Origin of the sequence: Pseudomonas sp. 31-12 (assembly GCF_003151075.1) — a bacterium.
Taxonomy (GTDB): domain Bacteria; phylum Pseudomonadota; class Gammaproteobacteria; order Pseudomonadales; family Pseudomonadaceae; genus Aquipseudomonas.
The window spans coordinates 6,689,150-6,730,253 of the sequence record NZ_CP029482.1; the positions used below are offsets into that span (position 1 = coordinate 6,689,150).

Here is a 41,104-nt window from a genome sequence, read left to right on the forward strand (position 1 = left end):
CAAAGGCAATGAGGTAATCACTACTTTTGCCACCCCAATCGTGCTCGGCGGCACATTACCGGTGAAGGACCAAGACTCTAATGTTGTTGATGGGATCAACACTGTACGGCTCGCATTAACTCCAGAGTTGTCCACCGAAAACCGTGTGACGGTATCCATCGTGGCAAATTGGAGTGCGGGTGCTCCATCGAAGTCGGTGGCTGGAGGAATGCTTAACGAGAAGGTTGAATTGGCTCAAGGAGAATCCAAGACCATTCCTTTTGGTGACTGCGGATATGCAGATGACAAGAAATCCAGCTGTAATTACAAACTGGTTTTAAGTGCAAGCTTGCAACCTTAGCGGAAAACTCGGCTCAGGTAGGAAGCACTAAAACGTTCATGGAGTGTAGAAAGAGTTGAATATTACGGAATGGGCTTCGCTTCTGGCTGTCGGAGGCGTATTAGCAATTGGTGGATTTTGGGTAGTCAACACCGTCGGTGACGCCATAGACCTGACAATACGAGAGCGACGTTTCCACAAAGACCTTCTAAAGGCGATTAAGCACAGTCAACCCTCTTGGCAAGGGGTCTGCGCTATTGCAGCGATCCACGGTATTCCAAAAAAAAATGCAATCAGAATAGTCAGGGTTTTGCGAAATGAAGTGGTCGTGGGTCGGGACAATGGAAGCGCGTTGAAACTTCACAGTAAGCTGCTCGATGAGTACATTGCTGATTATGAGGCAGAGGAACCTTTTGAAGGTTTGCCAAGTAACACTCGTTCATCACTTGAGCGTCTACGTAAGGATTTGGGATCAAGTACGGATGCGCTGCATTCGGTTACAGATCATTTCAGAGAATTACTCGAATTTCACAATACGAAAAATCGTAGACAACGTTTTTATACGTTCGGTGGTTTTTTGGTCGGTGTCGCGGGTTTTGTTTATGGGGTCTTTATTTCTGTTTATCCGTTTTCGCAACCTGTGGAACCGTCCACGGCTTTAAATGAGCTAAGGCCTTATGCAGCACCTCAAGCTCCGAGCTTGCAGCCGCCCTCCCATAGGAACGAATGACACAAAAGTAGCGATCTTTTAACGGAAAATCCGCCCTGGTACATTTCAAGCCTCGCCGTCGAACGCGGGGCTATGGGCTGCATCGGAAAGCGTTCATAGCCAAATCGAGATGGCCAGGGACAGTCATTGAGCGCTTTACCATTGCAGCTACGACAAGAAGGAAAAGCCGCCGGACCAATACACCTGTCTTTTCAGAGGCTAGCGGTACTGGTGTCAGGCACTGATATATATGCGTTGGAAGCTGGCCGCTAGGCAATCCATTCAAGCACTCCTTCCGTGTGATTACCTGATCGTAGTGAGATGCGACCCTACTCGCTAGCATGAATGACTGCTTCTGGCCGATTCTTGCCTGCCATGAGAGCAGAAAACGGCCAACCCGTGTCTTATCCACTCACGTGACCGAAACGATGTACTTCGGGAGAATGATCCATGGGTGTGTATGACTCTGCACCTTGGAGACATGATGGATTATTCTAAAAAGGTGCTCCTTGCCCCGGCGATACCGGAAATTCATCATCGGGGGCGCTGTGGGTGTTGGTATGCGTGCGGGGTTCAATCCCATCATCGTCATAAGCCTTGAGCTAGGCTGATGTGGTCACTACTGAATTTGCCAATCACCCTCAAGAAGCTCATGCATGGAAGACATTCCAAACTCCTTAGCCACCACTGCTGATTCGTCGGAGGACACCATTACTCGGGAGTCTCTTTACGAACAGGCTTGGTCTACACCCATGACCAAAATAGCTGAGCGGTATGGCGTTTCCTCCAGTTACCTAGCACGCATTTTTACCAACCTTAATATACCCCGCCCTCCGGTGGGATATTGGGCCCAAGTGGGTGTAGGGAAGCGTAAAACGCCGCCGGCACTCCCTGAGGCCCAACCAGGTGCGCTCGTTGCCTGGAGCAGGAATGGAGCGCCTGAGCAAATCTCCCGATCTCTTCCAAAAGCCCCTGTAAGGAGCCGCGGTAAGCTGGCTGATCGCCTTGCACTACTTCCTCGTCGGCATCCGCTATTGATAGACATCGAGGAGCATTTTAAGAAAGCCCACGAAACAGATGAAGGTTACCTTCGTCCATCGAAACGCTCCATGGCAGACCTGATAGTAAGCCGCTCTGGAGTAAGCCATGCCGTCGACTTTGCTAATCAGCTGTACTTGGCGTTCATGGGAAAAGGCTTCGCGGTTGCGCTGTCCGATCCAACCTCGCATATAGGTCGCGCTTCCGTAGACCATCGAGAGCAAGAGTCTAAGAGGTACGTGCACCCTGCCCTATGGCGACCCCAACGGCCTTCGGTGGTTCACATAGGGACCGTCGTTTTTGGCCTGTCCATCTATGAGATCAGCGAATACGTTCACGTTAAGCGACCGGATAAAAAATACATCAGGGTGGCGGATCTGCCGGTGACTAAACGGCGTTCCGATTACCGAGATGGTTGGATGATGAGCGCGGATATGCCGACGGGCAGTAACCGTCCGGCCAAGTCATCTACCCAGCCCCGCAAAGCCAAGACATGGTGTGCACTTAAATTTAAGTGGGCACCAGTTCTAGCCTTTTAAGCGGGTATTTCATGCAGCCAACACGCCGTTCCTATTCCAAGTCCTTCAAGGCCCAGGTCATTCAAGAGTGTGCACAGCCCGGCGCTTCGATTGCCAGCGTCGCGCTCGGCCATAGCCTCAACGCAAACCTCGTCCACAAATGGATTCGGCTGCAAGCGCAGAAAAGCCCGGCGCTCCCACCTGCATTTATTCCGTTAGCCATGCCGCTGGCCGGGGCAAACTCCCATCCAGCATCATCGAATATCTGCGTTGAAATACAGCACCCGCGCGGCACCATCAAAGTGAACTGGCCAACTGAAAGTGCTGCCGCCTGTGCGACTTTTCTTCGAGACCTTTTGCGATGATTCGCATCGACTCCATCTGGCTCGCCACCGAACCGATGGACATGCGCGCAGGCACCGAAACGGCGTTAGCCAAGGTGATCGCAGTGTTCGGTGCGGCGCAGCCGCACTGCGCTTATCTGTTCGCCAACCGCCGCGCCAATCGCATGAAAGTGCTGGTGCATGACGGCTTCGGAATATGGCTGGCGGCGCGCCGGTTGAACCAAGGCAAGTTCCACTGGCCTGGCATTCGCCATGGTTCTGAGATGGAACTGGATGCCGAGCAACTTCAGGCATTGGTGCTGGGTCTGCCATGGCAACGCGCAGGTTCTGAAGGCTCGATCACACTGCTTTAACGGCTGCCATTAGCCTATCGGTCTATCGTCGCGAATTGCCTGCTCTGGCAAAATCGGCCCCATGACTTCGCTACCCAATCTCGATCACCTGCCCCCTGAACAACTGCGCGCCTTGGCGGCGCAGTTGATGCAGCGTGTCGAAACGCTCGACCACCAGGTCGACACGCTGGGCAAGACGGTAGAGACGATGGGTAAAACCGTTGAGACGATGGGCAAGAAGATCAACCGCGATCAGACGGTGATCGAGAAGCTGACCCACGAGATCGCCCAGCTCAAGCGTTTGAAGTTTGCCAAGCGCAGCGAGCAGATGAATTCTGAGCAGGCCAGTTTGCTCGATGACCTGATCGATACCGATATCGCAGCGATTGAAGCAGAGCTTCAGGCCTTGCAGACAGTGCCAGCGGCGACCGAGAAAAAGCAGAAACCCAAGCGCACTGCATTACCGGCTGAGTTTCCACGCACACTGATCCATCACGAACCGGACAACACTCACTGCCCATGCGGCTGCGCCCTCAAGCGCATCGGTGAGGACGTTAGCGAGAAGCTGGACTACATGCCCGGCGTGTTCACCGTCGAACGCCATGTCCGTGGCAAGTGGGTCTGCGATGACTGCGAAACGCTGATCCAGGCACCGGTTCCGGCGCAGGTTATTGATAAGGGCATCCCGACTGCGGGCCTACTTGCACACGTCATGATTGCCAAGTTTGCTGACCATCTGCCGCTTTACCGTCAGGAATCGATCTTCGGTCGAGCAGGCTTGGCGATTCCACGTTCAACATTGGCTCAATGGGTTGGCGTGACGGGCGTGCAGTTGCAGCCTCTGGTCGACGCGCTGCGCGACGTAGTGCTTGGGCAACAAGTCATCCACGCCGATGAAACACCGGTGCAGATGCTCATGCCGGGAACAAAGAAAACTCACCGTTCCTATGTGTGGGCCTACGCCACCAGCCAGTTCTCGGACTTGGCAGCGGTGGTTTATGACTTCAGTCCCAGCCGTGCCGGTGAGCATGCTCGCAACTTCCTGCAAGACTGGAGGGGCAAGCTGGTCTGCGACGATTTTGGCGGCTACAAGGCCAGCTTTGAACTCGGCGTGACCGAGATTGGGTGCATGGCCCATGCACGGCGCAAGTTCTTCGAACTGCACGCTACGAATAAAAGCACGCTCGCCGAGCAAGCCCTGCGCTATATCCAGTTGTTGTACGAAATCGAAAGAGAAGTCCGCGACCTGGAGCCGGATTTAAGGCGCCGAATACGGCAAGAAAAAGCCGTCCCAGTGATGAATATGCTGCATGCCTGGATGATCGCCCAGCGTGACCTCGTGCCCGAAGGCTCGGCCATCAGCAGAGCACTCGATTACAGCCTGAAACGCTGGGCAGCGCTGTCGCGCTACCTTGGTGACGGGGCCGTACCCATAGATAACAACTGGTGTGAGAACCAGATCCGCCCTTGGGCTCTTGGACGTAAAAATTGGCTCTTCGCAGGGTCGCTGCGCAGCGGAAAACGTGCGGCAGCGATCATGAGTTTGATCCAGTCTGCGCGGCTGAATGGGCATGATCCGTATGCTTACTTGAAAGATGTACTCACACGCCTGCCGACGCAGCGGGCGAATGAAATCGATCAGTTGTTGCCGCATAAGTGGCAACCGGTTTAATCACGCAGGGCGTGATGGCCGGACGCATAGGCTTGGTTGCCGCATTCGGGTCAATCAGCGCGTTCGCAGCTGTAGCTTTCTCTGTGAGGTTCGGGTCGGTGGCAACCGGTTTAGTTACGAAAGACGGGATGCCCGGACGCATACATAGAAACCACTGCAAAACCCTGGAAACCAAAGTGGAAACCAGCGTCTGGCAACCATGACTTTTGATAACAGGCGAGCGCCCATGGTTCGCCCTTGGCTTTCACGCATGGCTGAGTGCGAGGAGCTAGCTTTACACCGCAGCTCCGAGGACGACCGCGAGGCCCGGAACTCCGGGCGCCGCGGTGGCAGATCAGCTAGCCAATCTGGACAATCGGCCCAGTGGGCCCAGTCGGATGATTCGGAGGAAAAGGTCCGTATGTGAGCGAGACAAGGCTCAAGGTATTCGTGAAGGTCTCAGTGCCGCGCCCGCTCGACACCGAGGTGCTCCACCGGACTTGAGAGTATCCAGAAGAGGCAGGAATACACGTGTCCGTTCCGCCGGGCTTAACCGCTTTACAAGTGAACTCCATGATCTGTTTCCCCTCGAAAACTTGGTTGTTCCACCAACGCACGTTCGCGATTACGTTGGATGAAGCATCTATCACGTCCTCCAGTTTTATGGTGAACGTCGCAGATTCAATTGGGAAGGTCGTGTCGTTGTGCAAGATTGGTGCGGAGGAGAAAAGCTCTTGCCTGTTCTGGTTGATCTGCAATGCGGCGGGCAAATCCAAGGTGATCCGGATTCCGTTTTGGGTGAACAGCGTGAAGGTTTGGGCCGGCGCTTGATCTAATTGCTGGCTTTTTTCTTGGGTTGACTGAGACATCTTAATTTCCTTATTCATTCCGTATTTACTGAAATTCTCAAAGAGAATTTCTCCCTGTTACGCGGTTCCAAACCATGGAAACGCGTCATGATTAAAGTTCGGTCAATCCACTCTGTCAAACTCCTGCCCGGGTCGAGTCAGTGGGTCCGGCCAAGTCATCTAGCCCGCTCTGCGAAGCAAGGACATGGCGCGCACTTAAAATAGATGTCCACCATCGCCCTAAGCGTTGGATCAGGAAGGTGTGTTGGCCGGACGCTTACGACGGGCAGACTTTGCTTGCAGGTGTATTCACCGTACTACGGCGTGGACTGGATTCAACGCTGGACTGAGAACAAGCCTGGAGACTTGGTCAGCAAAATTCCAAGCGTAGTGAAGTCACTGAAAGCCGAAGCTCCCATTCTCGCCGGTAAGGTTGAGATCGAGCGAGTGCGGAGCGAACAGGAACGCCATCGGCATGAGTTGCAGATGGAAGAATGGAGAAGAAAGGAAACCGAGAAGCGTCGGCTGAAGGCGATTCAGGACAGCCGAGATAGTCTTGAAGCGGTCATTCAGACCTGGGCGAAGGTGAACAGCATTCGTTCTTTCTTCGACGACATAGCGCTCAGCGCCGACCGTCTTGGTCCGGAGCAGCGACAAAGCGTATTAGATCGGTTGGAAAAAGCGAAGGATCTGATCGGTGACTTGGACGCGCTCAAGCATTTTGAGGGTTGGGAACCTCCGGAACTCTAGGAGTCTCCATCACTGGTTTGTACGCGGGAGTGTCATGCTCTGCGCGCGTGCATGATATTTCAAGATCCTTCCGTGTTCATCGACGACTTTTCGACTGGAATATCCCTCTTCTATAAAGCACCCGAGAGAAATGGGTTCTACGCTCCACCTCCTAAGCCCCGGCCCCCCAGAGTTAGGGCAAATCAGGAGAAAGTGAAATGCATGGACTGACCCAGATCCACATTCAGAATTTTCGGGCGTGTAAAAACGTTTCTTTATCCCTAGGCAGCTTCACCCCTCTGGTGGGGCAAAATAACGTTGGCAAATCCACGGTACTAGACGCAATCCGTATAGTTCTGGCGCCGAAAGCGTTCGCAAAAAATGATGCTTCTGACCCTGCGTTGCCAATAGTCCTCAGCGCCTGCATTTCTGGAATAACTCCGGAATTGATCGCGTTAATTCCAGAGCCAAGACACCGCCTAGCTATTGAACCCTATTGCGTTAATGGAGAGCTATGGATCCGCACCACCGGCACAGGCACCTCAAAGCCGGTTCAGGAGGTTTGGCAACCTGATGATAAGGATGCCAATGGCATTCCTACAACCTGGCGCGCATACCCGACAGGACTGCCGTCAGTTGTTTCTGCTCTGCTTCCTGAAGCGCTTCATATTCAAGCCATGGACGATGTGCCGGAGGATTTAGGAAAAGGAAAAGCTGGCAGCACTATTCGCGGGCTGCTCGATGAAATAATGACGCCAATCCTCACAGCACATGTCGAAGTCACGCAAGCCTTGGAAGCAGTTCGACGCATATTGACGGTTGATGGCGATCAGAGATCTCCTGTATTGGCAGGCTTTGACAATAGCGCTACCGCTGCCCTCGGAGAGTTCTTCCCAGGATTGCGCTTGGATTTAGATGTCCCCTCAATCGATGTAAAAGAATTCTTTAAATCGGGAGACCTACACGTTACCGACGAGGCGTCCGGTGACCGTCGACGATTTGATCAGGTGGGAAGTGGCGCACAACGAGCAATTCAGATGGCGCTCATTCGGTTGCTGGCGGATTTGCGCCAAGCCACCGCCCAGGGAATTTCTAGGCGGATGCTGCTGATTGATGAGCCGGAACTTTTCTTACACCCACAAGGAGTCCGCAAGCTTCGAGAAGCGCTTAAACAACTTTCAGTGGTGGGCTTTCAGGTTGTGTTCACTACCCACTCTCCCCTAATGCTCAGCAGGGATAACGCTCCAGATACAGTCATCGTTCGTAGGCATCCCGTTGATGGCTCTGTCGTCCGCGCACAGTTACGCGAAGCTGTTGCTGCTGCAATGGAGGAAGCTCAGGCTCAATCGCGAACTCTTTTCGAGTTAGGCAACGTTGCTGACATCTACTTCGCAGAGAAGGTAATTCTTTGTGAGGGTAAAACCGATCAGCGTCTGCTGCCGTTGGTGTACGAAAGGCTTTATGGATCGAGGCCAGAACTTGATCGCATCTGCTTTGTGGCGCTAGGCAGTTGCTCCAGCATCCCTAAAGGCGTTTCGGTGCTCTCAGCTATGGGTATCACCTGTGGAGTAATTGCAGACTTGGATTTTGCTTTCACACACGCCAGGAGTGGTGCCGAGTCTTGGTTATCAAAAGACGGTGAGGATATGGCCAAAGCAAGAAACGTGTTGGCCAGAATTGGAGCAGAGCAAGGTGTGCCGCTGGGTGGGAACGGTCTGCCCGTTAATACTGGTGGATTGAGAGCGGCGGATACCTGGGCGCTTTTCGCACAGGACGCGGATGGCCTCAAATTAGCGGAAGCAGTTCACCAAGAGCTTCTGGCCCGAACTACGTGGGTATGGCCTATCGGCTGTATCGAGGATGTATTCGGTATTCACGAAAAAGGCGAAGAAGCCATTCTTGAACAAGAGGATTTTCTACGTGGCGCTGATGGTGCATCAACTGAGGCAAGGGCGCCGTTGCTGAAGGCCTGCTTGGAATGGTTGAGAGCAATTTGATCGGCTAATGAGTAGATTTAAGGAGGCCACGTATCAGTGGCCTTACCAATAGAAGCATGCGCCACCCCTGCTCAAAATAGGACCTAGGCGGGCGCGGTGCCTGTCCTGAGAGCCTTGGGTAATTGCACAGATTTGCCCACCCGTTTGTATTCGACCTGACCAATCATTTGCATCAGATTTGACTAGCATGATTCGCGTACATGACGGGGCAGAAAACGACCCAATATAAACGGTGGCCATAGTCAGAGATCGGCCAAAAGCAGCCCCGCGAGACTGCTGCGAACTCAGGGGCTTTAGCCAGCCCCTATATGCCAAACGAACGACTTGAGCTGCTTGTTGAGTTCCGCAGTCTCCATTTGTTGGACGCTGCTCTGACATAGGTCCGATTGCTTCATCAACGTTACGCTGCGCCAGGTACTCTCTTGAATTGGCTTTGGCCAAATGCTGCTTGATCGTAAAATTGTTCGGTATTTAAGAGTAATTTATTACTTTTACTATCAATTGTGAAGGGCATATGTTCAAGAAAAGCATAGCGCTCTATCAACAGCTTGAAATTCCAGTATGTATCTTGAGGACTGGTGCAGTAGCAGTTTATAGCTAGAAGCTGAGTAATGTCATAGCTCAAGAAGGACCTAAGAATATTGCTGTACATTTTTTCGTTTTTTGCAAGTCCACAGTCTTTAATGGTGCTCTCATTGAAGCTTACTCCAATATGACTATCAGGCACATTTGTTGAAATAAACTTTAATGTTTGATACAAAACCCTGAAGTAGTGGCCGCACAAGCCGTTTTTCTCTTCAAGGGCATTTTTGGCTCCTGCTAAATCTGAGGCTGACCTTTCAAAAACAGCCTCCCTGACAATATCAATGTCCGATCTACCGTTAGTCCATTTGCCCGTTGATGCTGATATTTTCTCCAATGCTTTGTTGTGTTGATCTAGTAACGAAAAGAAGGTGCCTTCGAATTGCTGTTTTATTTGCGTTTTCGATTGTTCGGTTAGTGCCAATTCGGATTTTTCTTGAGCTAACGCTGAGCGCTCTAGTTCTTTCCTAGTAGACTCAAGTTCCTTGCTTTGCAGGACAATTGTTAGCAGGAGGGCAATTAGACCAAGAAAGCTTAGCAAGGGGTTCAGCGTGCCGCCTATAAAGTCGCCAAAAGTTCCCCAGTCGGCGTTCTGGCTGCTAAATTCCCCATTAAACTCCATAAAATAAAATGCGAAAACCACCCCTACAACTCCTGTTGCAAAGGCTAGTATCCATACTAACCATTTGAACAACAGCGCGGGTGTCAGAGCTTCAAATTTTTGTTCTAGATTCAGACGCGTCATATTTCCTCTTTAGGCATAACGAGCAAGCTAAGGATCGACTTCATACGACTCAAGCGAACGAAGGGAGTAATTTAAACCAATTGTTAAATTGATTACCAAAATACGGGCAAAATATTCGACGTAACTACTGTAATACCACTTTTCTTTCCATTGCAGCTTTCACAAAGCATTTGTAAATTAGTTGGGTCATTTACTCCATTTAGAGCTACAGGAACTATATGGTCAACTGCAAGCTTTCCATAAACATGATACAGGGATGTCAAGTCTGACTTGCAAATTGCACAAAGACCTTTCTCTCTACAAAATAGCGCCCGCTCTAACCATTTAGGCCAGTATGTACATCTAGGAGTTCTTTTTTCCAAGCTCATAGCAATCTTTAGATTGAAGGCCTTCATTGCTTCACGATCAGCGAAAAGCAGTGTGAAAACCTCCGTAACAATTAAAGACGTCAGACCATCCAGCGCTATATCTTCTAAATATTCTGATACATATTCATACTTATATTCCTCTATAAGCTCCTGTGTAACTGATACTGTTTCTCCAGTTTCATCATCCCGGAAGTGCTCTTCGATATACTGCGCAAGTGTTAGATATTGGATTTCGTGCGAGTTAAGCATAGAAAATATGGGACGCACATCATCGTAATCCCATCCACCACCACGAAAGTAAAAGTTCAAATCATCACGAACTACATAATCTATGTAATCATGCAAAATAGACCATTTTTGCGGCTTGGCGACTTGGCTTTCCAAATCGCTCGCTACATCTAATGGCTCAACCAAAAATTCACCTTCGAAAATAGCCTTCCTTACTTTGTCAGCGTAGGAATATGACTCGCTGAAATTAAAAGCATGACAGTTTTGAAGAATGTTACTCATCTTCGACACCATTTAAATATTTAGTAGATGACGCAATTTTTGGGATACGCCACTTGTGCATAATAACGTTCCTTGTTCATGTCTAACTCGTTGACCGGCCTGTGTGTCCTGTTTGCACGTGCGATTTAGAGGGGCGGTAAAAAAATATGACTTCTGCGCACATTACGGAGTCATTTGCATCATGTCTACGGTGTGATTCTGGCTGGCTCCTATCTGTCGCTATCGTCAGCTTTGGGTCGGCAACAGCCCTTCACGACAGGCACGAATCCACAGCCATAAGCGGTCCTTCAATATCGCTATATAGGCTTAAATTCAATTGGCAGCAGAGACAAACCTCAGCAGTGCCTCGGTTACGACGCCCGGCTGTTCCTCGGCGACCCAGTGACCCGAGCCTTCGACGTTGACCGCCTCGACGTTATTGGCGACGTTACGCAAGTGTTCGCCAATCATTGGCCCGAAACTGCCGGCACCGCCTAACCCTACGCTGGTTACCTTCAGCGAAGCTGGTAGAATCAGTCTGACATCAGGCTTGCGCGACCTGGATCAAGGACTGAGACATCAATGAATCTCGTTAAACAAGTAGAAATTGCATATTTTCGGTCAATTTATAAAGACCAACTGAACAACTGTACCGGCACCAATATTATTTTTGGAAGAAATGACGCTGGCAAAAGCAACGTTTTGCGAGCTTTGAACCTGTTCTTCAATAATGAAACAAATCCTAACCAAGTGTTTAGGTTTGAGCGCGACTTTTCTCATACGCGCCAGTCTGAAGCTACACCTGAGAAAGAAATAAAAAAATTCGTCTATGTGAAGGTGTGGTTTACACCCCCTGCCAACTGGCGTGCCTCATTGGGGGAGTCATTCTGGATCAAGAAGCAGTGGAGCGTCACAAACCAAGAAACTCCTAAGTTTTACTCTTCAATTTCAGAACCTCGACTCCAGCAATATTTAACAAGATTTCTTAATAAAATTCAGTTCCACTACATACCAGCGATCAAAGATAGGAAAATATTTGAAAGGCTTCAAGCGGAGATCTACAAAGTAATTTCAGAGCATGATGAATTTTCCGGCTCGCTGAAAAATTTCACAGATGCTCTGCGAAATAGAACAGAAAAGCTTACGGAAGGCCTGTTAGCATCTCTTGGTATCAATAGTTCCGTTTCTACACCACGCGATCTTACTGATCTATTTAGATCGCTCGACTTCGAGACCAGGTCTGACAACGGAGATTCATATAGTCTTACGTTACAGCGCGGTGACGGTATTCAAGTCCGGCACATCCCACAGATTCTTTCCTTCCTGTCGGATCAAAGCTCAAAGGAATTTCATATCTGGGGCTTCGAAGAGCCTGAGAATTCGCTTGAACTCGCAAATGCGATTGAAGAAGCGGAGACGTTTATGGCGCTGGGCCAATCGGATAATAAGCAGATTTTCCTGACTAGCCATAGCCCTGCGTTTTTCTCACTGAAAAATGATCAAGTGAGTAAATACTTTGTTTCTAAAACTCAGAAGTATGAAGGCCGCTTAAATTCTGTTATTCAGGAGCTAGATAGTGACTCGAAGCATCTCCCAGGCGAGCTGATGGGAGAAACTCCACATCTCCCTGTTATCAGTAGCTACCTGCGAGAAGCCCATGCCCAAATCGAAAAGTCAAAAGTAGATCGAACGGCTCTAGAGCAGGAACTGCTACAGCGCAACACGTCCATCGTATTTGTTGAGGGAGTGACTGATGCAGCAGTTTTCGAGAAGGCTTGGGAGCTTTTCGTCGGCGGCCACATGCCATTCATTTTCGAGTCTGGTGGTGGCACAACGAAAATGCATGCATTGGCTAAGAACGGTCAGGTAATCAAAGCGTTGGCACCAGGACGAGCTGTTTTCGCGTTGGTCGATAATGACAAAGAGGGCCGCGAATTATATAGCACAGGCAAGCTTGGCGACGGCGGGGTATGGAAGCAAGACAACTCAAACAAAGTGTATTGGTGTCGCTTACCGTTTCTCGATGAATTGCGTCAGCTTATGGCTAAATGCAAAGTTGACAAGTCCGCCTGGCCCGGCTGCCTTGAAAACCTTTTCTCCGCAGAGGTGAAGCATAAAGCGGTTCAAGCAGGGGTCCTGGCAGTTACAAAGGCACCACACAGCGAATTCCTAAGTGATCACTACGCCAAAATAACTGACTATTTGCATGACAGAGATGATCATCTGCATTACCACATTCTTAGCCCGGTTCCGGAAAACAAGGACACTTTCGCGGAATGGGTGGTCGAGCAAGCAAATGAGACTCCTGAAATTCTTGAACCTCTCCGAGAAACCATGACCGGCCTCCGCGATATCTTGGATTTGATAAGAGCAGAAGCCGAGCTGGCTGAAGAGGAGAATTGAGCAAGTTCGAAATGGACGAATTCTAACGACCTTACCTACTTCGCAGAAAAGAACCAGAAGGGGCTGAATCGCCCCTGATTTCCTAGACGCTTTTGACTGGCTGCTTTTGGCCCGAGTTTCTGCCTGACACGAACGCTGGTTTTGGGCCCACTCGTTTGTCACGACTGACGGAAATCGACCAAAGCAGTCGACCTGGCCCGTCGATGTACAGACACTACTCGCTAGTCGCCTGCCGCTGTTCGTCCACTTAATAGCGCTCGCTGACAATTCCAAAACCTAACCCTTCGAGCACCTCGTTCAGGGCCCCTACTATGCGTGATTCAGCTCGGAGTTCTCCGGTGGTATAAGACAGTGCTATTGCGATTTTTAAGTGATCATCACTTAAACTCATCGGATCAAACGGCCATATCTGAAGCACTGAGATACTCGCGTCGTTGAAATGATATTTTTCGACTCGGCCAGCTGTCTTCTCTAATACTGCCCATGTCTTTAGAGATATACCAACCGTTTTTTGACGCTTATCTGCCAGCATTGTTATTTGATCTAGATAGCTGTCACCAACAAAAGTTGGGGTTTCAATCACGACATCGCGGACATAGATATCCATGATTCGGGGTGATGATACGAAGTTTTTAACTAGATCGAAATCGATCAAGCCAAGTTTTCTTTCGTAAGAAAGCTCCGAATATAAATAATCTAACAGGTAGGGGTGATCAGCCGACACATACGTCATAGATCTATGTGCTCATCGCATCTTGGGAAATGATAGTGCATTCGACGATTTTTTACGTTTCTACCGCATATCTCGCATACATGAACAGATAGGGCTTCTGCCATATTTATTGCACCATGAACAAAGTCGTCTCCTCCACGATAATATATCCGTAGCGTTCCTTTTTTTTCTTTCACCTCCTCAATGATCACGGAGCCACATCCAGGTGAGATTTCACTTCGTACTGTAACCAGTGCAAAGGCATGCCGGAGGAGGTTAAACCAGCCGTCATTGCATTCGACCCCCCAGAACATTTTGCCATTGATCAGAGGTGCGCTAGGAAAGAGGGTAGGATTTTCTTTGCACAATTGTTCATCAAGGTCAGGACTCACTGACGCCCACCTTTGGTGGGCCAAACCACTGTTCCTTTTTCTGCGGCTAGTCGTGCGAACGCTGCGGGATACAGGTCACCATTTTTTAGTTGGTAGCAGTACCGCTCACTAGCCTCAGAAGGCAAGCACATGATCTGTTGAATTGGCTGCATCCGCCACTCATCGGACCCGTTCATCCAGCTAGGTGAGACGAGTTGGATAGACGCCACATATGTGTCTGCGGTATCAGACCGTATTAGCCCCAACAGGCACAGCATGGAGGGGATCAAATACTGTTGTTGGCAGATCTCGTCCGTTTCTCCGTTCTGTACGCAGTTGAGCGTTACATAGAACCACCTGTCATTCGCTGACAGCATCACAAACGCCCAGCGAGAGGTGTCTCGCTGGATGAAGGGAGACGCTGGTATACGAGCCGCCTCGTAGGTTTCGAACATGTTTAATCAGCCATTAACGTGGGATGTGAACTATAGTTCATAGAAATACAGATCACAACCGGGCTTCATCGTCCCTTTTGACGGGACGACGTAATGGAGCTAAATCCAGCCTTCGCTGAAGCCTTGCGTGAGCTGCGCATACGCAAGGGAAAGACTCAGGACCAGTTTGCGTCGGTAATGAGTCGTGAGTACGTAAGCATGCTGGAGCATGGGAAAAAATCCCCGACGCTTGAGAAGGTGGACGGGCTAGCTTCTGTGCTTGGAGTACATGCCGTCAGCCTTATGGTGAGCTGCTACATGAAAAAGGAAGGAATTGAGAGTTTGAGCGAGATGTTCGCCTTGGTGGAAAGGGATCTCACCAGTGCCCGATGAGCATTAACCTGTGAGTAGCAACCTATTCTGGATATTAATGCTCGCCGCCTCACGGAACCTCGTTCAATCTACGGTTCCTGACGCCGTTTATCATCGCCGCTAGGGCATTCGTTCATCCTACAACTCCATGCTCGATGCGACCGATATGGGCTTTAACCAGGTTGATGCCAACATGGGTAGTCAGAAGGGCTGCTGGCTGAATTTGATTCAAAGCCGTCGCGGGCGTACGGAGCCACATTATTGCGGAACTCACATCGCCCTCGAAAAGGCTAAGAGAGTCCCGAAAAACTTCAGCAATTCGATATAGGAGATCACTTTCAGTACGGCTCATCTGTCCTGATTTGCTCCACCGACGCCGCATGCTGAGTTTTATCGATAGCATTTCAGCCAATGCGCCTTCCCGAAGCCCTAGAAGAGTTGCCATTCGAAAGAAAAATACGGCTGATAGTCCGACGTGAATTGCCTTCCAGAGCCCTGGCCCACTTTCGTAAAAAGCCATCTCTCTCCAAAACGTCTCGGCAGGTAGTACCTTAGGTTTGCGCGTGTCTTCAAGCTGCCTCATTGGTCATACGCTCGTATTGATGATCCTCTCTACCAATAGACGATAGCGGCACGGAGAAGCAATCTCCAAGCGTTCATCTCGGAGCTGTTCATCACTGATATGGAGAGGCTCTCAGACGTTCTCATACACATCCAGTGTCGCTGCTGGCCCATAAACGGTTCATGGAGGCACACCCTGTCCGAACGAATATTGATTGGGTATCAGTGCTGGAAGCGAACCTCAGAAGCATCTGAACGCCTGACAACTTGGCACACTGCACGTGTCATACAGCAAATTTCCGGAATTCGATCGCAAGGTATTGAAGGTTTTAAGGGAGCCGCTGGAATCCGGCCACATCGTGATTTCCCGCGCCAAGGATCGCGTGAGGTTTCCGGCACGCTTTCAATTGGTGGCCGCGATGAACCCGTGTCCCTGTGGATATCTTGGCGAACCCAGCGGCAAATGCAGTTGTACACCGGACATGGTCCAGCGTTATCGCAACAAATTGTCGGGGCCGCTGCTGGATCGGATCGACCTGCACCTGACCGTCGCTCGGGAAGCCACGGCGTTGAACCCTGCGCTCAAACCCGGTGATGACACCGCAACTGCTGCGGTACTGGTCGCCGACGCCCGGGAGCGTCAAAACAAACGCCAAGGCTGTGCCAACGCATTCCTTGATTTGCCAGGGCTGCGTCGGCACTGCAAGTTATCCACAACCGATGAAGCGTGGCTGGAAACTGCTTGCGAGCGTTTGACCTTGTCACTCCGGTCGGCCCACCGACTGCTCAAGGTTGCCCGCACGCTGGCAGACCTTGAACAGATCGATGGCATCACCCGCGAACATCTGGCGGAGGCATTACAGTATCGGCCAAGCACAAACTGACAAGAATCATTCTTTAGTGAGATCAACCAACGGCGTTTGTCGCACCTCAGTCGCCCGCCCACCCTGAATCTCATTCACCCGCTGCATCGCTTTATCCACAGCCCCTTTATCCGCCAGCAAACTGTAATGGATCTGAAACTGCCTCTGCTCTTTCACCCCAATCATCGGCACCAATCCAATCGGCCGCTGATACCGTCGGTTGTAGGAAAAACTCGTCCCCGGCTCCAACCCGGTCACATACCCCTGCCCTTGCGTATCCGTGTTCTTCCACAACGAAAACACCGGCAACTGCTGGGTATTAAAACCAACCGACACCCCAAGGCTCCCAGCCTTGTTGTGCAGCACGGTCAACGTGTCGCCCTTGGCATCGCCATAAGGCACGACGTTGTAAACCGTCTCGTCGTAGTCCTTGGTCGGCGCGCGGTAAGTCTGCCAATCCGGCAAATCCCCTTTGGCCTTTTCGTTGAACGGCGACACCTGTTTAACCGGCGCCACAAACCGCGCGCCCTGCTCCAGGAATGGCGTGCTGAAGTTGCTGTGGTAAAGCGCCTGGTATTCCTTCGGATAGTCGCCGTTGTTGGTCAATGTGTCGTTCAGGGCGAACGCTACGCTGCCGGGTTCAGTGACCAACTCGGTCACCACCGAGAAATCGACTTTCTTGAACGCCTGCTCTTTCAGCTCGCCGCGCAGGCTGATGGCGTAAGGCGGTTTTTCGTCGATGTGCAGGGTGACTTTGCTGGCCGGGATGTTGGCGGCGCGGCCGTGCAGGGTCAGGAGTTCGCCGTTATCCATGCCGGGGTGGCCGACCCATTCGTAGCCGCAGCGGGCGACCAGTTCGTTGAAGCCTTCGAGCCAACCCAGGCCACCGCGGCCGTTGAGTTCGATGAAGGACGGATTGACCACGTCCTTGACCGGCGAATCCCAGCCCATGCGCACATCGCCGACCGATGCCTGCAAGACGTTCATCCCGCGAGTCGGCACCACCGAGAGTTTCATTGTGCCGTTATCGATGTCGACGATGCTGACGCCCTCCTGCCGGCCACCGTGCAAGGTGCGCAGGGTCACGGAGAAAGGTTTGTCGGTTTTCACGCCGAGTTGCTGGCTGGTGATCTGCCAGTTCTGGGCGGCCTTGTCGGTGTCGAGCAGCACGTAATCCCAGGCCATGGCGTGAGAGGCAGTGGTCAGCGCGCCGAGGGCGATGGCGAGTTTAAGCGGGGTCATGAGGGAAGCCTTTCTTGGAGTTGTGCGTTTTTTATAGCGCTGATGAAACGTTTCAGCAAGATTAAAAAATGCACACGCGCCAACCGTCCCTCGCAAATACTCAACGACCCCAAGCAACGCCCGCTTTGTTACGCTAATCTCATACGGTTTTGGCCTAACGGCTGATTGACGGCGACATCATTATGACATTAAGGTCGCCAGCTAATTGCAGGAGCAAGAACAGGCACTTTTGCCTGTCATTTGCGCAACGGATCATATGGAGTTTGGATGCGCGGGGCACTATTACGCAGCGGTAAGAGCGGGTCATTCACAGCCCTGGGCGAAACAGGTCAACCGGTCTACCGGGCTGCCCTGCAGTTGCGCGAAGCCATTCGCCGCAAGAACCCCGACATGGTCGATCACCTGGCCATTCCTCAAAGCGACGAACTCGGCAACCAGATCGATTGGTACAGCGGTCTCGACGGCGATGTAATCCCGTGGAGCAGCGCGACCGAAGAAGAACGCGCACCGGCCCGTCGCCAACTTGAAGCGCTGAAGACTGCGCTCGATGAATTGAGCCAGCGTTTCCTGGGCACGGATTCGGGCGAACAGCAGCAAGGCGACAAAGCCGTGTTCGGCAAGCTGCTCAAGCGCGTCATTCATTTCCCTGACGAAAACTTCGTCTACCTGGTGCAAGGCAAACCGGTGCTGACCTTCTGGGGTTTCGAGCACGCCGGTACCGGCAATCGCGATCCCCTGCACTGCCTTTATCAGGTTCCGCCCGTATTTACGCTGCCTCCTGTGGTCGAAGAACCGGTTGTGGCGCCTGTCGTGCCGGTAGTGGCTCGCCCTTGGTGGCGTCGTTGGTGGTGGCTGTTGCTGCTGCCGTTCCTGTTGCTGCTGTTGTGGCTGTTGCTCGGCTTGCGCGGTTGCGTGCCGATTCCATTGGTGGCGGTGGACTTGCTGCCTGAGGGCATCGTGCCAGTGGAAAACCAGCTGGAAGAGCCGCAACTGACCGGCAATGTGACAACGCTGAATGGCGTTCCCGTGACCGGCACCGTCGCAGGCTCCACCACTGGCGCAGCCGTGACCGGCACTCATGGCGTGGAAGCTCCAGCCGTGACCGGTAACGAAGCTGATGCCGCAAACGCCGACGTCACCCAAGACCCGGCCGCCGAATCACCAACCGCGCCAACTACGCCAACCGCGCCACCCGAAAACAAAACCGAGACGCCTGCCGTCACACCGCCCGACGCGGCAAAATCCGCCGCCACAAAACCGGGCCCGCCCCTGAGCATTCCACCTGACGCCGCCGACGGTGCCGCCAAGTTCCTCGACGGCCAGTACCGCGCCGGCGCCGGCATCCAGGATCGCCGGACCGGCAAGCCGCTGCGTCTGGAATACCAGTTGAAGGACGGTAAAGGCGAAGTCACCGTGCACCAGGCCGACGGCTCGAAATGCAGCGGCCCGGTTACCGCCACCATGAAGGGCGGCAGCCTCGCCATCGACAGCCAGGGCCAAGCCGTGTGCGGCGATGGCAGCACTTACGACATGCCCAAGGTCAACTGCCGCAAAGGGGCGACCACGGTCGCGGACTGCACCGGCGGTTACGGAAAAGATCAATTCCCCATGTCCATGCGGCAGATGGGCGAATAAGACTGGAATAACCCGACATGTTGCCTGAAGTCACCCAATTCGAAGACACCGTCACGCTCGTCAGTGACACCGGTATCCAGTTCATGGATTTCGCCCTGCGCCTGGATCCCCGCAAGGAACCGGCGGGCGAGTTCGCGCCGATGATCAGCGGGCTGATCTGCCGCCTGATGTACAACGAAGAGAAAGACTTCTACTTCTACGAGCCCGAACCGGAAAAGGTCGAGAAGGCCAGACCGGCGTTCAGCGTCGACATGAAAAGCAGCCTCGAGCTGCTGGACGGTGTCTGGCTGCCGACGCCGTTTTTCCGTTTCATGCCGCCGCACCGTTTCGACGAAGGTCCCACCAACTGGTCGCGCATGCGCCTGGTGAAACTCGCGACGCCGGACATCGACGGCAATACTCATCGCCTGACGATGGCGTTCGACAGCCGCGTCATGCCCAAGCGTGATGGCACCGCCTACCTGGCGCCGAACGAAGAAGACATCAGCTCCGGCGTGTCCTTCAAACTGGCGACCAAGGCCAGCGAAACCCGCTGGTTCCTGGCCCAGCCGTGGGTCAACGAATGGCTGCTCGAAGTATTCAACGAGGGCAACGCCCATCGTTCGCGCGAAGAGCTCGACATCGACATCCGCGCCAACCACCACCTGGCGCACTACCTCAACCTGCTGAGCCTGTTGAGCACGCCGTCAGCGGCGGCGCAGTCGACCGCCAGGCCGAAGGTGGAAATCCCTGAATTGAAAGTGGTCGCCAACGACAGCAATGGCCTGGTCAAACCGATTCCGGTGGACCTGGTGCTGGACGTCGGTAACTCGCGCACTTGCGGCATCCTGATCGAGAACCACGGTCAGGCCGGCTCCGGGTTGAAGCAGAATTACGTGCTGGAACTGCGCGACCTGATCACCCCTGAACACACCTACAACCTGCCATTCGAAAGCCGCGTCGAATTCGCCCAGGCGTATTTCGGCAAGGATCATTGCTCGGTCAAAAGCGGCCGCCACGATGCGTTCCAGTGGGCGACGATTGCCCGGGTCGGCAATGAGGCAAGCCGTTTGGCCAGCCGCCGTCGTGGCACCGAAGGCTCGACTGGCCTGTCCAGCCCGAAACGATACCTGTGGGACGAAAACGCCTACGGCCACGGCTGGCGCTTCAACTGCTCCTACATCAAGACCGACAGCGAGCCGTACGCCACCGCCGCGCCGTTCTCGCACCTGATCAATGAAACCGGCGAGGCGCTTTACAGCCTCGAAGAAGACGATCGCCTGCCGGTGTTCATGCCGCGTTACTCGCGCAGCTCGCTGATGACCTTCATGCTCGCCGAGGTGCTGGCCCAGGCGCTGTCGCAGATCAACAGCCCGGCCCAGCGCTCGCGCCAGGGTCACACCCGCGTGCCGCGCCAGCTCAACAGCATCACCCTGACCGTGCCGCCGGGCATGCCCCAGGCCGAGCGCAGCATTCTCAACGAACGCATGCAGCAGGCCATCGGCCTGGTGTGGAAAAGCCTCGGCTGGCACGCCGGCGAGGAAGATCCGCATCAGGATCAGGCCGTCAGCCCGCGCACGCCGATCCCGAGCATCCGCGTGGAATGGGACGAAGCTTCGTGCGGCCAGTTGGTGTACCTGTACACCGAGGTCAACGAGAACTTCGCCGGTCACCCGGAAGAGTTTTTCGACACCATCGCCCGGCCGGACAAAGCAGACCGTGAACGCATTACCCTGGCGACCATCGACATCGGCGGCGGCACCACGGACCTGGTGATCACTGACTATCGCCTCGACCGCGCCGGCAACACCGGCAGCGGCAGCAACGTGCACATCGTGCCCGAGCAGCGGTTTCGCGATGGCTTCAAAGTGGCCGGCGACGACATCCTGCTGGACGTGATTCAGGACTTCGTCCTGCCGAGCTTCGAGAAAGCCTTGCAGAACGCTGGCGTCAAAGCCCCGGATTCGCTGATGTCACGGCTGTGCGGCGATGAATCGGTCAGCGCCCAGGACATGATCCTGCGCCAGCAATTGAACCTGCAGGTGTTCGCACCGCTGGGCCTGGCGTTGCTCAAGGCCTACGAGCATTACGACCCGCAAGTCCCGCAGGAAGTCAGCCCGCAAAGCTACCGTCAGTTGCTGGGCGACAACGCGATCAGCCAGACCGTGCTCGACTACGTCAACGCCGCCGTGCGCCGCGATGTTGGCGGCCAGAGCGGTTTCGACCTGTACGAAGCGCTGATCGGCTTCGACCTGCAAAAGCTCCACGCCGCGTTCCTCAACGACCAGATCAACATCACCAAGATCCTTGGCGCGCTCTGTGAAGTGGTCGCCCACTACCCGTGTGACGTTCTGCTGCTGACCGGCCGCCCTTCGCGCCTGCCGGGCATCCAGGCGTTCATTCGCAAAGTGCTGCCGCTGCCACCGGGCCGCATCTTGGCGCTGCAAAACTACCGCACCGGCGGCTGGTATCCGTTCCACAAGAACGGCCGGATCGACGACCCGAAAAGTACCGCTTCGGTGGGCGCCATGCTGTGCCTGTTGTGCGCCAACCACAGCGTGCCGAACTTCTACTTCCGCTCTTCGGCGCTCAAGCCATATTCGACGGTCAAGCACATCGGCGTCATCGACCTGAACAACGTGATCAAGGATGCCGACGTGCTGTACCGCGACATCCAGTCCGAAGACTACAAAATCAAGCTGCCGGAAATCGGCACAGGCGATGATGCCGACACGCCGCAACTGGAAATGCGCGGCGATCTGCGCCTCGGTTTCCGCCAGTTGGCGGCCGATCGCTGGGCCGCTTCGCCGCTGTACACCCTGCGGTTTACCAAGGCCGGTCGGGAGAAGTTCTCCCGCGCGATTGGGGAAAACGGCAGCGCGCCGCTGCTCAAGGTGCGCTTCGAAGTAAAATCGGCCGACAAATACACGCGCAAGCAGGATCTGGTCAGCGACCGCCTCTCGGTACGCGACATCGAATCCAACAGTAACAACGTCAACTTCAACCCGCGCAGCGACCTCGAGCTGGAACTCAACACCATGCTCGACGCCGGCCTGAGCGAGACCAAGTACTGGCTCGACAGTGGAAGTGTGAAACGCAAATGAATGACCTGACCCCCGAACAAACTCAGCTTTCAGCCAGTTGGGCCGCTGTTTATGAAGGTGCCGGTCAGGCGCTGGAATGGATTGGCCAGACGCGCGGCAACGCGCCACGCCTGGACAGCGAAGCCGACAGCCTGAACATCCGCCTGCACCGCGCCCGCAACCTGGCCCACAGCCTGGGTCGCGTGGCCTGCACGCCGATGACCATTGGCTTTTTCGGCCTGTCTCAGGCTGGTAAGTCCTATCTGATTTCGGCCCTCGCGGCCGGTCAGAACGGCAAACTGGAGACCGATTTCGGTGGCCAGCGCCTGGACTTCATCAAGCACATCAACCCGGTGGGTGGCGGCAAGGAAGCCACCGGCCTGGTGACGCGCTTCAGCCGCCGCGCCACGCCGAGCCAGGATCCGCAGTTCCCGGTCGAACTGACGCTGTTCAAGGAAATCGAGCTGGCGAAGATTCTCGCCAACTCCTGGTTCAAGGACTTCGACCTTGAACGGATCTCCTACGAGATCGACGAAGAGCGCATCCAGCGCGTGCTGAAACCATTCGAAGGCCGCGAAACCGGGCCACTGCAACCGGGCGTCAGCGCCGATGATCTGGTGTCTCTGTGGGATTACCTGCGGGACAACTTCCGCAACTCCGTGAAGAAGCTTGAGCACCTGTATTGGCCGACAGCGTTGCAACTGGCGCCGCGCCTGAATTTCCAGGAACGTGCCGAGCTGTTTTCGATCCTTTGGGGTGAGCAGAGCGAGCTGACGCGTGTGTACCAGCAACTGGCCGGCGCGCTGCACAAGCTCGGCTTGCCCGAGACCGTGTTCGCGCCATTAAAGGCCTTGGTGAGTTTCGAAAACGACACCTACAGCCAGCGCGACAGCATCATGAACGTCGACATCCTCGAGCGCTTCGGCAGCCCGCGGGACTTGCCGATCGACGTGCGGCCTCAGGTCGAAGGACGCCTGCAAAACAGTCAGGGCATCCCGGTCGCGCAACTGGCGGCACTGACGGCCGAGATGACCTTTGGCCTGATCGAAGCCCCAGCGGACGACATCGTCAACCAGGTCGACTTGCTGGACTTCCCCGGTTATCGCGGACGTAAAAAACTGCACGAGATCGCCAATTCCAGCGACCCGGAATCCGCCACCAAGGACAACTCCGTCTCGCAGCTGATCCTGCGCGGCAAGGTTGCTTACCTGTTCGAACGCTACACCGACAACCAAGAAATGAACGCGCTGGTGGTCTGCACCGGTTCGACCAAACAGAGCGATGTCAACGACGTCGGCCCGGTGCTCACGCGCTGGATTGAAAAAACCCAGGGCGCCGACGCAGCCGCTCGCAGCAAGCGCGACACCGGCCTGATCTGGGCGTTGACCATGCTCGACCTGCGCATCACCAACTCCCTGAGCCTGACGCCTGATCAGTACGACGAGAGCTGGAACGGCATGGTCAAGCTGACCATGCTCGAGCGCTTCGGCAGCCTGAGCTGGATGAACGACTGGGCCGGCACGCCGTTCCAGAACACCTTCCTGGTGCGCAAACCGCGCATGGATGCGGCGTTCATCGTGCAAGACGCCAGCGGCGCCGAAACCGGCCTCAACGTGAGCTATCAGGAGCGCGTCGACGCCCTGGGCGCAAGCTTTGCCGGCAACGAACTGGTGTGCAAACACATCAACAATCCCGCCAACGCCTGGAAAGAAATGCTGCGCAACGATGACGGTGGCATCAGCCACTTCAGCGGCAGTTTCAAGGGTGTGGCCAAGATCGAATTCAAACTGCAGCGCATCCGCGAACAGTTGAGCGAATGCCTCGAAGGCTTGACCACTCACGGCTTGAGCACCTGGTATCACGCCGACGGTGACGGTGCTGCAGCCGCCAAGAAAGCCCAGGCGCAGATGATTCTGACCGGCCTGGGCCGTCGCCCGGCCGTGCTCGGCGAGTTCATTGATGAGCTCGACATGCCGAGCGAATCGGTGCGCGACCTGTACCTCAGCGGTGTGTACGAAACCGATGACGCACCTGCCGCCAGCGATGAGCCTGCCGCGCCGACACCGAGCCAGAGCCTGTACGGCAATGACGCCGGTTTCGACTTCGATTTCGGCGACGACCTGAGCCACGAAGCACCGGTCAGCAGTAAAACCAACACCCCGGCGCCGGAACTGCAAAGCAACGAACACCGCTTTGCCAAAGCCGCGTTCAAGGCCTGGATTGCGCACCTGCGCGAGCTGACCACCCGGCAGAGCCTGCTCAACCTGTTGGGGTTGGAAAAGGCGTTGATCGAAGCCGTGGTCGACGAACTGATCACCGCCGGTTACCGCCAGGACCTGCCCGGCCAACTGAGCCGTGCGGTGCTCAAGCGTGCGCAAAGCGGCGCGCGACGCGATCAACTGGTCGAGCGCCAGGTGCTGGAAGTGCAACGCGTGCTGCGCGATTTCGTGTCCTGGTTCGGCTACCTGCAGAAACCGGTCAACGAGCGCCCGAACAGCCGCGCCGGTGCCAAGGCGCCGTTGTTCTCGTTCTACACCGACATCGGTCCGGGACAAGTGCCGGTACTGCCGCCGCAACCGGCGAACCAGGCGCAGCGCTATCTGGGCGACTGGCTTTCGGGTCTGGCCTACATCACGCAGGACAACGCCGGCCATGGTGCCGGTCGCGAAATCACCCCTGAACAGAATGAACGGCTGGGCCATGTGCTCACAGCCTTCACAGCGAGATAAGCAATGCCAATTCGTGTCGACCTGCTCGCCTTAGAACCCAACGTGCCTGGCCAGGCGTGCCTCACTGTGAAGAAATGGCAGGGTGGCGAAGAACGGCTGGAGTTCTCCATTCAGCGCAACCAGGACGGTTTCTACCTCCAGGATCAGAAGGCCTGGAGCAACAACCCGTTCTGGTTCAAGGTCTCGCGCTTCAGCGTTGCGGCCAGTGGTGAAGCCCTTGAAGCCCAGGTCGGCCCGGAAGTGGTCGACCCGCTGCTCGAAGGCGGCGCCAACTCGCAATTCCAGATCGAACTGCGTGAGCAAAGCCTCGATCATAGCGATAAAGGGGTAGTCCGCCCCGGTGTGGGCCTGTTGCCGTCTACTGCGGGCGGTCAAACACGCTCGACTTATGGTGGTGCGGACCTGACCGCGCCCCGTGCGCCAGAACCCGAAATTCCGGAGCTGCCGGAATTGGTCCTGCCCACCGCCGAGCCAGAAATCGAACTGGAGTCGGTGCCCAACGAACCCGCCTACACCCCACCTCCGCCCCCGGTGAAGAAAAGCAACAAAGGCCTCATCGGCCTCGCGCTCGTCGTGCTGTTGCTGGTGGCCGCAGCGGCCGGATTCTGGTTCTACAAACGCACTCCGGCGCCTGCCCCGGCCATCGCTGCCGCCGCACCGGCCGGTGCCGATGCGCAAGCCTGCACCCTCGACAGCATGAACAGTCTGCCCGAGCTGACTTTCGTCCAGACCTGCATCAAGGCCGCGCCCGACAGCGCCAAATTGCTGGAGATCATCAACGAAGCCAAGGCCGGCAAGCACTGCGGCGTCGCCCAGCGTCTGTACGCCAACCGTGCCCAGGCCGGTGACTCCTTGATTGCCAACGCCTATGCCCGCGAATACGACCCCAAATACCTGAAGGCCAGCGAGTGCTTCCCGGCCGCGGACAACGCCACCGCCGCCTACTGGTATGAAACGATCCTGACCCAGGACCCGAACAACGCCGAAGCCAAGCAGCGTTTCGAGGAGTTGCAGAAGTGATGCGTTCGTCCCTGAGTCGTTTCCTGCTGAGCGGCGCCGCGCTGTTGGCGCTGTGCATCAGCCCGTTGTCCCAGGCCGATGACAAACCGCTGATCCAGGCCGGTAAGAAAACCCTGTTCCAGCGCGTGCTGACCACCCCGGGCTGCAAGATCAGCCCGACAGCGGGCGGCGCCGCCGGCGATGAGCAACCGGTGTTCAGCCGTTTTTATGTGTACGAACGCGCGCAAGCGGCCAACGCCGAATGGCTGAAAGTCGGCCCCGACAGTTACGGCAAAACCATTGGCTGGCTGCCCGCCAGCTGCACCACCGACTGGAAAATGCAGCTGACGCTGGCCTTCACCAATCCGGCCAACCGCGACCGGCTGCTGTTCTTCAAGGAACGCGCCACCGTCGAAGGCATCCTCGATGCGCCGGACCCGGTGAGCAAAGTCGCCCCACTGCGGGCCACGCTGAAAAAGGGCAAGCAAGCCCCCGGCGTGCTGGCCGAAGAACCTGAATATTTCGTCGACCTGCAAAAGCAGTTCTACCTGTTGCCGGTCCTCAGCGGCGAAGAGGTCATGACCGAGGGCGGTTTCCGCACGCGGCTGCTCAACGTCGCATCGGTCAGTAAACCGGATGACAAGAACGCCAAGGGCGGTGCTGCGAGCGGCGCGGCCGGCGGCAAGGAAGCCGAGGACAAGGCAGCCAGCCAGTTGAAGGAATTCAGCGCAGCGGTGGTGTTTGTCATCGACTCGACCATCTCGATGGACCCGTACATCGACCGCACCCGCGAGGCGATCCGTAAGGTTTATCAGCGGATCGAAGCGCAGAACCTCGGCAAGCAGGTCAAGTTCGGCATGGTCGCTTTCCGCTCCAACACCCAAGCGGTGCCGGGGCTGGAGTACACCACCAAGATGTACGCCGACCCTACAAAGGTAAAAGACAGCGCCGACTTTTTCGCCAAGATCGCCGACCTCAAACAAGCCAAAGTCTCCAGCAGCAGTTTCGACGAAGATGCGTTTGCCGGCGTCATGGACAGCATCGACAAGGTCGACTGGAGCCAGTTCGGCGCGCGCTACGTGGTGCTGATCACCGACGCGGGCGCCATCGAAGGCGACGACAAACTGTCGAAGACCGGCTTGAGCGCCGCGCAGGTGCGTATGGAAGCCGCCAACCCGGGCGTAGCGATTTACACCCTGCACTTGAAAACCCCAGCCGGGGCCAAGGACCACGCCAAGGCCGAAGCGCAGTACCAGAACCTGTCGACCTACCCGGGCACCAACACTTCGCTGTATTACCCGGTGAACGCGGGCGACATTCAGGAGTTCGGACGCAAGGTTGACGCACTGGCTGCCGCGATCACGACACAGGTGAAAGCCGCCTACATGGGCGAAGACGCCATCGGCAGCGCGGTGAACGCCAAGCAGGACCCGGGCGAGAAGAAAATGCTCGAAGACGCGGCACTGATCGGCCATGCGATGCAGCTCGCCTATCTGGGCGAGAAGACCAACAGCAAGGCACCGCCGGTGTTCAAGGCGTGGATCACCGACCGTGACCTGATCAAGCAGAACATCCCGACCACCGACGTGCGGGTGCTGCTGACCAAGTCCCAGCTCAGTGACTTGAGCGACGTGATGAAGAAGATTCTCGACGCGGCCAACGAAGGCCTGATCTCGCCGACGGAAATGTTCGAGCGTCTGCGCTCGGTCGCCGCAACCATGGGCGCCGATCCGAACCAGCTCAAACAGAACGGCAACGCCAAACTGGCGGACATGGGCGTGCTCGGCGAGTACCTCGAAGACCTGCCGTATCAGAGCGAAGTGCTGAACCTGGACGAAGAAACCTGGAAGAGCTGGGATGGCCTGGCGCAGGAGAAATTTATCCGCACGCTCAATACCAAACTGCGGCACTACCAGCGCTACAACGCTGACGTCGACCGCTGGGTGGCGTTAGCCAAGGACAGCGATGCACGGGACAACGTCTACCCCGTGCCACTGGAAATGATGCCTTAACGAGACGCCGATGCTCGATATCAAGAACCTGCTGGTGCGCCGTGGTGACGGCGCGCTGGCCCACCATGTGCGCCTGCCGCGCTTGCAAGTCGGTGCCGGGGAAATCCTCGCCATCACCGGTGAGAGCGGCAGTGGCAAAAGCACGTTGCTCGAAGCCATCGGCCTGTTGCTGGCGCCGGTGGAGCTCGAGCGCTTTCGGCTGGGCGCGGCGCAGGATCAGGACATCGCGCAATTGCTGGCTACCGATGACCAACCGGCTTTGGCGGCGGTGCGTTCGCGGCACTTGGGGTTCATTTTGCAAAGCGGCGGCTTGCTGCCGTTCCTGAGCGTGCGCGACAACATCAGCCTGCCCCGCCGCTTGCTCGGTATGCCGGTCAAGAGCGCGCACGTTGATCACGCAGTCGAGGTGTTGCGCCTGCAAGGCTTGCTGGATAAACAACCACAGGCACTCTCGATAGGTGAACGCCAGCGCGTTGCCTGCGTTCGCGCAATTGCCCATGAACCGCTGCTGCTGTTGGCCGACGAGCCCACCGCCGCACTCGATCCGCACAGCGCCCGGCGTTTGTTCGAATTGCTGCTGAGTCTGGTGTCGAGCATGGGCCTGAGTGCCCTGGTGGTCTCCCATGACTGGGCCTTGCTGAAGGATTTCGGCTTGCCGCGACTCGGCGCTATCAGCCGTCAGGGAGAGACACTGTTTGAACCGATGGACTGACCGACTGCGCCTGCTGGGCTCGCTGGCCCTGCAAGACCTCTGGCACGACCGCAAGGTGTCGTTGTGCATCGCCGCCTCGTTGGTGGCGGTGATCGCGCCGCTGTTGCTGCTGTTCGGCCTCAAGCATGGCGTGGTCAGCCAGTTGCAGGACGAATTGCTGCGCGACCCGCGCAACCTTGAAGTGAAGATGCTCAGCAACGGCAATTACGACAGCGCCTGGATAGAACGTGTGCGCCAACGGCCCGAAACCGGCTTTGCCTTGGGTCAGACCCGCTCGCTCAACACCCAGGCGGATTTGCTGATCGGCATGCAACGCTTCGTCGAAGGCGCGGAAATCATCGCCACCGAACCCGGCGACCCGCAGCTGAACCTGCCGCAACTCAATCCCACCGGCAACCAAGTGATCCTCAGCGCCCGCGCCGCGCAACGTTTGCAGGCCAAGGTCGGCGACCGTGTGCAAATGCGCGTGTTGCGTCGCCTGGAAGGTGTGAATGAACGCGGTGAGATGACGTTGACGGTGCTGGAAGTGCTCGACGGTGCGCGGTTCGGCCGTGCGGCCGGGTTTGTCGCCCCACCGCTGCTGCTGGACCTGGAGCGCTTTCGCGATGGCTATCAGGTCAGCGCATTCGGCATCGGAACCGGCAAGCCTCTGGGCGATCTGCAACCGCTGTACGCCCGCGCCCGCCTCTACGCCCGCGACATCGATCAGGTCGCACCGCTGGAACGCTGGCTCAACGAACAACACATCGAAACCTCAAGCCGACTGGCCGACATCGACAACGTCAAAGCCATCAACCATGTGCTGGGGCTGATCTTCGGGGTGATTGCCCTGGCGGCTTTGATCGGTTGTGTGGCGTCGATGGTCGGCGCGTTCCTGGCCAACATCGACCGCAAGCGCAAAAGCCTCGCGGTCCTGCGTTTGCTGGGTTTCAAACGCACGGCAGTCGGCGGTTTCGTGGTCCTGCAAGCGCTGGTGCTGAGCCTCGCCGGTTACCTCGGCGGATTGGTTTTCTATGCCGTCGGCAGTCATTTGTTCGACTACCTGCTCGGCAGTAGCCAGGCCACCGGCACCTTCGTTTGCCACATCACACTCTGGCACGGCCTCGCCGCCCTGCTCCTGACCTTTCTGGTCGCTGCACTGGTGGCCGTGATCGGCGCCGTGCGAGCGATCAACATCCAACCTGCGGAGAGTCTGCGTGAGCTATAAACGTTTGGGCTTGCTGTTGCCCCTGAGCCTCGGCTATCTGCTCGACGCCTCGGCGGCGGGCTGGGAAGAGAAGTATTACAACCCGATGCCCGAGGCCAGCGACGTCGTGCTGCCAATGCCGTGCGAAGGTTCGATGGTGTTTCGCAAGGTGTTCATTCCGGTCGCCGGGCCGCTTGACGACTACCCGATCAACATCGGTCAGGACGGCGCGGAATACGGCTATGTGGAACAGACTCGACCGACCTTCATCGCAGGCAGTTTCACCGGCGCGAAGAACGACAAATCCCGCTACTACCTGATGGCCAAGTACGAGATGAGTCAGCTGCAGTACGCTGCACTGACCGACGAAACCTGCCCCACCGCCGCCACCAAAATGCGCCTGCCGCAAGTGTCGGTAAGCTGGGTGCAAGCCGTTGAAGCGGCCGACAAGTACAACCTGTGGCTGCGCAAAAACGCAGCGGCCAAGCTGCCGAAAGAAGACGGCGCGCTGGGCTTCCTGCGCCTGCCGACAGAAGTCGAGTGGGAGTTCGCGGCGCGCGGTGGCCTGGAAGTCGGCGCGGCGGAGTTCCGTGACACGCGCTACCCGATGGCCGAGGGCATCAACGCTTACGAATGGTTCGCCGGGGCGCAATCGTCCAACGGCAAACTGCAATTGTCCGGCCTGCAAAAACCCAATCCGCTGGGCTTGCACGACATGCTCGGCAACGTCGACGAGATGATGTTCGAGCCGTTCCGCCTGAACAAACTCGACCGCCAGCACGGTCAGGCCGGTGGCTACGTGGTGCGTGGCGGCAATTACCTGACCGCTCAGGCCGACCTGCGCACCGGGTTGCGCAAGGAAGAGCCGTACTACAACGCCGAAGGCCAGGTGAAAAACAAAACCACCGGTATGCGACTGGTCCTGGTGTCGCCGACCCTGACGTCGCGCGAACGTGTCGCCAGCATTGAAAGCAGCTGGAAGAAACTCGGCACTGGCAGCAAGGAAACCGAGTCGGCCGACAAAGGCACCGTTCAGTCGCTAAACACCCTGGCCTCGGGCGTGGAAGACAAGGCGCTCAAGGAAAAGCTTCAGGCGTTGGAAAACCAATTGCGCGCCAGCAACCAGCAGCAGGAAGAAACCCGCGACCAGGCGATCCGCGCCAGCCTTAACCTCGGTGCGTTCCTGTGCACCAAGATGCTCGACGACGGCCAGTACGTGGACTTCCTGCAAAAGAACTACAAGCTCAACTGCGAATCCGCGGACAAAGACGCCAGCTGCGACATGCGCAAAGGCAAGCTCGACGAGCAGAAGGATCGCTTGCACAAACTCAGCCGTTACTACGCCAGCAGCCTGGTGGAATCGGCGACCTTGTACGGCCAGCCGCTGCTGGAAGCACAGGTGCCGGTGATGGAAGAAATCATCACCCGCAACAAACAGCTGCAAGAACTCAAACCCTATTTGCGCACCCACTGGGCCAATCAGAAGACCTTCCTGCAAAAGCAGAAGATCGACACTGACGCCTGGCTGACCAGCTGCAAAACCGTCACTCAATAACTCTCTCAATAACAACACGCCAACACCGTCACCAAGGAGTTTCACCATGTCGCGCAGCCTTTGGACTCGCTTCAAGCTTCAGATTGCTTTCGTCCTCACTGGCAGCCTGTTGCTGACCGGTTGCGCCAACACCGGCAGCTCGATGCTCGGTGGCAGCGAGGGTGCCGACCCGCGCCTGACCCAAAGCAATGACGCAGAGTTCTTCAGCAAATCCGGTTACCAGGCCTGTGCGGTCGGCGCCGGCGTCGGCATCCTCAGTTGCGCACTGTCCAACAGCAGCAACAAAGCGGTCTGCGCTATTGCCGCCGGTATTACCGCGTGTGGCGTGGCCATGGGCGCGAACTACTACCTGGATCAGCGTCGCAGCGAATACTCCGACACCACCACCCGCCTGGCGAAGATGAACAGCGACGTCGAGCAAGACACCCAGAACGTGATCGCCCGTACCGCAACCGCTCAGCAAGTGATCAATGATGATCAGGCGCAAATCGCCCAGATCAAAAAGGACATCGCCAACAAGAAAGTCGACAAGACCAAGGCCCAGGCGCAGATCGCCGAGATTGACCAGAACATCGCACGCCTGCGTAAAGACCTCGGCAACATGCGCAACAAGGTCACCGAATACACCAAAGTGGCGGATGCCGAGCGTGCACAAGGCGCCGGTGCCGAGATCAAGCAGGTGGACGTGAGCATTATGAAAATGAACCAGAAAGTCGCCGCCCTGCAAAAGGAAGTCGACGGTCTGTACAACCAGCGTTCCGCGATCACCCTGGGCTAAGCACATGACTCTACGACAGCTGGCGGTCCTCACCGCCGTCCTGGCCTTGAGCGGTTGCGCGACCAAGCCCGGGGAATGCGATGCGACCAATCGCGACAGCAGCATGCTGACCAAGATGAACTGCGACTACTCTGGTGGTTACAGCGATCAGGTCAAGCAGAAGGAACTGGCCCTGACCGCGTCCCGTCAGGAAAACGCGATGTTCCGCCAGGTGTACGAGAACATTCAGGCCCAGCAGCTCAGCACCAAGACCGACCTGGCCAGCCAGCAGAAATCCCAGGCGGCGCTGAACCAGTCGCTGGGTCAGTTGCTGTCTTCGCTCAAGGCTCGGCATGGCAATAAAGGCCAGATACACAAGCAGATTGCCGGGCTTGAGCAGCAGCTCAAGGCTTCGCAAACGGCGCCCGCGACCAAGGCGTCTCCAGCGACGCTGGCCGCCAAGCAGGAACAACTGAAGGCGTTGCAGAAGAAAGTGAATCAGCTGCAGTTCAGCCTCGGTTACGAAGAGTAACTTTTCACCCCGCAGGCCTCCCGATGGAGGCCTGCACCCTTTTCAGGAATCGTCGTCATGCAGCGGGTTATCAGGGATGCGCAAGCCACACCGGAGGGGATGAGTGCGCTGCAAGCCAAAGTCGCCCTCATCCAGAAACACTTTCCGCCGACCGTCGCCAGCCTCTTCGCCATCCCGCGGATGGGCAGCGGCGACGTGCTGGAATGGTGGACCGAACTGGGTGGCCAACCCACACCCTATGCCGACCTCAACGAGGACGCGCAACGACGTTTGCTGGAAACCTATGAAGTGCGTCAGACGTCCCTGGGACAGCTGGCGGACGAACTGCAAAAACGCGGACAGCCCACGGTAGCGGATGACCTGCGCAGCCTGCTCGGCACCCCCGAGCTGGACAAACTCTACAGCCTCAACGGCGAGCCACTGGTGGTGCGCTGGAACCAGCGTCCGCCGAAACCGATCGTGCCGCCGGTGGTTCCGGTGGCGCCGGTCGTACCGCCGTCGCGCCGTGGCTGGTGGATCGCGGCGGCCTTGCTGGCGCTGCTGTTGCTGCTTCTGGCGCTCTGGGCTTATTGGTGGTTTATGCACCGCGAACCCGTCGTTGTGGTCCCGCCTGTAGCGCCCGTGGTGACACCGGTCGAGAAACCGGTCGAGCCTGTTCCCGAGCCTGTCGTGGAACCCGAGCCGGTTCCAGAACCTGTCCCAGAACCGGTGCCGGTGCCGGTGCCGGTGCCAGTGCCGGAACCCAAGCCAGTTCCGCCACCGAAACCTGTGGTCGCCGCCCCGCCACCGGCCCCGACGCTGGACAACTTCGCCTGCCGCAAAAAAGCGCCAAACGCGGAGATCCCGCAATTCGTCGTGGTGCTCGACACCTCGGGCTCGATGGATTTGAACATCAAGTCCGTGAAAGCCGACGAGGACTGGTTCTTCGGCAATGAGCTCAACAAGTACCTGGATGTGAACCGCACCACGCAGATCTTCGCCAAGCCCAGCCGCATGGACGTCGCCAAGGACTCCTTGGCCGGCATGATCAACGGGCTGGACCCGAAGATCGACACGCGCCTCATCACCTTCGCCGGCTGCGAACGCACACCGGACCAAGGCGTGTTCAAGTTTGGCGACCGCCAGCGGCTGATCAACGGGATTCGAGGACTGGTGCCCAACGACGGCACACCGCTGGCCGACAGCCTGGCCCACGCGGCAAGCACCGTGGACGGGCGCAATAACGATGCGGTGATCGTGATGTTCGTCGACGGTGAGGACGGTTGCCAGAAAGACGTGTGCGCGGTCTCCCGTCAAATCGCCAGGGACCAACCGCGCCTGCGGGTCAACGTGGTCAAAATCGGCGCCGGTGGCCCGTCACGGTGCATAGCGGAAAACACCGGAGGCCGGGTTTACAGCAGCACCAATGCGGCGGAGCTGGGCAAGCAGTTGAAACTGGCGAGCAAGGAAGTGTCTAGCAATGCCAAGTGTGATTGATCGTCTGATCTGAACATTGAGGTGACCCCAATCGCGGGCAAGCCCGCTCCCACAGGTTATATGTCGTTCCAGTTTCTTGTGAACGACACAAATCCTGTGGGAGCGGGCTTGCCCGCGAAAGCTATTTCAGCGACGACTCACCGAAACCGGTCAACCTCTTGGCGCAAGTCCGCCGCCAGCTTCTCCAGCTCTTTGGCGGTCACGGCCAGGTTCGACACCACTTCGCGCTGCTCACTGTTCGCCAGGGCAATGCTCTGCAGGTTGCTGCTGAGCAAGGTCGCGGTGCTGCTCTGCTCCTGAGTCGCGGTTGTGATCGCCGCGAATTGCTGCCCGGCCGAGCGGCTCTGCTCATCGATCCGCGCCAGGGCCGACGCCACGTTGGCGTTGCGTGACAAGCCTTCCTGCATCAGCACATTGCCCTGCTCCATCGTGCTGATAGCGTTGCCGGTTTCTTGCTGGATGCTTTGAATCATCCCGGAAATTTCATCAGTAGCCTGACGCGTACGCGAAGCCAGGTTACGCACCTCGTCGGCCACCACCGCAAAACCACGACCCTGCTCACCGGCACGGGCCGCTTCGATGGCCGCGTTCAGCGCCAGCAGGTTGGTTTGATCGGCGATCGAGGTAATCACCCCGACGATGCCGCCGATTTCCTGTGAGCGCTGACCGAGGGTGTTGATCACTGTCGCGGTGCTGTTCAGGGCGCCAGCGATTTGCTCCAGCGACGAGGACGCTTCGTCCATCGACGTACGACCGATCTGGGTTTGCTGTGCGTTTTCCTGGGCCAGACGCTGGGTGTTGCCCATGTTGTCGGCGATGTTCAGGGAAGTCGCGCTGAATTCTTCCACGGCACCGGCCATGCTGGTGATTTCGCCCGACTGCTGCTCCATCCCTTCATAGGCACCACCGGACAGGCCGGACAACGCCTGAGCGCGGCTGTTGACCTCGCCCGATGCCTTGCGGATGTGCTCGACCATGGTCGACAAAGCCTGGCTCATCTGGTTGAAGGCACGAGCCAGCTGACCGATTTCGTCATTGCTCGACACGCTCAGGCGCACGCTCAAATCACCGGCGCCCAAGGCTTCTGCCTGACGCACCAGATCACCCAGCGGCGCAAGTTTGCTGCGCAACAGCCAGACTGCCGAGCCGACCGCAATCAGCATCGCCAGCAGACTGCCGATCGCCAATTGAATACCGACACTCCAGGTCACGGCGTTGATTTCGGCTTTTGGCATGCTCGCCACCACCGACCACGGGCCGCCTTCGAACGGCACGGCCACGCTGTAGAAGTCTTCGGACTTGTCGCTCCAGAAGTCACCCTTGCCTGGGTTTTTCGCCAGATCGACGATGGCCGGGACCGCTTGATCCAGCGCTTGCACGCCGGCGATCGGCACCAGCCATTTACGTTGCTCATCGAGCAGCGCCAGCGAGCCGGTCTGGCCGATGCGGAAGCGTTTGAGATTCTCGAACTGCGCGTTCTGCGCGTCGGTGTAATCGAATCCTACGAACAGCACGGCAATCACCTTGCCGCTGCTGTCGCGTACAGGCGTGTACTGCGTCATGTAGGAGCGATCGAACAGCAAGGCGCGGCCGACATAACTCTGCCCCGCCATCAAGCGCGCATAGGCCGGGTGAGCGTGATCCAGCAAGGTGCCGATGGCACGGTTGCCATCCTGCTTGGTCAGGGAAGTACTGACCCGGACGAAGTCTTCACCGCTGCGCACAAACACCGTCGCAACGCCCGCGGTCATTTGCTTGAACTCGTCCACTTCCTTGAAGTTGTTGTTCAACACTTCGCTGCCCAGGTGCAGACCCGGGGTCTGGGTGCCGGCCACGGCCACCGGCTCGTCCGGATGCACGCTCAGGCCTGCGCTGAAGCGCTTCTCGAACAGGCCGGCCAGACGTTGGGTGCTTTCACGCAACGTGCCGTGAAAGGTACTCAACTGATCGGCCAGCAACCGGGCTTCACTGGCCAGGTGTTCTTCGCGGGTGGCGAGGTTGGCGGAGTCCAGCGAACGCAGGGCGAACACGGTACTGCCAGTGATGACAATCGCCAGTATCACGGCAAGCGCAAGACCAAGCTGTGAGGCGATCCGGGCACGAGGTTGAGACATGACAGCTCCTGGCCGAGTGACCGGATCATCCTGATCACGATGCGCACTCGGCAAAAATTCAAATGGGAATTGCGACGAACCTGCACGAAGGTTCCACCTGCAGATTTTCGGCGGCAAATCTGAATACTTGAGTAATTAGCGGGGATATGGCGCAAGGCCTCTATTGCAGAGGCTCTAACGATTCAGCTCAAGCGCTCGACAGCCGGTAAATCCATGGTCCGGACCTCGCCTTGCAGGAAATCGCTGAGGCGGCGCAAACGTTCACCTCCCGGGCGGGTTTTCGGCCAGACGAGGTAATAATTCTCTCCGCTGGCGACAGCCGTCGGCCACGGCAAACTCAGGCGACCTTGAGCGACATCCTCCGCCACCATCAGCAAATCGCCCATGGACACGCCATAGCCCCGGGCAGCGGCAATCATGCCCAGCTCCAGCGTGTCGAACACCTGGCCCCCCTTGAGCGACACCTGATCGGCCAGCCCCATACGCGCCAGCCATGTTCGCCAGTCACGGCGGTCCGGTGTCGGGTGCAGCAGTTCGGTGCTCGCCAGACGCGCCACATCCCACGGCTGATCCTTCAGCAGATTTGGCGCGCCCACTGGAATCAGCTCCTCTGGAAACAACAGCGTCGCTTCCCAATCCGGCGGGAAATGGCCGTTGCTGAGGATGACGGCGCAGTCGAAGGGTTCGTGGTTGAAGTCCACGGTATCGATGTCCATCCAGGCGCTGGTCAATTGCACTTCGTTGCCCGGTTGCAAGTGCCGGAAGCGGCTGAGGCGCGCCAACAGCCAGCGCATGGTCAACGTCGACGGGGCTTTCATGCGCAGGATGTCGTCTTCGGCGCGCAAGGTATTGCAGGCGCGTTCGAGCGCGGTAAAACCTTCACGAATGCCGGGCAGGATCAGCCGCGCTGACTCGGTCAGTTGCAGGTTGCGCCCGCTGCGGTGGAACAGTCGGCAGGCAAAATGCTCTTCGAGCGTACGAATGTGTCGACTGACCGCGCTCTGGGTGATCGACAATTCTTCAGCGGCGCGGGTAAACGAGCTATGCCGCGCCGCCGCTTCGAATGCGCGCAGGGCATACAAGGGAGGAAGACGACGGGACATTCGCAAAGCTCCTATAGCGCGGTCACGCCACGTTAGCAGAAACTTGTCAGCATGAGTTTGACTCATGCTACCCATCCTTTTTATCCCTTTGTGAAAAGCCCGCAGAGCGCCGAGAATCGGCTCTCTTCTGTTTACACTGAAATCGAGGCGTGATGACCATGCAGCATCCAGCACGTACCGAACTCTGGGCCATCCTGCGGCTGGCGGGGCCGTTGATTGCCTCGCAGTTGGCGCACATGCTGATGGTCCTCACCGACACCTTGATGATGGCGCGCCTGAGTCCGGAGGCGCTGGCCGGTGGCGGCCTGGGCGCGGCGACGTATTCGTTCGTGTCGATCTTCTGCATCGGCGTGATCGCAGCGGTCGGCACCCTGGTGGCGATCCGTCAGGGCGCGGGCGATATCGTCGGCGCCGCGCGACTGACCCAGGCCGGATTGTGGCTGGCGTGGCTGATGGCGCTGGTGGCCGGTCTGTTGCTGTGGAACCTCAAGCCGGTGCTGTTGCTGTTCGGCCAGACCGAAACCAACGTCCAGGCTGCCGGGCAGTTTCTGCTGATCCTGCCGTTCGCCCTGCCCGGCTACCTGAGCTTCATGGCCCTGCGCGGTTTTACTAGCGCCATCGGCCGGGCGACGCCAGTCATGGTCATCAGCCTCGGCGGCACCGTGGCTAACTTCCTGCTCAACTATGCGTTGATCACCGGGATGTTCGGGCTGCCGAAAATGGGCCTGGTGGGCATCGGGCTGGTCACGGCGATTGTTGCCAACCTGATGGCCGTGGCGCTGGCGCTGCACATCCGTCGGCATCCGGCTTACGACGCTTATCCGCTGCGCCAGGGTCTGTCGCGTCCAAACCGTCAGTATCTGAAGGAACTGTGGCGCCTCGGGCTGCCCATCGGCGGCACTTACGCGGTTGAAGTCGGCTTGTTTGCGTTCGCCGCGCTGTGCATGGGCACCATGGGCAGTACGCAACTGGCGGCGCACCAGATCGCCCTGCAGATCGTTTCGGTGGCGTTCATGATCCCGGCGGGCATTTCCTACGCGATCACTATGCGCATCGGCCAGCATTACGGCGCCGGGCAGTTGCTGGATGCGCGCCTGGCCGGTCGGGTCGGGATCGCCTTCGGCGCGGCGGCGATGCTGGGTTTTGCCATGGTCTTCTGGTTCCTGCCGAATCAGTTGATCGGTTTGTTCCTCGACCATAACGACCCGGCATTCCGGGACGTTATCAACCTGGCTGTAAGCTTGCTGGCGGTGGCGGCGTGGTTCGAGCTGTTCGACGGCACGCAAACCATCGCCATGGGCTGCATTCGCGGGCTCAAGGACGCCAAGACCACGTTCCTGGTCGGACTGGGTTGCTATTGGCTGATCGGTGCGCCAGCGGCGTGGTGGATGGCGTTCAACTTGAACGGGGGGCCGACAGGCGTCTGGTGGGGGTTGGCACTGGGATTGGCGTGCGCGGCGGTGAGCCTGACGCTGGCGTTTGAGTGGAAGATGAAGCGGATGATTCGGCGGGAGCCGGCGTTAGTGCAGGATTTCGGAAACGTTCAGACAGAGTGAAGATCCTGTGGGAGCGGGCTTGCCCGCGATAGCGATTTATCTGACACATCAATGCTGTATGTGCTGCCGTCATCGCGGGCAAGCCCGCTCCCACAGGTTTTGTGCAAACCGTCTTAAACCACGACTTCCAGGGAGGGCTGCTGGCTGCTGCCGAACGTCAGATACTCAATCAACTCCGCCAACGGCAGCGGCTTGCTGATCAGATACCCCTGCACCTGATCGCAGCCAAACCCACGCAACAAATCCAGTTGCTCCGCCGTTTCCACACCTTCTGCCACCACTTCAAGATTGAGGTTGTGGGCCAGGTTGATCATCGCGTGGACCAGTTTGCGATTCTCCTCACGCTCTTCCATGCCGCCGACAAAGCTCTTGTCGACCTTCAGCAAGGCAATCGGCAGGCTGTTGAGGTGCACGAAAGACGAGAACCCGGTGCCGAAGTCATCCAGTGAGAAGCGCACGCCCAGGCGCCCGAGAGCGTCCATGGTCTGCTTCACCAGGTCGCTGCGGCGCATGACGGCGGTTTCGGTCAGTTCGAACTCCAGCCATTGCGCCTCGACGCCGCGCTCGGCGATCAGCCGGCTCAGGGTCGACAGCAATTGGCTGTCCTGAAACTGCCGGAACGACAGGTTGATCGCCATGTGCAGCGCCGGCAAACCGCGCTCGCGCAGCGCCTGCATGTCCCGCAGGGCCCGGGAAATCACCCAGTAACCGAGCGGCACAATCAGACCGCTTTGCTCGGCCAGCGGCACGAACTCGCTGGGCGCCAGCAAACCGCGCTCGGCATGTCGCCAGCGCACCAGGGCTTCGAGGCCGACGATCTGGCCGTCCTCCAGGTTCAGGCGTGGCTGGTAATGCAACTCCAGCTCGTCACGGCGCAAGGCCCGGCGCAGCTCGCTTTCGAGGTCGGCCATGCTGCGGGCATTGCGGTTGATGCGTTCGTTGAAGATATGAAAGGTGCAGCCCTGAGTGCTCTTGGCTTGCTGCATGGCGATGTGTGCGTGCCACATCAGCGGGTCGGCGCCGGCCTGGGCCCGGGCGTGGGCGATACCGAGGCTGGAACCGATCAACAGGCTTTCGCCGTCGACCCAGTAAGGTTCGGCCAGGGCTTCAGTGATGCATTCGGCCATCCATTCGGCGCGTTGAGGCGCGCGGCGGGTGTCGATCAACAGGGCGAATTCGTCGCTGCCCAGCCGCGCCAGCTGATCGCCGGCCTCAAGCTGGCTTTTCAGGCGCGCGACCACTTGCAGGATCAAGCGGTCGCCGGCCTGGTGGCCGAGGGCATCGTTGGCGTGTCGGAAGTTGTCGAGATCAAGGTGACCGAGGGCCAGGCCGCGGCCGTCGTTTTCCGCCAGGCGCGCGGCGAGCAAGGTCTGGAAACCCTGGCGATTGGCGATGCCGGTCAGCGGGTCCTGCTCAGCCAGGCGCTGCAGGGTGTTTTCCAGCAAGCCGCGTTCGCGCACATGGCGCAGGCAGCGGCGCAACATGCCGGGATCGAGATGATCGCGCACCAGCCAGTCGCTTACGCCATCCGGCGGCGCCAGTGGCTCGTGCTCCAGCAATAACACCGTCGGCAAGCTGCAACGGCCAGGAAGCGGCTGAAGCGCAGGAATCGTCAACAACACCGCATTGCGGTTGTCATCGAACAGACTGCTGACCGACTCCCAGCTCGGCGCGCTGATGAGCACGGCCGAGCTCCCCATCGGAGCCAGACACTCGCGCAACAACGCTGTCCACGCCGGCTCTTCAGCCAGTAGCAGCAAACGCAAGGGTTCGACAGGCGTAGACAAGCTAGCTCCCTAGACTCTGCAAAGATGTAGGCGGCAGGCATTATGCCGCGCCATCAACCAATGACCAAATGACATCAGTTATCAAACGTGGCTTTGTGTCTGGAATACGAACATTAGCCGCAAATACACCGCGCATCCTGCTTGAAAGTATCAAAACCGGCAAATAGAGATAGCGTGTTGCGTCACAAGTCGGAGAGAGCAGCACAATTCGCTGAGCCTGTTAAAATGCCGGCCCATTTCATAAACGACTCCCTGATCCTGT

At 57.2% G+C, this 41,104-nt stretch carries 30 protein-coding genes and 2 pseudogenes (1 of these 32 only partly in view); 22 read left to right on the plus strand and 10 right to left on the minus strand.

Annotated elements, in window-relative coordinates; genetic code table 11:
* The 5 genes from DJ564_RS31735 to DJ564_RS31760 all read left to right on the plus strand — a co-directional run.
* Positions 1-340, plus strand: partial view of a hypothetical protein gene (locus DJ564_RS31735; RefSeq protein ID WP_109635866.1) — the 3' portion only. Its footprint begins 104 nt before the window's first position; the window shows 340 of its 444 coding nt (coding positions 105-444); its start codon lies beyond the left edge, outside the window; its stop codon occupies positions 338-340.
* A gap of 55 nt (positions 341-395) precedes the next feature.
* The gene (locus DJ564_RS32125; RefSeq protein WP_162556258.1) at positions 396-1,049 is read left to right on the plus strand and encodes a hypothetical protein; all 654 of its coding nucleotides are present in this window, start codon (positions 396-398) and stop codon (positions 1,047-1,049) included.
* A 1,567-nt stretch (positions 1,050-2,616) separates the two neighbouring features.
* The gene (locus DJ564_RS31750; protein WP_256597419.1) at positions 2,617-2,949 is read left to right on the plus strand and encodes a transposase; all 333 of its coding nucleotides are present in this window, start codon (positions 2,617-2,619) and stop codon (positions 2,947-2,949) included.
* Positions 2,946-3,281 carry an IS66 family insertion sequence element accessory protein TnpB gene (gene tnpB / locus DJ564_RS32635; RefSeq protein ID WP_109629175.1) on the plus strand — a complete coding sequence of 112 codons (336 nt, stop codon included), beginning with the start codon at positions 2,946-2,948 and terminating at the stop codon, positions 3,279-3,281. The genes DJ564_RS31750 and tnpB overlap by 4 nt, the downstream gene beginning before the upstream one ends.
* A 61-nt stretch (positions 3,282-3,342) precedes the next feature.
* On the plus strand, positions 3,343-4,932 hold the full coding sequence (locus tag DJ564_RS31760) for an IS66 family transposase (RefSeq protein WP_109629173.1): 1,590 nt from the start codon (positions 3,343-3,345) through the stop codon (positions 4,930-4,932).
* 338 nt (positions 4,933-5,270) lie between these two features.
* Here DJ564_RS31760 and DJ564_RS31765 read toward each other — a convergent pair whose 3' ends face one another.
* The gene (locus DJ564_RS31765; RefSeq protein WP_109629171.1) at positions 5,271-5,780 is read right to left on the minus strand and encodes a hypothetical protein; all 510 of its coding nucleotides are present in this window, start codon (positions 5,778-5,780) and stop codon (positions 5,271-5,273) included.
* A 255-nt stretch (positions 5,781-6,035) separates the two neighbouring features.
* On the opposite strand from DJ564_RS31765, the pseudogene DJ564_RS31770 reads away from it, so the two are divergent.
* A pseudogene (locus DJ564_RS31770) lies at positions 6,036-6,509 on the plus strand (hypothetical protein); the annotation flags it as partial.
* A gap of 197 nt (positions 6,510-6,706) precedes the next feature.
* The gene (locus tag DJ564_RS31775) at positions 6,707-8,485 is read left to right on the plus strand and encodes an ATP-dependent endonuclease (RefSeq protein WP_109635867.1); all 1,779 of its coding nucleotides are present in this window, start codon (positions 6,707-6,709) and stop codon (positions 8,483-8,485) included.
* A gap of 400 nt (positions 8,486-8,885) precedes the next feature.
* Here DJ564_RS31775 and DJ564_RS31780 read toward each other — a convergent pair whose 3' ends face one another.
* From DJ564_RS31780 to DJ564_RS31790, 3 genes are all read right to left on the minus strand, one after another.
* The gene (locus DJ564_RS31780) at positions 8,886-9,812 is read right to left on the minus strand and encodes a putative phage abortive infection protein (protein WP_109635869.1); all 927 of its coding nucleotides are present in this window, start codon (positions 9,810-9,812) and stop codon (positions 8,886-8,888) included.
* Between the two features lie 92 nt (positions 9,813-9,904).
* Complete coding sequence (locus tag DJ564_RS31785) at positions 9,905-10,690, minus strand: HNH endonuclease (RefSeq protein WP_162556259.1); 786 nt, start codon at positions 10,688-10,690, stop codon at positions 9,905-9,907.
* 312 nt (positions 10,691-11,002) lie between these two features.
* Positions 11,003-11,140, minus strand: a complete 138-nt coding sequence (locus DJ564_RS31790; RefSeq protein ID WP_218277774.1) for an alpha/beta fold hydrolase — start codon at positions 11,138-11,140, stop codon at positions 11,003-11,005.
* Between the two features lie 111 nt (positions 11,141-11,251).
* Here DJ564_RS31790 and DJ564_RS31795 point away from each other — a divergent pair, with 111 nt between their 5' ends.
* The gene (locus DJ564_RS31795) at positions 11,252-13,072 is read left to right on the plus strand and encodes an ATP-dependent endonuclease (RefSeq protein ID WP_109635872.1); all 1,821 of its coding nucleotides are present in this window, start codon (positions 11,252-11,254) and stop codon (positions 13,070-13,072) included.
* Between the two features lie 247 nt (positions 13,073-13,319).
* On the opposite strand, the gene DJ564_RS31800 is transcribed toward DJ564_RS31795, so the two are convergent.
* Entirely contained in the window at positions 13,320-13,727 is a 408-nt protein-coding gene (locus tag DJ564_RS31800) for a hypothetical protein (protein WP_162556260.1), read from the minus strand.
* A 976-nt stretch (positions 13,728-14,703) separates the two neighbouring features.
* On the opposite strand from DJ564_RS31800, the gene DJ564_RS31810 reads away from it, so the two are divergent.
* Positions 14,704-14,982, plus strand: coding sequence for a helix-turn-helix domain-containing protein (locus DJ564_RS31810; protein WP_109635877.1), 279 nt, complete (start codon positions 14,704-14,706; stop codon positions 14,980-14,982).
* A gap of 112 nt (positions 14,983-15,094) precedes the next feature.
* Here the strand turns inward: DJ564_RS31810 and DJ564_RS33020 are convergent, their stop codons facing one another.
* On the minus strand, positions 15,095-15,544 hold the full coding sequence (locus DJ564_RS33020) for an antitoxin Xre/MbcA/ParS toxin-binding domain-containing protein (protein ID WP_109635879.1): 450 nt from the start codon (positions 15,542-15,544) through the stop codon (positions 15,095-15,097).
* A gap of 271 nt (positions 15,545-15,815) precedes the next feature.
* Here DJ564_RS33020 and DJ564_RS31820 point away from each other — a divergent pair.
* Positions 15,816-16,406, plus strand: a pseudogene (locus tag DJ564_RS31820) (ATP-binding protein); the annotation flags it as partial.
* A gap of 6 nt (positions 16,407-16,412) precedes the next feature.
* Here the strand turns inward: DJ564_RS31820 and DJ564_RS31825 are convergent.
* Positions 16,413-17,627 carry an aldose 1-epimerase family protein gene (locus DJ564_RS31825; protein ID WP_109635881.1) on the minus strand — a complete coding sequence of 405 codons (1,215 nt, stop codon included), beginning with the start codon at positions 17,625-17,627 and terminating at the stop codon, positions 16,413-16,415.
* A 267-nt stretch (positions 17,628-17,894) separates the two neighbouring features.
* Here DJ564_RS31825 and DJ564_RS31830 point away from each other — a divergent pair, with 267 nt between their 5' ends.
* The 11 genes from DJ564_RS31830 to DJ564_RS31880 are packed head-to-tail and all read left to right on the plus strand — an operon-like array spanning position 17,895 to position 34,282.
* Positions 17,895-19,262: an SrfA family protein gene (locus DJ564_RS31830; RefSeq protein ID WP_109635882.1), complete on the plus strand. Its 1,368-nt coding sequence runs from the start codon at positions 17,895-17,897 to the stop codon at positions 19,260-19,262.
* 17 nt (positions 19,263-19,279) lie between these two features.
* Positions 19,280-22,345 carry a virulence factor SrfB gene (locus tag DJ564_RS31835; RefSeq protein WP_109635884.1) on the plus strand — a complete coding sequence of 1,022 codons (3,066 nt, stop codon included), beginning with the start codon at positions 19,280-19,282 and terminating at the stop codon, positions 22,343-22,345.
* Positions 22,342-25,053, plus strand: coding sequence for a putative virulence factor (locus tag DJ564_RS31840; protein ID WP_109635885.1), 2,712 nt, complete (start codon positions 22,342-22,344; stop codon positions 25,051-25,053). The genes DJ564_RS31835 and DJ564_RS31840 overlap by 4 nt, the downstream gene beginning before the upstream one ends.
* A gap of 3 nt (positions 25,054-25,056) precedes the next feature.
* The gene (locus tag DJ564_RS31845) at positions 25,057-26,073 is read left to right on the plus strand and encodes a hypothetical protein (protein WP_109635887.1); all 1,017 of its coding nucleotides are present in this window, start codon (positions 25,057-25,059) and stop codon (positions 26,071-26,073) included.
* Positions 26,073-28,064: a vWA domain-containing protein gene (locus DJ564_RS31850; protein WP_162556262.1), complete on the plus strand. Its 1,992-nt coding sequence runs from the start codon at positions 26,073-26,075 to the stop codon at positions 28,062-28,064. Before DJ564_RS31845 ends, DJ564_RS31850 begins: the two co-directional genes overlap by 1 nt.
* Before the next feature lie 10 nt (positions 28,065-28,074).
* A complete protein-coding gene (locus DJ564_RS31855; RefSeq protein ID WP_109635888.1) occupies positions 28,075-28,776 on the plus strand; it encodes an ABC transporter ATP-binding protein in 702 nt (233 codons plus the stop codon).
* On the plus strand, positions 28,760-29,983 hold the full coding sequence (locus DJ564_RS31860) for an ABC transporter permease (RefSeq protein ID WP_109635890.1): 1,224 nt from the start codon (positions 28,760-28,762) through the stop codon (positions 29,981-29,983). Before DJ564_RS31855 ends, DJ564_RS31860 begins: the two co-directional genes overlap by 17 nt.
* Positions 29,973-31,517, plus strand: coding sequence for an SUMF1/EgtB/PvdO family nonheme iron enzyme (locus tag DJ564_RS31865; protein ID WP_162556263.1), 1,545 nt, complete (start codon positions 29,973-29,975; stop codon positions 31,515-31,517). Before DJ564_RS31860 ends, DJ564_RS31865 begins: the two co-directional genes overlap by 11 nt.
* Before the next feature lie 46 nt (positions 31,518-31,563).
* A complete protein-coding gene (locus tag DJ564_RS31870) occupies positions 31,564-32,295 on the plus strand; it encodes a hypothetical protein (protein ID WP_109635892.1) in 732 nt (243 codons plus the stop codon).
* 4 nt (positions 32,296-32,299) lie between these two features.
* The gene (locus DJ564_RS31875) at positions 32,300-32,806 is read left to right on the plus strand and encodes a hypothetical protein (RefSeq protein ID WP_109635893.1); all 507 of its coding nucleotides are present in this window, start codon (positions 32,300-32,302) and stop codon (positions 32,804-32,806) included.
* Positions 32,807-32,863: 57 nt separating this feature from the next.
* Positions 32,864-34,282, plus strand: a complete 1,419-nt coding sequence (locus DJ564_RS31880; RefSeq protein WP_109635895.1) for a VWA domain-containing protein — start codon at positions 32,864-32,866, stop codon at positions 34,280-34,282.
* A 137-nt stretch (positions 34,283-34,419) separates the two neighbouring features.
* Here DJ564_RS31880 and DJ564_RS31885 read toward each other — a convergent pair whose 3' ends face one another.
* Positions 34,420-36,396, minus strand: coding sequence for a methyl-accepting chemotaxis protein (locus DJ564_RS31885; RefSeq protein ID WP_109635896.1), 1,977 nt, complete (start codon positions 36,394-36,396; stop codon positions 34,420-34,422).
* A 182-nt stretch (positions 36,397-36,578) separates the two neighbouring features.
* Complete coding sequence (locus tag DJ564_RS31895) at positions 36,579-37,499, minus strand: LysR substrate-binding domain-containing protein (protein WP_109635900.1); 921 nt, start codon at positions 37,497-37,499, stop codon at positions 36,579-36,581.
* A gap of 158 nt (positions 37,500-37,657) precedes the next feature.
* Here DJ564_RS31895 and DJ564_RS31900 point away from each other — a divergent pair, with 158 nt between their 5' ends.
* Positions 37,658-39,055 (plus strand): NorM family multidrug efflux MATE transporter, encoded by a 1,398-nt coding sequence (locus tag DJ564_RS31900; RefSeq protein ID WP_109636252.1) that lies wholly within the window; start codon positions 37,658-37,660, stop codon positions 39,053-39,055.
* A gap of 113 nt (positions 39,056-39,168) precedes the next feature.
* Here DJ564_RS31900 and DJ564_RS31910 read toward each other — a convergent pair whose 3' ends face one another.
* Positions 39,169-40,842 (minus strand): bifunctional diguanylate cyclase/phosphodiesterase, encoded by a 1,674-nt coding sequence (locus DJ564_RS31910; RefSeq protein ID WP_109635901.1) that lies wholly within the window; start codon positions 40,840-40,842, stop codon positions 39,169-39,171.
* Between the last annotated feature and the right edge of the window lie 262 nt (positions 40,843-41,104).

Coding starts and splice junctions, on each gene's coding strand:
- DJ564_RS31765 (WP_109629171.1), bottom strand. CDS start 5,780: ATGTCTCAGTCAACCCAAGAAAAAAGCCAGCAATTAGATCAAGCGCCG.
- DJ564_RS31835 (WP_109635884.1), top strand. CDS start 19,280: ATGTTGCCTGAAGTCACCCAATTCGAAGACACCGTCACGCTCGTCAGT.
- DJ564_RS31825 (WP_109635881.1), bottom strand. CDS start 17,627: ATGACCCCGCTTAAACTCGCCATCGCCCTCGGCGCGCTGACCACTGCC.
- DJ564_RS31875 (WP_109635893.1), top strand. CDS start 32,300: ATGACTCTACGACAGCTGGCGGTCCTCACCGCCGTCCTGGCCTTGAGC.
- DJ564_RS31790 (WP_218277774.1), bottom strand. CDS start 11,140: ATGATTGGCGAACACTTGCGTAACGTCGCCAATAACGTCGAGGCGGTC.
- DJ564_RS33020 (WP_109635879.1), bottom strand. CDS start 15,544: ATGAGGCAGCTTGAAGACACGCGCAAACCTAAGGTACTACCTGCCGAG.
- DJ564_RS31900 (WP_109636252.1), top strand. CDS start 37,658: ATGCAGCATCCAGCACGTACCGAACTCTGGGCCATCCTGCGGCTGGCG.
- DJ564_RS31750 (WP_256597419.1), top strand. CDS start 2,617: ATGCAGCCAACACGCCGTTCCTATTCCAAGTCCTTCAAGGCCCAGGTC.
- DJ564_RS31895 (WP_109635900.1), bottom strand. CDS start 37,499: ATGTCCCGTCGTCTTCCTCCCTTGTATGCCCTGCGCGCATTCGAAGCG.
- DJ564_RS31850 (WP_162556262.1), top strand. CDS start 26,073: ATGCGTTCGTCCCTGAGTCGTTTCCTGCTGAGCGGCGCCGCGCTGTTG.
- DJ564_RS31830 (WP_109635882.1), top strand. CDS start 17,895: ATGCGCGGGGCACTATTACGCAGCGGTAAGAGCGGGTCATTCACAGCC.
- DJ564_RS31880 (WP_109635895.1), top strand. CDS start 32,864: ATGCAGCGGGTTATCAGGGATGCGCAAGCCACACCGGAGGGGATGAGT.
- DJ564_RS31870 (WP_109635892.1), top strand. CDS start 31,564: ATGTCGCGCAGCCTTTGGACTCGCTTCAAGCTTCAGATTGCTTTCGTC.
- DJ564_RS31795 (WP_109635872.1), top strand. CDS start 11,252: ATGAATCTCGTTAAACAAGTAGAAATTGCATATTTTCGGTCAATTTAT.
- DJ564_RS31885 (WP_109635896.1), bottom strand. CDS start 36,396: ATGTCTCAACCTCGTGCCCGGATCGCCTCACAGCTTGGTCTTGCGCTT.
- tnpB (WP_109629175.1), top strand. CDS start 2,946: ATGATTCGCATCGACTCCATCTGGCTCGCCACCGAACCGATGGACATG.
- DJ564_RS31780 (WP_109635869.1), bottom strand. CDS start 9,812: ATGACGCGTCTGAATCTAGAACAAAAATTTGAAGCTCTGACACCCGCG.
- DJ564_RS31810 (WP_109635877.1), top strand. CDS start 14,704: ATGGAGCTAAATCCAGCCTTCGCTGAAGCCTTGCGTGAGCTGCGCATA.
- DJ564_RS31785 (WP_162556259.1), bottom strand. CDS start 10,690: ATGAGTAACATTCTTCAAAACTGTCATGCTTTTAATTTCAGCGAGTCA.
- DJ564_RS31855 (WP_109635888.1), top strand. CDS start 28,075: ATGCTCGATATCAAGAACCTGCTGGTGCGCCGTGGTGACGGCGCGCTG.
- DJ564_RS31840 (WP_109635885.1), top strand. CDS start 22,342: ATGAATGACCTGACCCCCGAACAAACTCAGCTTTCAGCCAGTTGGGCC.
- DJ564_RS31775 (WP_109635867.1), top strand. CDS start 6,707: ATGCATGGACTGACCCAGATCCACATTCAGAATTTTCGGGCGTGTAAA.
- DJ564_RS31845 (WP_109635887.1), top strand. CDS start 25,057: ATGCCAATTCGTGTCGACCTGCTCGCCTTAGAACCCAACGTGCCTGGC.
- DJ564_RS31760 (WP_109629173.1), top strand. CDS start 3,343: ATGACTTCGCTACCCAATCTCGATCACCTGCCCCCTGAACAACTGCGC.